Genomic DNA, 57311 nt, shown 5'->3' on the forward strand with positions numbered 1-57311 from the left:
CAGTATGGTTGCAGCTGCCGCCAGAAAATAGTGGAACAATGCCTGTTGGTAAAAAGGCTTCTTATTATTGTTGGAGGGTTCAGCTTTTGTTTGCTTCTCTTTCGTCACTTCCACCATCACAAGGTCCGTAAAAGTGGTCTCATTCGAAAGAATCGGAAGCGATGTTTCACTTTCTTCAACCGCTTGTAAATAAAGATTCAGACAGTGATCGCACTCATACAAATGACTTTCAAATTCATTACGGCTTTTTTCATTGATTTCATCTTTTACGTATTTCAACCATTCATCATGTGTAAAATGCTTCATGAAAAATCGTCCTCCTTCCAATTCTTTTTCATCCAAGTTCGGGCCCGGTACAGCTTCGTTTCAATCGTCTTCACTTGAACTTTTTGTTCATCGGCCATCTCCTGATAGCTTTTTTCCGCTATGTAAAAGCCATATATGACATCACGATAATTTTCAGGCAATTCACCGAGCCTTTTCCTGACAAGACTTCGCTTGTCATTTTCGATGATTTCTTTTTCCACACAGTCTCTTGATGTACGAAAATCTTGCTGCTCCAGGATGTCGACCACTTCCTCTTTTCTTCTCGCCTGCTTTCTTTTTACATCAATGGCATGATTAACTGCGATTCTTGTCATCCACGTTTTAAAGCCTTGGTTTTCATATTTAGGAAGAGAGGAGTAGATTTTTAAAAATACTTCCTGTGCAGCATCTTCTGCTTCCTTTTGGTCGCGAAGAACGGCAAAGACGGTCAGAAACACATCATTGCGATACTTCTCAACCAAAAGGCGAAAGGCATGATCATTGCCGTCCAGCACTTTTTGAATTAACGCTGCCTCACTAATCGCTCTCTCCCCCTTTCATCTGTTCTTCACATTAATAGACGAACGAATAACGAAACACCCCTACACTTTTTTTGAAAAAATTTTTTGATGGTTTTCGGGGTTTCGTGCAATGACAATCGATCAAGGAATATCTTCTCTTAATCTCGCATAGCTATTAACGACTTGTCTTATGTTATATCATCCTTTTATTACTAAAATTGTTAATATATAAAATATATAACTATAATATGGTAAAATCTAATTAAGAAAGGAGTGATTTCTATCGTTTGGGTGTTACTCATTGCCTCATATTTCATCGGAAGTATTCCTACTGCCTTGATAGTGGGGAAACTTGCCTATGGAATTGATATTCGTGAACATGGCAGTAAAAATCCCGGCGCGACCAACACCTTGAGGGTTCTGGGGAAAAAGGCAGCCATTTTCGTGCTAATCGTTGATATCCTTAAAGGTGCTATTGCCGCTTCACTTCCTCGCTACTACCACATTGATGCGGAATCACTTTACTTTGGACTAATGGCCGTCGTCGGTCATTGTTTTCCTATCTTTGCCGGCTTTAGGGGTGGAAAAGCCATCGCGACAACAGCTGGAACTCTATTAATTGCAAATATCCAGCTTCTTGTCATAGCGTTTCTGACCTTCTTTCTTGTGATTTTTTTAACGAAATATGTATTTTTCGGATCGATCTCTGTCGGCCTTAGTCTCCTTACATACTCTCTTATTTCATCCCAACTTGGATTTGAGCTGATCTTTTTGTTATTTTCTTTATTATTAATCTATCTCCACCGGTCTAACATCCGTAATTTCATCCTTGGCATCGAACCGAAAATCAATGATAAAAATTTAAAAAATGATCGAATTCCTCCTAAGAACGGAGGCTCTAAAACATTTTAGAGTGGAGCTATATTAAAAAAAGACCTGCCATCTACAAAATGGTAGGTCTTTGTTCCATTTATTTTAAAATGACAGCTGCAATGCTGGTCGCAACAATTTGCCAGATCGATGCATCCTGTTGGTAGTATTCCATCAGACGCTTATACATTTCCTTTTGCTTTTCCTCGAAGTCGGTAGAATCTTTTTCTGGCAGAGCAGCACGTTCTTTTTCCACTAGCGCTTGTATTTCGGGTGCACGCGGCCCCCATACTCCCACTTCATTTCCTTCTTGGTCCATAAAAATATAAATTGGAATAGCTCTCGATGTCCCGTTTGTTAAGTATTGATCCATTAACTCAAGGTTTTGGTCACGGAGCAAAAATCGAACTTCAATGCCGCCCGCTTCGGCAATCCTAAGCAAAATCGGGTTGTTCAGCAAGGCATCCCCGCACCAATCCTCACTTAAGGCTATCACACGCAACTTTTGTGGTACTACTTTCTCGAATCTCCCTTTGTCCTCATCCTTTTGGGCAAACCTCTCGTAAATGGAAAGCATTTCTCCCTTATTCCGTGTCATCGAGTTAATATACTCATCTGCCGTCATTGCTTTTTGAAACCATTCATTCAGATTCATCTTTTCTCCACCCCTTCCATTTTCTTATATGATAAACATTTCCAGTATTCCTAATCAATTTTGATGCCTCATGAATTTTTTTAAAAATAAGCTCTTTTAATTGATGATGTTGTTTTTCCTGAAAATAGTGCCCCAGGCGTTGCAAAATAAGCTTGCTTAGGCACTAAAAAAGAAAATAGTGTCCGAAGCAATGCAAAATATACAAGCTAGGGCACTAAAAGCTTTATCACCAAAAATCTTTTAATAAACAGGATATTGTTCTATACAAGATAGAACAGTTTTGTTATATTAAATATAGAACAGAATGGAGGGAAATGGATGATTATTCAAATTGAACCTCAATCTGATATTCCAATTTATACGCAGATAACAAATCAAATTATTGAAGGAATTGCAAGAGGGTACCTACATCCTGGAGATTCACTTCCTTCCGTACGAGCATTTGCGGGAGATCTTGGTGTGAATATGCACACGGTTAATAAAAGCTATCATGAATTAGAGAAAAAGGGCATTATTCGGGTTGTTCCTAAGTCCGGAGCAGTCATTAATTTTCCGAATGAAATGGGGGAAAAGAACTGTCACTTCGAAAGAATCTCATCACAATTTCAACCAGTTATTGCCGAAGCACTTGTATTAGGAATAAAAAAAGAGGAGATTGAAAAATTAGTGTCAGCAATGATTCAGGATTTTAAGGGGAAATCTTAGCTAGTGATGTCCTTAATCATCTTTGAAAAGAAGGGGGCAATTTACATGGAACAGACAATGTTTTTAATCATTTTTATTTTTTTAGTGGCAATTGAAACGGCTATTCCTTTTTTAGTGAAACGAACCGTCGTTTTCGGTGTATCAATTCCAGATAGAAATGTTCGCGATGAAAAGCTTGTATTTTATAAAAAAATCTACTCCCTGTTGGTTTTTGTCTTTTCTGTTATCATCATAGGTTCCTATCTATTATGGACGGCCAATAGTCGGTTATCTGAAGAAAGACACGCCATTATATCCTTAGTGATACAATTTTGCCTTATTTTCTTGAGTACTGCACTATATTTTTATTTTCACGCCAAGACTTTGCAGCGTAAGAGAAGTCAAAAATGGGGAGAAAATTTGAAGGAAGTGAAAATAACCGATCTAGCTGTTCGTTCACAAGATGAAATGCTACCATGGTATGTGTTCTTGATTCCAATGGTCGTAACCATGGGGTTCATCGGCTATACGTTTTTGAATTACAATAGTATGCCAGCTCGAATTCCGATGCATTGGGGACCAGACGGTAAGCCAAATTCGTTCACAGAAAAAAATCCTTTTTCAGTAAACGCACTTCTATATATTTTATTAACGATACAAGTCATGTTTTTAGGAATGAATGTTGCCACAAAACGATCAGGCATTAAGCTTAGTGCAACTAGAATCAATGCTTCTCGGATTCGCCAGCTTTCCTTAAGAAAGTATTCTAGCTGGTTCTTATTCATGATAAGTGTGCTCATTACGTTGTTATTTTCCTTTTTGCAATTAACAACGATTCATGCCGGTTTAATGAATAATGTTGTGATATGGTTGGTTCCTGTCATTTTTACCCTAATTGTTCTGATTGGGTCCATTGTTTTTGCTGTTAAGGTCGGTAATGCAGGGGAAAAGTTTGATCTCGATCCTGTAATGGGAATAACGGATACGGATGAAGACCAGTATTGGATGGGTGGGATGTTTTATTTTAATAAAAATGACCCTTCTATCTTTGTCGAAAAACGATTTGGGATCGGTTGGACGATTAATTTTGCCCACCCTATCGGATTATTGATTCTATTAGTACCAATTGTGGTGATTCTGCTTATTGCATTCTTTTCATAGCATAGTGGAGGGATAAGGTTTCGGCAATCTTATGTTTAACGTTAGGCATTATGTTGTTCGTCCTAGGCTGCAGCAAAGAGAAGCTAAAATCATAAGAAGCAATCTCTAAAGGAGTGAGTTCGATGGAAAAGATTGAAGGTAACTGGGAAGGCGCTATTAAAGTTCCTAATCAGCCATTGTCCATTATTATTCAGTTTTCAAAAGATGGGGGAAAAATCAGTATTCCTGTGCAGGGATTAAACGATTACCCTTTGAAAACAGTGAAATTAACCGATGCAGATTTGTTTTTTGATATGAACATTCAAGGGATAACCATTACTTTTGATGGAAAAGTCAATAATGATAAGATATCTGGTACGTTCGTACAGCAGGGGCAGTCTTTTCCGTTTGAATTGACAAAAGGAAGCAAGGAACAAAACGAAGAAATTGAAGCAGGCGATCCTGTTCAAGTGAAGCTCAAGGACGGTACCATGCAAGGGCTCTTACAGATGCCTGAAGGGAAGGGACCTTTTCCAGTTATGATCATTATCGCGGGCTCCGGCCCTACTGATAGAAATGGAAACTCAAGTTTATTGCCTGGTAAGAATAATAGTTTGAAAATGCTAGCCGAAAACCTAGCATCTCAGGGGATCGTAAGTATTCGTTATGACAAACGGGCAATTGGGCAAAATAAGAGTTTGGCTGGAAAAGAAGAAGACATACGATTTGATAACTTTATAGATGACGCAGCTGCATGGGTCCAATTTACCAAGGAGGATCAGCGCTTTTCAAAGGTTGGAATCATTGGTCACAGTGAAGGTTCATTAATCGGCATGGTTGCTGCTAATCATGCAAAGGCAGATTCGTTCATTTCAATCGCAGGTGCCGGTAGAACAATTGACGAAGTATTGCTTGAACAATTAGAAACTCAGCTCCCTCCTAAATTAAAACTGGAGGCAAAGGACATTCTCGAAAAATTAAAGCAAGGAAAGCAAGTACCAACTGTAAGCGCTGAGCTACAATTCATCTTTCGTCCATCTGTCCAACCATATATAATTTCATGGCTGCGCTACAATCCACAAGAAGAATTAGCAAAATTAACATGTCCAGTGCTTATTCTCAATGGTGATCGAGATCTTCAAGTACCGATTAAAGATGCAGAAGCACTACACCAAGCGAAAAAAGATTCGCAAATGCTTATCGTAAAGAATATGAACCATATTTTGAAGGAAGCACCAGAAGACAGAGAAGGAAACATCGCAGCCTATAGCAATCCTGATCTATCGCTAGCAAAAGGTTTAATTGATGGCATTGTTAGCTTTTTGAAGTAGGTCATTAGAAAAGCGGAAGCGCCTTGATCAGCCCCGACAGGCATAAGACGAACAGCGAGGAGGCAGCTCCGCAGCCACCACAGCGAGACAGCTGCCTGAAAAAGCTTCCTCGTAGTCTTGCGGAACGGCGACAGCCGTGGAGCAGGGGCTTCTATGAAACGCTTCTTCGCCGGCTTATGACCCGAGGGGCTAGGCGCTGGAGCTAGACAATTCTAGAAGTCAAATTTTATACTTACTTATCTTTCAATCAAAAAAGGAGACATTGAGTCTCCTTTTTTGATTAAGCGTTTTTTGTAGGTAAAGTTATTCCTCAATCCAATAAGTCGACAAATATAACTACTAATATCATTTACTTGCTGAACATCTCTGAAAGGGCAAACTTCTTAGGGATGTTCTTTCAATTCTTTTGCCATTGAATCGAGCTTCATAACAGTATTCCAGTTCCGGATTGTTGCCGGCGCTCCAATCTTAGATAGATGTTGTGCTATCTTAGAATCCCGAATACTTTGCCGGAAAAACAGATAAACATCCTTGCCGATTATCTGAAAATCTTCCATTTCACTTCGGTAGGCACTTACACGCTCGATTCCTTCTTGTGAAGGTAGGCCTGCTAAAAAAGCTATCTGGATGCTTTCCCCTTCCTGTAGCCCATCCATTCGGTATGGACAATCCGTGATTACCTTTTCATATTCCTCCGATGATCTTAAAACAACAGGTACTGGAAAGCCGAACTTTTCTTTTATTGCTTCTTCCAAGCGTAGGGTTAGTGATTCTGCGGTTTCCTCAGACTCAAACAAAACATTCCCGCTCTGAATATAGGTTTTCACCTTTTGTAAGCCCATCGATTCCAATAGGCTTTTCAATTCCGCCATCTTAATCTTATGATGTCCACCAACATTAATCCCCCGTAAAAGAGCAATGTAAATTGTCATGTATATACCTCACAAGTTTTTGTTCATTATCTCAAGGAAATGGTAAAACATGCAAATTTATCTGAGGTGTCAATTTACTATTTTTCAAAGTAGTAAAAATCTCCTTACAGTTTAAGGCAGGGATTTTTTTTAGGGAGGCAGAAGAAATAAGAGAAGAAAAAAATAATATTGGAGGTTTTATTATGGTCCCACAAAGAGTAACGTTACTGACAATTGGAGCGTATAATTTGCCGGCTTTACGTACTTTCTATCAATCTTTAGGCTGGGAGGAGACAGAAATAAGCTCTGATCACTATGCTGTTTTTAAGACAGCCGGTGTGCTTCTCTCTTTATTTCCTATTGCTGAGCTGGCAAAGGATGCAGGTGTCGAGTTTAGCAACTCCCCTGAAACGTATAGGCCAGTTACCTTCGCTATCAATGTTGACAAACCTGAACAAGTTGATTCGACAATTGACAAAATTCGAGAGGCTGGTGCAAAAATACTACGAGAGCCAAGTGATGCTTTCTGGGGCGGCCGAACTGCTTATTTTTCAGATCCGGAAAACAACCTTTGGGAAGTTGCATGGAATCCTTCTTCTGTCTTTGATGAGCGTGGTGCGATGATTTCTTTTTAATCTGTTTTTATAGAGTCTACTAAATGGTTTATTAGTAGAAAATGGTTGTCTAGGTTAGGATTGATAGAAGCTAACCTAGACTTTTTTCTTTTGTGACCAAATACTAAGGCTCAAATCCCTGCTGACTCAAATAGATTTGCTCCTCAGGGAAAACTTGTTTAAGCCGGTCAACTACAAGTCGATAGGCGGAAGGCTCATACCATTCTTCCAATCCGAGTTGATCGTACAATGTTCTTACCCCTAACTTCTTTGTCCTTTTTCCGCCGCTGCCGTCTCCCATAAAATAATCATCGACACAGACACGGCTGACCAATGGCTTTAACTTCTTCGGAAAGTCTTCACTGCTAGGCAATACCGGTGCAATCGTCGCTTGGGTCGGCACCCCTGCCTCTTTCAAGAGCTCAAGCGTTTTAAATCTTGCATTTATAGGCGGTGCAGCTGGAGTAAAAACCTTTCGGATACCTTCCAAATCCGTCTCCACCGTCATGCTGACTCGAACCCGATCCCCTAAACGGAGCAATAAATCTATATCTCTCCGGACGAGTGGACTTCTCGTTTGTACGAGTAAGAAATCAGGTGGATCTTCAACCATGACCTCAAGATGAGAGCGAGTCACCCGCTCTTTATACTCAATTGGCTGATAGGGATCTGTGCTTGATGACATAAAAATCGTAACTTTTCCTTTAGCTTTCGCTTTCCGGAGTTCCTTACGTAATAGTTCGGCAGCATCCAGCTTAATATCCACCCAGGTGCCCCACTCCCCCTTACGAAACAGCGATACCGGCATTTGCCGTACATAGCAGTAAGAACAACCGAACGAACAGCCAGTATAGGGATTTAAAGAATGAGTGTAACCGGAAAGATAACCTGTTCCTTTATTGAGCAGTGTTTTGGGATTTTTATAGGAAAACTCACTTTGCATCATGGAATATAATCCCCAATGTATATCTCGTACCTGATGTAATGGTACTTACACCATGCCTTAGGGTAGTTCGATAATATCCACGAGCCCCTTTGAAAGGTCTATGATTCGTTGGAAAAATAAATCCTGCACCCTGCTCTATCGTAATCACATTCCCTCTGCTTTGCGCCCGTGGCCTCTGTTCCACCAAAAGAAATTCCCCACCGGTATAATCCACTTCTTTTTGATTAAGAGCAAATACCACCTGGAACGGGAAAAACACATCTCCATACAAATCCTGATGGAGACAGTTGTAGCCGCCTTCTTCGTATTTTAAGATGAGGGGAGTTGAACGTTTCTGACCTTGCTGGTAGCATTGTTTAAGAAATTCCGGAAGTTCTGCAGGATAGCTGCCTTCAAGCCCGAGCCTTTCGTTCCAATAGTTAGCTGTTTTCGCCAATTCCGGATAAAAACCTTCACGAAGATGTTGAAGCAATTCCGGAATGGGATCCTGATAATATTTGTATTCCCCAACCCCAAACCGATACCTGGCCATATTAATCGTACTGCGAAATAATCTATCTTCCTCGTAAGTATTCATGATTTCATGGCACTGCTCTTTATCTAATATCACCGGAACCTTTGCGAATCCCTGCTCTTCCAATGATTGTTGTATGGTGTTCCAATCCAAGCCAGCAATACGTTCTTTTATCCTCATGTAGTTACACTCATACTTTCACGCTCCAACTCTAACAGTCGCTTCTTCATCTCCAACCCTCCGCGAAAGCCCGTCAGTTTACCGTTTTTACCAATTACTCTATGACATGGGACAGTAATTAAAACAGGATTCGCGCCAATCGCAGTACCAACCGCACGGACGGCAGCAGGTTTTTGAATATGATTCGCAATGTCTGAATAGGATTTTGTTTCACCATAAGGAATTTCACAGAGTGCCTTCCAAACTGCCACTTGAAAAGCGGTGCCATGATAATCAGACGGAATCGTAAAGGTTCTACGCTTCCCTTGAAAATACTCCATTAGTTCTTCTACATACAGCTGTAATTTTTCATTATTCTGAATAAGTGTGCTGCCCGGAAAATGTTTTTCCGCCCATAAGGATAATTCCTCAAATGGCTGATTCTGTGAGCCTACAAAACAAAGTCCCTTTGCTGTTGCAGCCAGATAGAGATTCCATCCTTCATGTTCTAACAATGACCAATATATTATTTCAAATTCCATTCTTCGTCACCTCCAATTGCCGATATTGTTCAGGAGTATAAGCAGTTTTCTTTTTAAACAACGTAATAAAATAGGCGGTATTTGGTATACCAATCGACATCGAAATATCTGTTATCGTTTTTTCCGTCTGAATCAGTAATTCTTTAGCCTTGTTTATCCTGGTTTGTTGAATATATTCAACAGGGGTAACCCCTCTGACTCTCTTAAATGTACGGTGCAAGTGGTAAGGACTGCCGTGGGAAATGTCAGCAAGAGTTTCTAAGGTAAGTTTTTCATGGTAATTTTGATCGATATAATCCGTAATCTGAGCTACCCATTCATGGTCCGGTAATCTTTCGCCTGTAGGTTTACATCGTTTACATGGGCGGAAATTTGCATACAGCGCTTGTTCAGCGTTTTGAAAAATAAGTACATTTTCCTTTTTTGGAGGCCGCGATTTACAGGATGGTCTACAAAAAATGCCTGTAGTTTTTACAGCATAGAAAAACTTATCGTTATAGGCCGCATCATTGTTAATAATCGCTTGCCATTTTTCCTCTGTCATAGCATTCTCCACTTTCGATCACCTCTTGCAATAAGTATACTCTCACGAAAGATAGAAATTAAGTGGGGCTGAATGTAAAAGCAAGATTTCGAAATGACATCTGTTACGTTTATGATATAAATATATCAAGAATAGTAAACGGAGGCGTGAAATGGAAAAAGAAAAATGGCTGGATTGTCATCAAGAGTTAAAATTATTTGTCCCTAAGGAATTCAACTTTGATGAAAACTTAAAATACTTGTCTCGGGCCTCCAATGAATGTTTGTTCTCTATCAAAGATCAGCGCATTTACAAAGCATTAGCGATTGAAAATGAGACACCCATTATCGAGATTAGTATGGAAAAGGTTGATGCCATGACGGTTCGCTTTTTAGGAGAAGCTCCTCCGGAATGGGTCCGTTCTGCTGTAGCCCAATATGTTTGGGAATGGTTTGATTTAGATACGGATATCGTTCCCTTTTATGAAATGGCTCAACATGATGAACTGTTAAGCAAGGCCGTCGATTCTTTTTATGGGTTGCGCATTATGGGCATACCTGATTTGTTCGAGGCGGTTTGCTGGGGAATAATAGGACAGCAAATCAATCTTCCTTTTGCCTATACATTGAAACGCCGTTTAGTTGAAACCTTTGGCCGATGTGTTGAATTTGACGGTGAGCAATATTGGATTTTTCCAACCCCTAATGATCTAGTAGATTTGACAGTAGGAGATTTTGATGGTTTACAAATGACCGTTAAAAAATGTGAATATCTTATTGGCGTCGCAAAACTAATGGTTGAAGGAAAACTGACAAAGGAGATGTTGATGGCTACTGGAGATCTTAAAAGTGCAGAAAAAATGCTAATCAAAATCCGGGGCATTGGACCGTGGACAGCTAATTATGTCTTGATGCGTTGCTTGCGATTTCCTTCCGCATTTCCCATTGACGATGTCGGGCTCCACAATGCGATTAAGCATCTTTTGGGGAGAGACACGAAACCATCGAAAGAAGAAATTTTATATTTGTCCGCAAATTGGTCTGGTTGGGAAGCATATGCTACTTTTTATTTATGGAGATTCCTTTATTAAACTTGGGGAATCTTCTATTTCCCTATAACTCATCAGCTTTTCGACGAGATTCTCTTTTTCCCGGGAAATTTAAAAGATGATGTCGAAAAATTCAGATAAATTAAAAAACATTTTTCGTTTTACTCGCTGGTTTTAACCATTTACTCGCGACTTTTCGTAATTTACTCGCCAACCTTTCCACCATCAAAAAAACCGGCAGATGCTCATCTGCCGGCCATGTAGTTATCTTTTTGCTAGTTCTTGTTGCAATAATTTATTGACCATTTGCGGGTTGGCCTGTCCCTTTGTTGCTTTCATTAGCTGGCCAACAAGGAAGCCAACTGCTTTGTTTTTCCCGTTCTTGAAGTCTTCAACTGACTGCGGGTTCGCATCAAGGACTTCAGCAATTATTTTTAAAAGGGCTCCTTCATCGGAGATTTGCACAAGCCCCTTATCTTTGACGATTTTCTCAGCATCGCCCCCGTTTTCAATCAACTCTTTAAAAACAGTTTTGGCAATTTTCGATGAGATAGTACCGTTGTCGATAAGTTTAATCATACTGGCTAAACCTTCTGGTGTGAGAGCAACTTGATCGAGTTCTTTTCCCTCGGCGTTCAAATATCCTGAAACATCCCCCATGATCCAGTTGGAAGCCATTTTTGCATCAGCACCGCCATGTACGGTTGCTTCAAAGAAATCAGCCATTTCTTTTGTTACTGTCAGCACCTTTGCATCATATACAGGAAGGCCAATCTCTTCAATATAGCGCTTTTGCCGTTGGTCTGGAAGCTCAGGGATTTCCGCCCGAATCCGCGATTTCCAATCCTCGTCAATGTATAAATCCAGTAAGTCAGGCTCTGGGAAGTAGCGATAGTCATCGGATCCTTCCTTCACACGCATCAAAAGGGTTGCCCCTGTTGCTTCATCAAAGCGGCGCGTTTCCTGATCGATTTTCCCACCGGAAGAGACGATTTCCTTTTGGCGTTTCTCTTCAAACTCAAGACCTTTACGGACAAAGTTAAATGAGTTTAAGTTTTTTAACTCAGTTTTCGTTCCGAACTCTTTTTGGCCAACTGGTCGAATTGAAATATTGGCATCACAGCGAAGAGAGCCTTCTTCCATTTTGCAATCGGACACACCCGTATACTGAATAATAGACTTTAATTTTTCCAGATAAGCATAGGCCTCATCCGGTGTACGGATATCCGGCTCGGAAACGATTTCCACTAACGGTGTTCCCTGACGATTGTAATCAACGAGGGAATAGCCCTTGCCGTGGTTCAACTTTCCAGCATCCTCTTCTAAATGAATCCTCGTGATTCCAATCTTTTTCGTGTAGCCGTTCACTTCAATTTCAATCCAGCCATGCTCCCCAATCGGCTTGTCAAATTGCGAGATCTGATAGGCTTTCGGATTGTCCGGGTAAAAATAATTCTTACGGTCAAATTTTGTATGAGTAGCGACTTCACAGTTCAAAGCCATAGCCGCCTTCATTCCGTAATCGACCGCCTTTTTATTTAAAACCGGCAGCACACCTGGATAACCAAGATCAATTACGCTAGTATTCGTGTTCGGTTCGGCACCAAAATGGTTTGGGCTCGCCGAAAAGATTTTCGATTCTGTTTTTAATTCAACATGGACCTCAAGTCCAATGACTGTTTCAAATTCCATGATCTTCACCCCCTATAAACCTGGTTTCTGTTTATGAAAATCTGTTGCTTGTTCGAATGCATGTGCAACCCGGTAAATGGTTGCCTCATCAAAGTAATTACCGATGATTTGTAAGCCTAACGGCAGACCATTGTCAAAGCCACAAGGAATCGAAATTCCCGGTGCGCCTGCAAGATTCAAAGGAATCGTTAAAATATCGTTTGCATACATCGTTAACGGGTCGTCGATATTTTCTCCAATTTTAAAAGCTGGTGTTGGTGTAGTCGGTCCGATGATGACATCATATTTTTCAAAAATAGCTTCAAAATCCTTTTTAATCAAAGTACGGACTTTCTGGGCTTTTTTATAGTAGGCATCATAGTAACCTGAACTTAATGCAAACGTTCCGAGCATAATCCGGCGTTTGACTTCATCGCCAAAGCCTTCCGCTCTAGTCTTTTTGTATAAATCAATGAGACTTTCAGCATCAGAGGATTGATATCCATAACGAACGCCATCAAAACGGGCTAGGTTGGCTGAAGCTTCCGATGAAGAAAGCAAATAGTACGCCGCCAAGGCATATTTCGAGTGAGGCAGTGATACCTCTTCCCAAACAGCCCCTTGCTTCTCAAGAATTTTTAATGCCTCTAGTACGGATTGACGGACTGTATCTTTAACGCCTTCTCCAAGGTATTCTTTCGGTACAGCAATTCTCAATCCTTTTATATCACCGGTTAAAGCACTGACGAATTTTGGAACTTCTATATTCGCAGATGTTGAGTCCATTGGATCGAGTCCGGAAATAGCTTGTAATAAATAGGCATTGTCCTCAACCGTTCTTGTAATTGGTCCGATTTGATCAAGGGACGAAGCAAATGCCACAAGGCCGAAACGGGAAACACGACCATACGTTGGCTTCATACCTACCACACCACAAAATGCGGCCGGCTGGCGGATGGAGCCTCCTGTATCTGAACCAAGCGAAAAAAGTACTTCCCCCGCAGCAACAGATGCTGCTGAACCGCCTGAAGAACCGCCCGGCACCCGATCAAGATCCCAAGGATTCCGAGTATTTTGATAGTGGGAATTTTCGTTGGATGAACCCATAGCGAACTCATCCATGTTTAACTTACCGATGGTAACCGTTTCGGCTTGCTGCAGCTTTTGCATAACAGTGGCGTCATAAATCGGATCAAAGTTTTCAAGAATTTTACTTGCACAGGTTGTCCTTAAACCCTTTGTAACGATATTATCCTTAATCCCAATCGGCATTCCAAACAATAAGTTTTTTTGCGAATCATTGTTTAGTTTTTCATCAAGTGTTTTCGCCGTTTGCCGCGCCCTCTCTTCATCCAATGTTAAAAAGGCTTGAACTTTATCTTCAACCTTATCAATTCGCTTATAGGACTCATCGACAAGATCAGATACTTTTAGTTCTTTTTTATGTAAAAGCTCTTGAAGATCTGAAACTTTATAATCAAATAAACTCACCTGCTAGTCCTCCTTAATCCCCTAAAATAGATGGTACTTTAAATTGTCCGTCCTGGTGCTGAGGAGCATTTTCAAGTACCTCTTCACGCGGCAATCCTTGTTGCGAGACATCCTCGCGCAGTACATTTTTCATATTTAACACATGGTAGGTAGGTTCCACATTTTCTGTATCCAATTCATTTAACTGCTCTGCAAAAGTGATAATAGCATCAAGCTGTTTTGTCATCTTTTCGGCTTCTTCCTCCGTAATCGCCAATCGTGCCAAGTTGGCGACGTGCTTCACCTGCTCATTTGAAATTCGTGACATTTTTTGTTTACCTCCAATCCCTTGTTGTCATAGTTATTTTAATATTGATAATATCAAACTTTTCTGCTTTACCGCAATGATTCATTTATAAGTATAGACAAAATCGGGACTTTTAAGATTGATAGGGGTCATTTCATCATGATTGTAGGGCGGGGGGTTTTGAAGTTATTTTGGAGGAATCGTGAAGTTTGAAAACACTATTACGGCTTTTTAAGTGAATTCGGGCACGTAGGTGTGCTTGACGTGCCCGAATTTGTCATACTTATTGAGCAGAAAGATCATGATAATCTCTATGACGTGATGAACTATCCTGTGCCCAGACTAGTAGTTTTGTTCTTTCAAAATAGATCTTTCCATCTACATAAAAATAGGGAAACAGCTCTCCTTCCCAAACTCCACTTGTTTCCAATTATTTCTTTTCTTCAGAAATAATCTTATTAATTTCATCAGTTGATAACCCAAGCAATTTAGATGCACCTTCAATATCTACCAAGATACTATTTGTAGCACTTATCTTACTCTTGGTCTCTTCAATTTTTGTAAATGGCTTTTCTGAGATTAAATAGCACCCAATTACGATCCCTAGAGATACGATTAACGCCGGTATCCAATGTGTTTTCGTATTCAAGATACCAAATCCTTATTTTAAATATCGGTTTCTGTAAATACTCTATCGATCTTATTTAGGCACATCAATAAAATCTGCTACTCTAGCTTTTAGTAATTCAATTAATTCCTCATCCATATATCCGTATTCATCTAGAATATCAAGATTCAAGATTTTCTTCCCATTAAGCATTGGCCCAAATTTGTTTTTCAGGCGTCTCATATGCTTTTTTTCCATCACAAAAATAATATCAGCCCAACCAATGTGTCCCATGGTAACTTTAATTCTCGCACCCTCTTCAGTCCCAGCAGACCTAACGTCATAACCGTTGAAACTTTGAAAAATCTTCTCTCCCGTCGGACTTCTCCATTGATTCTTACTGCATACAAATAAAATTCTGATACAATTCACCTTGCCTTTTTCACCCTCTGGATTACTGGACATTTCTTTTTAAATATTTTTTGAAACATTTTCCTTTTTTGGGCGTAAATATATCATAAAATTCAAAAAATATAAAGGGGATGGTTATCATGTTTTTTAAGGAAAAAATCGTAATGGAATTAGACGACCGTTATTTCACCATTAATGATTTACAAAAGGCTGTTGTTACACAACTTAAAAATGAAGGAAAAGCTTGCCAAGTCATTGATTTATTTACTTTGTTAATTGATAACAAAAAGTATTCTATACAACAAAGGAATTTGAATATGAGTGGAGTCCCCGTTCAACAGGTCATATTAACCCAGATAGAGAATTAAAGGCTATCGAAGACTATGTTAGTGGTTTTTTCCTTTGTACTCCTTATTTTTTCAAAGACTAGATAAAGGGGTTTTTAGGTATTGCTCTGGATTTAGGGTTGGACTTTCTATAACGATGGCAGCCATCCCAGTTTCAGTCCCTGATTCCTGCTGCTCTCCAGCTTCCCAAAAAACGGCTGTTCCTTTTGAAACAGAAACTTTTTCATCCCCTTCTACTCTTACCCAGCCTTCTCCTTCCATCACAAGAAAAAGCTGAGACACTGTTGCCGGATGCATCCCTACAACACTGTTCTGATCAAAATACATGCAGCCTACTGATGTATAGCCTTCATTTTTAATAATAGGAGAAATCCCAACATTAAAACTGTTAAAAGCCAATATCTCTCTTCTAACTTCACGATCAAACCGGAAAAATTTCATGTATGAAGGCCCCTTCGCTTACTATTTTTCGATTCAATAAAAAGTTGAAGTATTTTAAAAAGAATAAATCCTACCATTCCGCCAAACAAAATCAAGTCATCAACATCAAAGCTGCCAAAACCAGTTAAGAGATGAATTGTTTCATACGTCAGACTTAAACTAAAGGTTGCAAGCACGAAAGATCTAAGCTTTTGAAACTTTTTTGCTAATAGTGGTAATATGAATCCAAAAGGTACGAATTGAATGACATTTTATTACCTTTCCATTAACAAAATTAAGATAATTATACCATATTTAACCAAATGACGAGTGAGGTTTTTTCAAAAGAGGAGGATGCTAGAATGGCAGAACACCGTTTTCATCTAAAAGCAAGCTGGCCGGGATTACGGAACGATGTTGGAGAAATTGAGACTGGCAACCTGAAAACAAAAGTCTCCATTCCATCAGAGATGGAGGGACCTGGAATAGGTACTAATCCTGATGAAATGCTGCTTGGCGCCGCTGCAACCTGTTATATCATTACACTTGCCGCGATGCTTCAACGTAGTGGGCTGGAGAAAGAGGATTTAACAATGGAGTCAGAAGGAATTGTCGATGTGACGAAAGGCGTTATTACTTATAAAAAAATCATCCACCGACCACATATTGTCTTGCATGCTGATGCCACCGAGAAAAACATCGAATTGGCTCAGCGACTCGCCAAAAAAGCTGAAACCTCATGTATGATCAGCCGGGCCATTCAGGGAAATGTGGAAATTGAAGTACACGCTATCGTAATGGCAGCGAGTGAATAAGTGCCGTAGTGCTATAGTGCTCGGGGAAAGTCGGTTTTTCGGTTTTCGGGCACTATTTTCTCTTTTAGTGCCCAGGGAAAGCGGGTTTCACGATTTTTGGGCACTATTTTCTCTTTTAGTGCCCGGGGAAAGCGGTTTTTTCGATTTTCGGGCACTATTTTCTTTTTTAGTGCCCGAATTAAGCGGTTTTTTCGGTTTTCGGGCACTATTTTCTTTTTAGTGCCCGGGTTAAGCGGTTTTTTCGATTTTCGGGCACTATTTTCTTTTTTAGTACCCGGGTTAAGCGGTTTTTTCGCGGTTTTCGGGCACTATTTTTTTGGGTAACCTGTTTGTGTCTCTTTAATATTTGGCTCCCCATTTTTTAATGCTATCATCTGTTTATTTTTGGTTCATACAAAATACTCCGACCCTATTATATGTAAAATTCCATATGGGGTTTTTCTTTCCTATAATAATCCAATCTATCCAGCAATGTACCTGTATGAAATTCAAACTTATGACCATCCGGGTCCGTAAAATAAATGGATTTTTTATCTTTTTCATCTCGTTCACGGCCAGGAAGGATGTTTACATTCCACAGTAGTAATTTTTCTTGCATCTTCGAAAAGTCTTCATCAGCGATTGAAAAAGCAATGTGGGTATAGGAATAGCTAATTTCAGTGCGCGGGATATCTTTTTCCTCATTAAGCGCCAGCCATATCCCATTCAAATCAAAATAGGCAGTACTCCTGCCTTTTACCAATAGCTTTGCATCCAAAACATTCTGGTAAAATTCGATTGATTTCTCTAAATTAGAAACAGAAAATAATAGATGGTTTATTCCTTTTATAGACATTCAATCACCCTTATTTTTCAAATGTTACAGTTCAATGCAGTATCTCAAATTTTAACACATTAACCATTTATTGATCCAAAAAAAAAAAAAAACTACGGAAGATAAAATCCTCCGTAGTAAAATCCTAGTTTAATTAATACCCTTCATAAAGGTTTTAATTTTTGGTGACAAGGCGAATAAGATAATCGAAAGAACGATTGATGCTACACCAATTGTACCAAAGTACATCATTTCAGTTTGTGGTGTGTAGAATTTAACAATTTGTGCATTGAGAGCTTGGGCAGCAGCGTTCGCTAAGAACCACATACTCATCATTTGCGCAGAGAAAGCAGCAGGAGCTAATTTAGTTGTTGCTGATAGTCCAACCGGGGACAAGCACAATTCACCAATAACGACGACAAAGTAGCTAAGTACAAGCCATAATGGGTTTACAAGTGCATTATTACCGCCAAGCCAAGCTGGCACAAGAATAACAACGAATGACAAACCTGCGAATAAAAGTCCAAATCCAAATTTTGTCGGAATGGATGGTTGCTTGTTACCCAATTTTACCCAAAGTGAACCAACGATCGGTGCAAAAGCAACAATAAACAATGGATTTAATGACTGGAACCAAGCTTGATTGATATGAATCCCTGCAAAGTCTAATTGTGTCCGCTTATCCGCAAAGTTTGCAAGAATGGTTGAACCTTGTTCTTCAATCGACCAAAACATAACCGCGGCTAAAAAGAGTGGAATATAAGCGAGAAGATTTGAGCGTTCTTCCTTGGTAGTTTTTGGACTGCGATACATCACAATAAAATAGAGGGTCGGAATCACAAATCCTAAGACTCCCACAAGGTCAATAAACCTTTGAACCGTTAAAGCACCAGTAAATCCTGCAATAATAATCAAGGCAATAACAACAATTGCCGGTAAGCCAATTTTAACAAAAGCTTTTTTCTTTTCTTCTTCAGATAATGGGTTGTGAACAAACGTACCGGCAAGACCCAGATTCTTTTTCTTTTGCAAAGAATATACGATCAATGCCAAGAACATTCCAATTGCAGCTAACCCGAATCCTAAGTGAAAATTGTATTTCAATCCAATTGTTCCTACAACTAACGGAGCAACGAATGCACCAAGGTTTACTCCCATGTAAAAAATACTGAATGCTGCATCACGTCGAGCATCATTAATGTCATACATTTCTCCTAAAACCGTCGAAATATTCGGTTTTAACAGTCCTGAACCGAGGACAATCAGCACCATTGAAACAAAAAACATTGTCATGCTTCCAGGAACCGATAAAGCAATGTGACCGAACATGATCAGGATGCCACCATACAACACGGATTTTGAAGATCCGATTATCCGGTCAGACACCCAGCCTCCAATGATTCCTGACATGTATACTAACGATCCATATACAGACGCAATGGCAAGAGCAGTTTGCTGACTAATCCCTAATCCGCCTTTTGAAACTGAATAATACATATAATAAACTAGGATGGCTTTCATACCATAATAGGAGAATCTCTCCCAGAATTCCGTGAAAAATAAAGTAAATAATCCTTTTGGATGTCCAAAAAAGCCAGTTTGCGGAACACTTTCCACAATTTTCTGTCTATTAGAAGTTGAATGTGGAGCACTTTCCACAATTTTCTGCTTTTTCAAATTAGACATTATTAAACCTCCCTTTCTATATTATTATAATATTTTTAATGTCGAAGTTTGTCAACACCTATTTCTAAACATAGGCATTTTTGCTAATTTTGAGATAATTTTTTATGTTTTAAAAAATGAAACATTTTTTGAAAATAATGATTTTTACTATTATTCCTATATAAATAGGAGTAGCTCCCTTTTTGGTTCTACTCCAACGATTTAAGCTTCATTTCTATACTTTGTTGGTTTACTTTGACGGAATCTTTCCCAAACTGTTTGATTTGCCGCTTCCTCAAGCCGATCATCAAGTTGCTCAAGTTTCTTGCCCGTTTTTCTTTCATAAGCTTTTTCAATGAGGTAATCGGCAATTTGTGGATTTTTAGGAAGAATAGGCCCGTGCAGATAGGTGCCAATTAAGTGATGATAATGAAGTCCTTCTTCCCTACTCTCTTCGTTGTTTCCAAACCCGTTGACCACTTTTCCGAGTGGAAGAAAATCATGATAGGTTCTCCCACCATGGTTTTCAAAGCCGACGATTCTCCCAAATCGTTCAGATTCCACCAAAATATTGGTCATCAGTCGGTCTTTTTCAGCTTTGCTATAGAAGGGGAGAATTCCCATTCCTTTTAATTTTTCCCCGTTTTTCGTTTCATAATAATCCCCTAAAAATTGATATCCCCCGCAAATAGTGAGGCCTGACACTCCGTCTTCGATCCATGCTTTGATTTCCTTTACCATCGGGGTTAGTCTGTTCGTTGCAATGGATTGCTCGCGGTCGCTGCCGCCGCCGATCATAAAGAGGTCACATCCGGATGGTTTCGCATCCTCAGGAGTCCTGATTTCCTCGATTCGAACCGGTATTCCTCTCCATTCGCAGCGTTTCTTTAAGCAAATGATATTTCCCCTGTCTCCGTAAAGATTTAATGTGTCTGGACAAAAATGATAAATTAAAAGTTCCAACATACCTTTCCCCTTTCTCTCTGACTGCAGTTTCACGTGAAAGAATGCTGACCAATGGGGTAAGACAAGTATACGTAGCCATGAAATAAGCAGGAATTCCCTTTTGTTTTGCAAAAATAACGGCGTGTCTCAAGGCTGGTATTATCACAATTTTTTCTTCTGGAATACCTGCATATTTCATTCTGAGGGCAGCGTCATATGCCCGTTTACCGCTAGCTATATACACTGCAACTTCATCACGGTTTGCCATTTCAAAATCGATATCCCAAATCCACGAAATATCTCTTCCATCTGCGGGATTGTCGTTTAAACAAAAGATAAGCTGTTTCTTTTCGTTTGAAAGGAAAAACTCGGAAAGGGTAACGTTTGCCCCAGCAGGATTCTTGACAAGATTGAGTCTCCAAGTATTTTCACCTATGTAAAAGTCCTGCATTCTTCCATCTGCTTTTTCGAAAGAGGTTAACCCCCTCTGAATTTCCTCGTATTCCTCTCCTAAAGCTTGGCAAGCACCTATGGCAAAAAGAGCATTATAGGCATTATACGTCCCTCTCAAGGGTACCTGATATTCTTGGCCATTCACGATCAAATGAATCTCTTTCCCATCCTGAACCACTTTATCCACTTCTATGGCTGGTTGTGGACGTGAGAACCCACAGTCGCAATGATAATGTCCTAAATGCCCAAAATGCAGAGTATGATAGGAAAGTTCATTTTGGCAATCCGGGCAATATTTCGACTCCCCCATTGTATATGATTGAAAATCGCATGCATCTTCACCTAACCCAACATAAATATTTTCTTTTTTGAGGCTAGAAAATCGATGAACAAATGGATCATCCACATTTAAAATGAGCTTCACGTCAATTTCTTTTAAACAATCCTTCATTTTTTGAATTAAAATATCAACTTCCCCATAGCGATCCAATTGGTCTCGAAAAAAATTGGTAACGATTAAATAATCCGGTGGGCATTCTGACACTACTTTTGGAAGGCTTGCTTCGTCCACTTCTATTACGGCCACATCATCCTTGAACCAGCCAATGAAAGGAGCATGTCTGACTATAACAGCCGAGATACCGGTAACCATATTCGCCCCTTCAAGATTAGCGATTACTTTTTTTCCGGTAGACTGCAGAAGATGCGCTAGTAGGTTAGCTGTTGTAGTCTTTCCATTTGTCCCGGTTATATAGACGATGGTTTTGGCATTTGTTCTTAAGTGTCGTAAAAATCCACCATCTAACTTTCTCGCAACTATGCCTGGGATGGTTGTCCCTTCGTTTCCCATAAGATTACTCAATACTCCTGCCGTTTTCCCCGCCCAAATGGCCATTTGTGTTTTCATCTGTTTTCCTCCAATATATGTCAAACTAGCCATTACCAATAAAGTATACCATCAAAAATATTTTGTGTAATCAGAGAAATTATATGACAGGTGGAAGATTGTTATGATTTTGGTTAATTATGGGGTTTTCGTTTAGTGCACAATGAAAGACATAGAGTAAATCTTGCCTTATAATTGGAAAGGAATATGGAATTTGGGAGAGTTCAGAATGAAACGAAGACGGAAGAGTGGGAAAACTATTTTCGTCCTGCTACTGCTTTTTTGCACTTTAGCCACGATTCAAATTTTATTTCAACATCGAGCACCACATTATTTGAATAGTGACCCATTTGCTGATGTAAAAAAATATCAACCTTTCATACAAAATGAATTAGCTAAATATCAATTAGAAGAATATACCCCTGTCGTTGTAGCTTTAATGCAGCAGGAAAGCCACGGAAAAGGGGGCGACCCGATGCAAGCTTCCGAGTCTGCCGGTTTGCCAAGGAATTCGATACAGGATCCAAAACAAAGTATTCAAGTTGGTGTGAAGCATTTTCAGCGGGTGCTGACTTACGGAAAACAGAAAAATGTCGATTTCCCGACCATCATACAGGCGTATAACATGGGAGTCGGCTATATCGACTTTGTGGCACAAAACGGGGGCAAACATAGCGAGGATTTGGCGAAGAAATACTCCCTCCTTCAAGTTCAGAAAAAACCAGACATTTACACCTGTGGCGATAATAAAAATAATTTCCGTTATCCGTACTGCTATGGCGACTTCACTTATAGCACAAAGGTAACAAACAACATGAAATTATTGGCTGATACCGTGCCAGTAACTGGCAGCAGTGGGAACTGAGAAAAGAGAAAGGCGCCCGTTTAGCGAAGTATGGACTGGAGCGTCGAAATTATCTTTCTAATCGTATAAAAAAGGAGTAGTTTCCATTAACGAAGCTACTCCTTTTATTTAGCTCAATTCCTACTTACCATCCCTGCTATTTGACCAAATTTGAAAATTCTACCACAACTCTTGTGGTGGAAAACAATTCGCTTATGATTTCAAGTAAACCTGCAAGAATGAGAATCCTCAATCACCTTTTAACATCTTTTTTATGTAAAACAGGCGTCGATAACCTCTCTCAACGACCGTCCTCTCTCTTTTTTCCGCCAAACAGGCGACGATGACCTCTCTCAACGACCTTTCCACCTCTTTTTTCCGCAAAACGGGCGTTGATGCGTCCTCTCAATGACCGTTCCACCTCTTTTTTCCGCAAAACGGGCGTTGACCACCTCTCTCAACGACCTTCCACTCTCTTTTTTCCACAAAACGGTCTTTGATTCGCCCTCTCAACGACCTTTCCACCTCTTTTTTCCGCAAAACGGGCGTTGACCACCTTCCTCAACAACCTTTTCACCTCTTTTTTCCGCAAAACGGGCTTTGATTCGCCCTCTCAACGACCGTTCCACCTTTTTTCCCGCAAAACGGGCGTTGACCACCTCTCTCAACGACCGCCCACTCTCTTTTTTCCGCAATACGGGTGTTGATAAACTTTCTCAATGATTGCATCCCCGCTTTTTCCAGCAAAAATAGCTTTGATTCGCTATCTCAGTGTCTATATGCCTTTTTTACAAAGCAAGTGGGTTCAGAAAACGAGTCGTTCCCAGGGGTCTTACCTTTTAAAAATTCTTGCAAACAGACTTTTTTTGGTTTTAGGTTGTTCCCAATATTTTCTCGTAATGTAAATTTCCGGTTGATCAATCGCCTGGTCCATGGCTAAAACCAATCCTATATCTGTTTCATGTTCTTTATTGGTGACAATAGTGTAATCGAGCTTATATTTAGTGGCCAGTTTAACGTACTTTGATAGATCTCCATAGCGGAGACTTCCATTTAGAAAAAGTCGTGCAGTTTTATTCTTTTTCATAGATTGTTCAATTTGCGGATAAATGTCCTTTTCTCGTACTTGGCTTTTCTTTAGGGCAACAATGATTCGTTCTCTTAACGTTCCTAAAAATTTGCGTCTTTCCTCCGGCTTCGTTTCCAAAGGGCCATGGATTCCTTGCTGTAATACTTCATCAACCGTCGGCTTTTTCAAACAAATCATCTCCATTAACGAGGCTATTACTATGTATGATTTACCATCAGAAAATGTTCCCTTGCAAAAAAGGTACGCTGTTACCCATGATTAGTACGCTTCATGTAAAAAAATCCTCCTCTCCAAAACAGGAAAGAAGGATTTTTCAGAAAAGGATTATTTAGTGCCGGTGAATTGTGCTTCCTCAGTCGAGCCTTTTAAGGCCGTTGTCGAAGAAGTTCCACCCGTAATTACCATTGATACTTGGTCAAAGTAACCTGTGCCAACCTCACGCTGGTGACGGGTTGCTGTGTAGCCTTGTTCTTCGCTGGCGAATTCAGCCTGCTGCAATTCTGAGTATGCTGCCATACCGCGGTCCTTGTAACCATGGGCAAGCTCGAACATGCTGTGATTCAATGCATGGAAGCCGGCGAGGGTAACGAATTGGAACTTGTAGCCCATTTTTCCAAGCTCTTGCTGGAATGTAGCAATCGTTTCTTCATCAAGCTTTTTCTTCCAGTTGAAGGAAGGCGAGCAATTGTAAGCCAGCAATTTGCCAGGGAATTTTTCATGGATGGCTTCCGCAAAGCGTCTAGCTTCTTCGATATTTGGTTCGGAGGTTTCACACCAAATTAGATCTGCGTACGGCGCGTAAGCTAAGCCGCGGGCAATCGCTTGGTCCAGTCCTGCTTTTGTGCGGAAGAACCCTTCAGAAGTACGTTCACCAGTAATAAATGGTTCATCATATGGATCAATATCGCTTGTGATTAAATCTGCTGCATTTGCGTCCGTACGGGCTACTAATACAGTTGGAACACCCATAACGTCTGCTGCTAAACGAGCTGCAATTAAGTTGCGAACCGCCGTTTGCGTCGGAAGAAGGACTTTTCCGCCTAAGTGGCCGCATTTTTTCTCGGATGAAAGCTGATCCTCGAAGTGAACGCCTGATGCTCCTGCTTCAATCATACCTTTCATCAATTCAAAACAGTTTAGCTGTCCGCCGAATCCGGCCTCGGCATCTGCGACAATTGGGGCAAACCAGTCAATTGAGTTGTCACCCTCTGCGTGGTGAATTTGGTCTGCACGCTGAAGAGCTTGATTAATTTTTTTGACAACATTTGGAACACTGTTGGCAGGGTATAAGCTTTGATCTGGATACATATGTCCTGATAGATTCGCATCTGCAGCCACTTGCCAGCCGCTTAAGTATATAGCCTTTAATCCCGCTTTCACCTGTTGGACGGCTTGATTTCCAGTAAGAGCGCCAAGGGCATTAATATAGTCTTTTTCATTTAAAAACTTCCAAAGCTTTTCTGAACCTTTTTTCGCTAAAGTATGTTCGATATCGATCGAGCCGCGCAGTTTAATGACGTCCTCTGGAGAGTATGGCCTCGTGATTCCTTTCCACCGGCTATCTAGCTCCCAGCTTTCCTGTAACTCATTCACTCTTGAATTTGTCATTTTTCCATTCCTCCTATTAATCTAATAAAATTTTATAAAAGTTCATATCCCGGTAAGGTTAAAAAGTCGACGAAGTCATCATTTAAAATCATTCGATCAAATAGTTCAACAGCTTCTGTAAAACGGCCTTTCTCATATACTTGGGCACCGAGCTCCTGCTTAATTTTTCCTAATTCCTCACACTTCAATTGCTCATACATTTCGGCAGTCACTTTCCGGCCGTCGTTCAGGACGCCCTTCTTATGGCGAATCCACTGCCAAAGCTGTGATCGTGAGATTTCTGCAGTGGCAGCATCCTCCATCAAGTTATAGATAGGAGCTGCCCCTCTACCTGATAACCAGGACTCTACGTATTGAATCCCGACATTGATGTTTAATCGGACACCTTCCTCTGTAATCGTTCCACCTGGTACTTCGAGTAAATCTTTAGTGGTAACAGTGATTGTCTGTTGCTTCGATGAATGAATTTGGTTCGGCTGCGGCATTTCACGGTCAAACACTTCCATCGCTACAGGTACAAGTCCTGGGTGGGCAACCCATGTACCATCATGTCCGTCGCGTGCCTCACGCTCTTTATCCGCCCGTACCTTTGCAAACGCTTCTTCATTTGCCTGCGGGTTATTTTTAATCGGAATTTGCGCTGCCATTCCACCTATAGCTGGTGCCTTACGACGATGGCATGTTTGAATCGTCAGTAATGAATAGGAGCGCATAAACGGTACTGTCATCGTCACCTGAGAGCGGTCCGGAAGAATGACGTCCTCATGGTTACGCAGCTTTTTCAAGTAACTGAAAATATAATCCCATCTTCCACAGTTCAAGCCTGCTGAGTGCTCTTTTAATTCATAAAGAATCTCATTCATTTCAAACGCAGCCATGATTGTTTCAATTAAGACCGTTGCTTTGATCGTTCCTTGTGCGACGCCAAGTTCTTCCTGAGCATAAACAAAGACATCATTCCAAAGCCGTGCTTCTAAGTGGCTTTCAAGCTTTGGTACATAAAAATACGGGCCCGTTCCTTTTGCAAGTAAATTCTTTACATTATGGAAAAAGTACATGCCGAAATCGAAAAAGCTTCCTGAAATCGGTTTTCCATCTACTAGTACGTGTTTTTCTTCTAAATGCAGTCCGCGTGGTCTTGGAATGAGCACTGCTGTTTCTTCATTTAGAACATATTTTTTTCCATTCGGATTTTCAAAAAGAATCGTCCTATTAATTGCATCTCTTAAGTTGATTTGTCCTTCGACGATATTCTCCCATGTTGGTGAAGTGGCATCCTCAAAATCAGCCATGAACAATTTTGCACCTGAATTCAAAGCATTAATGACCATTTTCCGATCTGTCGGCCCGGTAATTTCTACCCGCCGATCCCGAAGGTCTTTTGGAAGCGGCGCAATAGTCCAATCTCCATTACGGATATGTTTTGTTTCAGGCAGGAAATCCGGTAATTTCCCGTTATTCAATTCTTCTTGACGTTTTTGCCTGTACTGTAACAGCTTTACTCTTCTTTCCCCAAAGTTCCGCTCCAGCTCTTCAATAAATTTCAAAGCGTCAGGTGTTAGAATCTCATCATATTGGGGTTTCAAGGCTCCCACTACTTCAATACCCCGTGTTTGCGTTGACATGAACTTGATCACCTCTTTGTTATAATACAGTTACATTACTCATTTCGTATTATATAACACGCTCCTTAAAAATGGAACTACTTTTCAGAAATTTTTTATAAATAGGAAAATTTATCTGTGGCTTACGGTAAAAATGGAACGGATACCATTTTTGGTATATATAAATTTAAAAAATGCTCCATATTGTTTGACATTAAAAGGGAAATGGAAATCTTTGTGCTAAAATACATATTGAGAAAGTAAAAATTTGTACTTAGAGAAAAAAAGTATTAAGAAAGACTTATCATTCTTCTTATGAATTAGTAGTAAATAATATATGGCAAATAATTAAGGAGTAAATATGAGTGGATATATAAAGGAAATGAGAAAACTCATTGGAACCCGCCCTCTTATGGTGGTAGGTGCAACTGTTATTGCTTTTAATGAAAGGGAAGAAATTTTACTACAACTTCGTTCTGATATTAAAAAATGGGGATTACCTGGAGGGGCCATGGAGTATGGAGAAACTTTAGAAGAAACTGCAATACGAGAATTATTTGAAGAAACAGGATTAAAAGCAAATCGTTTGACGTTCGTAGATATTCTATCTGGAAAACAAGAGTGTCATAAATATCCTAATGGAGACGAAGTTTTCGGAGTTACTACAGTTTATTTTACTGAAGATATATATGGGGAGCTGTCAATAAATGATAGGGAAAGTTTAAATTTGAAGTTTTTTCCGCTAAATAATCTACCTTCTAATTTAGTAGAGAAAGCCAAATATATAATCGATAAACACCTACTATCACCTCGATAAATGATAGACGAAGGCCGCAGAATAAGCGGCCGTAAATCAGTTATGATGAAAGATTAAACGAGCAAAACAGCTTTGCAAAATGGTCGATTAAACCTTAATGTTCAAGGGATTTTATGTGATAACCACCATTATTCGCTGAAGAAAATGACTCCTGATTTATTTAAGATGCTTGCAAATTCCTCCAATATGTTTTCATCCCATTACTTCTCAATACTGAATCTTTTGGTACCTGAGTTAATAAAAGTAATAATAAAATATCAACTGAAGATCCTGCAGCATTTAGTAATATTAATACTTTTAATGTTGTGGTTAGTAGTCCCAATAGACCAAGGATTAAAGGTAAGAAAATTGAAAGGATGATGAAAGGGGCAATCGTGATTATTATGTACCTCGTTTTAGAAATTTCTTCTTCAGAATAAACAAATCCAGCAAAGAGTGTTAATCCTATGAATGTCTTATTTGACTTAAAAAAATTTGGAATCAAAATTAAATGAATTAATTCGTGAATGATCAATGATACAAAAAATCCAATAATCGCACCTAAATGGATGGTTATTTCGAATGTATTCCCTGTAATCCCTAGTTCCCTTAGAGTAATAGGAGAGAAAATATTAATTGCTCCTATTGAAATTAATATATTTATTAACATTAATGGAATGGATACTATACTAGCAATAAGAAGTGTTTTAGGTTCTTTTAATTGAATCCAACCATTATTAATTAGATATAAATGTGTCTTTTCATCACTTTTTGGTATCTTATGAATTACCTTAATTATACTCACCTCAAACGTTGGGTACTTGTTAAACCCTAAAATAATTAAACGATCTTCATAAGTAGCTGTCGTTGAAGTAATATAGTATTATTTCCCTCCCTTCTAACCAATTTTGTAATTTTTGTAAAAATATAACATTAATATAAACATACCATATTTGGAATAAAATAACACGATGTTTTTGAAACAATTATTTGAACTAAGCAGTGACCCACTCAAAGTCAAATTTTATATTTATTAAAAAAAACACTTAATTCCTTCCTTCAAAGAATGTCCATTTCTTTTTTGATTCTATTAATATAAAATTGATTTTAACTTTCATCTCTAGGAGTAACCATTATGAGTTTAATAACAAACAAATTAGTCATTATCTCAATTTTCCTATCGATTATTACAATGATCGAAACCTTAGCCTATTCCACAAGGATTTCCGGAGCAAGGGTTCGATTAATTGCAACCGCACTTTCCTTGTTTAACACGATGGTCATTATCTCCAGATTTTCGACGATGTTTCAGCAGCCGTTAACAGCGAAACTGATTGCTGAAGCACCGAAAGCAAACAAATTGGTTTTTATCGACCATCAATATCGAATTCTCCTTGGCGTTACATCGCTTGGGGTTTGTTTAGGTATTATTTTGTTCCCTACCTTTATCAGTATTTTTTCAAGGGCAATTGTGCAATTATCAAATGAAAGAGGCTCGATTATTTCGTTATTAAGGAAATGGTTCAACATCAAAGGGTTTAAAAAAGTATTCAGTTGTATTCGTATTCCTCGGTTTTCAGATTTAAAAGGAGTTACATGGCAAACCATTCCGAAACGTCTTTTTATCATAAACGTCCTTATTACAGGTATCTACACGGTTGGAGTTCTTTCTTCCTTGTACGCTTCGATGCTCGTTCCAAAGGATTATGCTCAAGCAGCCGTCATGTCTTCCGGTATTATAAACGGAATAGCAACGATCCTCTTAACCATATTTATTGACCCGGTCGCTTCCGTTTTAGCTGACCGAGTGGTAAAGAATGAAAGCAATTATATTTATTTAAAAAGCTACTCCATCACAATGGTAAGTTCAAAATTAGCAGGAACCCTTTTGGCTCAATTACTATTTATTCCTGCAGCATATTACGTTGCCTGGTTTTCGAAATTTATTTAATAAAGTGCTTTTCACAAATAATCGAAAATAGATTATACTGAACTAACTACCATATTCAAAAAGGAGGAATTTCTTATGACAGAGAATAATCAACCTGAAGCACCAAAAAAGAAAATCAGCCTGCAAGAGGCAATGAAGCAGCAGCTTGAAAAGAAAAAGAACCAGGCCTCCGCTGGCAAAGGGAATGGGAATGCCGATCTTTCAACCAAAAAAATGAAAAGCCAGCAAACGAAAAAACCAAGCAACACCCGTAGAAAAATGGGTGTCTAATGAACGGTCAAAATCGGAAAGACATATTACCTGGCATGACTGTTGATATTGTTTTAAAAGCGGACCAAAAAACAGGAAAGCTTACTAGGGGCATCGTAAAAGATATTCTCACCAAATCGGTCACCCATCCCCACGGTATCAAAGTCAGGCTTACAGATGGACAGATTGGAAGGGTACAGGGAATCCACTCAACCTAAAAAAAGTAAAAAAGCATTCAAGAACAATCTTAAAGGGTTCCGTTTTGGAGTGTAATTTTAAAATTCCAAGCCAAATTGACACACGAATTAGCAATAAAAAAGTAGCATAATTAAGCAAAAAACTTGCCGTAACTGGCAAGTTTTTTATATGTGTATATTGAGGTCTTGTGCAACAATAGCGCCCGATTGTGGAAGATTACAAAAGCTTCTATTAGCTGGTTTAGTTTAGTATCAAACTAATCAGTAGGTTCTCTTTCTCGAAATGGGAATACCAATTTTCAAAATAATCATTTTCAGCTTCACCACTCATTTAAGCAAAGGGTAAGATTAGGGTATCTATTCAAATTTAATTAATTCCTGTAAATGAATATTTCACTAAATTTTCAACATAACCATCATCCAAATTTTCACCTAGCACTAGCAATCTATAGAAAATTGGTCCGTAAATGAGGTCAATACATAAATCAAGATCGAGATTTTCCCTTAATTCCCCTCGCTGAACCCCCCGTTCCAAAAGCTGCTTAGCCTCAAGCCGGCGAGGATGGAAGTATCTGGTTCGATATGCCTCCGCCAGTTTTGAATCAAATTGCCCTTCACCAATTAGCTCCTTAATGATTTTACCTTCCCGACTGGTCAAAAACCGAGCTAAACTACTGGCATGCTTAAGTATGTCATTAAATACTGAACCCGTGTCGGGAACCGGCAGTCTTGCCGCAGCAGCAGCTAGAAAGCCGTCCATAACAACGTCTGCTTTGTTGGTCCACCATTTATAAATGGTGGCTTTACTAACCCCTGCCCGCTCAGCAATTTTCTCTACAGTGACTGTTCCAAGGCCATTTTCCAACAACAAATCATATGAAGCAGAAAGGATAGACTTTTGCGTTTCAACATTACGTGGACGTCCTCTTTTGGCATTCACTCGAATCCTCCCCTTTACAATAAAAACTATACGTTCATTATACTAAATATTCAACAAGAAGAAAAATAGCTATTTACAAAACTAAACGTTCAGTATATTATTTAAATATGAATTAATAAACTATACGTTCATTATTTAATTTTGGATGGCAGTGCTGAAAATTGCTTGCCCTGCCACACACTAAAAAATGAAAATGGGGAGGATAACAATGAAAACGAATCAAATTATCGAGGGTAAACGCATTTCAAGCTGGATTATGTTTCTGTTAGCATCCGCATGTGGTCTTATCGTTGCCAATCTTTATTATGCGCAAACCCTGGTAGGACCTATCAGTGTCTCTATAGGTCTTTCTTCCGCAGCAGCAGGATTAATTGTCACCTTAACACAAATCGGTTATGTTGTAGGGCTGCTGTTTATCGTACCGCTTAGTGACATTTTTGAAAATCGGCGCCTCGTGATAGTATCACTAATTGTTGTGATATGTGGATTGCTTGTGGCATCATTCGCCCACAATGCGCTATCTTTCCTGACAGCGTCCTTGTTTATTGGACTGGGGTCTGTCGTAGCCCAAATCCTAGTTCCCTATGCAGCCCATTTAGCGTCTGAAGAGCAGCGCGGCCGCGTGGTCGGAAACGTGATGAGTGGACTCTTACTTGGGATTATGTTTGCCAGGCCGCTGGCAAGCTTTATAACCAGCATTTGGGGATGGCAAATAGTATTTGCTTTTTCGGCGATTGTTATCGCTCTATTGACAGTTCTGTTGTCACGTATTCTCCCTGAGCGTAGTCCTTCACCTACGATAAACTATAGTAAATTAATTGGCTCTTTAGGTGCCCTCTTAAAACAAACGCCTATATTACGCCGACGGGGCATTTATCAAGCTTGTTTATTTGGAGCCTTTAGCCTGTTTTGGACTGTGGTTCCTTTACGATTAGTGGATTATTTCGGAATGTCCCAGCAAGGCATCGCTTTGTTTGCATTGGTAGGTATGGGAGGCGCGATAGCAGCACCTATAGCTGGAAGACTTGCGGATAAAGGCTGGACCGGATTTTTGACCGGACTTGCAATGATTATTGCCATCTTGTCTTTTTTGCTGGCATTACTTTTTCAAGGCCATTCAACAACAGATCTCATATTGCTCATTCTTGCCGCTATTATGCTGGATGCGGCCGTATCGGGAAATCTTGTACTTGGTCAGCGGGCAATTTATTCATTGGGGAGTGAAGCAAGAGGCCGACTGAACGGGCTTTTCATGTCTATATTCTTCATTGGCGGAGCAATTGGCTCTTCTTTGGGCGGGTGGTCTTATGCCCATGGCGGCTGGAGTTTCACATCTCTAATTGGAGTTGTTATGCCTCTTTTAGCCTTACTTTACTTTCTTACTGTAAAAAGAACCATCTGCAAAGGACGTTGAAACCCTTGCATATGATTCATTCAGGACAGTGAACATCCCCAAAGGCGGGAGAGCACATTGCAGGCAGCGATGAGGTTAGGGGGTCGATTCTCCTAGACACTGTAAACAAAACACCGACTATAGCAGGTCGGTGTTTTTCGTTTGAGGGCCTTACACCATAAAATGGCCCGTTTGTCGAATAAAATTTGTTAAAATTAACAGCTAAAATGTCACTCAAATTGACACTATATTTGAAAGATTTCTACGTGTACAATAGATATTGTCATTAGTAAAATACAAGTCATTTTTGTTGTCAAACCCCTTCCCATAAGTGAAAAGCCCAGAAAATAAAGTAAAATGGCGAATGTCAATTCACTCGCCATTTTCAATGTCACCTAAAACGGAACCCTTTAGAACATTCTTAAGTGCTTTTTATTACTCCTTACTAGGATATGGCTCTTTGCTAGTGCCCAAGACATAATTTACATTCAATTTAATTCCAATATTTGTAGAAAATAATCAGAAATTTGTAGATAAAGCTAAGGAATTAGTGGATAATCCAAGCAATTTTGTAGATTATTTTGATAAAGATTTTTTAACCGCCGTCCGTTCCCTTGAAAATATGCTGCTAAGCTTTACCAAAAGAAAAGCGCTCTAATCTAAAAAAAGGAGACATGATGTCCCCTTTTACTTAATGACCTGATAATAAATTTGTATTTGCGTAGATGATAGTTGATGAAAATTGAATTAATTACATAATTGCTCATTAAAAACAGTTATTGAATGAAATTCTCTATTAATTAATCTTTGTGCTATTTGCTTTGTTACACTCGCGTCACGAAGTTCTTTATTATCTAGATTGATAAGTTCAGATATCTTAATCCATTTACTGTCTACAATTTCGCCCTCTTCAAGCTTCAATGAACCGCCGGTAATTTCACCAGTAAAATGAAATAAGATAACTTGATTATTTAGACTACTAATAAAATTATATACACCCGTTGTGCCAGTAAGTTTAACATCAAATCCTGTTTCTTCTTTTACCTCCCTACAAGCAGCATTGAGAATGTCTTCTTCGTGTTCAATACGCCCAGATGGAAAATTCCATTTATGTATTGCCGATGGTTTATTTTCTTTTATTATCAAAACATCGTTATCTTTGATAATAGAAACACTAACTACTAAAACTATCCCATTTTGAGTCATTTTTTTCTCCAATTCTTGAAATTAAATGGCTATCCCCTTGTAAAAAAAAGCATCTCCACTTTTTACAGAAACGCTACCTGTTTAACAAGTCCATATGATAACAATGATCACATTTCAAAAAAGTTATGTCTCTCAACTCTACAAACTCTTAGTGAAAAATTTTTGTACCATTCTGTTTTCCCTCTGTCTTGTGCTATTTTATGGGCTGCATTCTCTTTCCATTCTTTTATGGATTCTAAAGAATCCCAATATGAAACAGTAATTCCTAACCCTTCATCACGAGCACTTTCTACACCTAAGAATCCTTTCTGCTGGGAAGCTAGCTCAACCATTTTGTCCGACATTATTCCGTACCCTCTGTCCCCTTCAGTTCTTTGGGAAGAAAAAATCACTGCGTAATAAGGCGGTTCAGGAGTTTTTGCAATCTTACTCATATTAAATTCCCCCAATAAGTTTTAATGTATTTTATTCTATTTGTTCATCAAGTAATTTCATAAATAAATTTCATTGCCTAATAATTAAGCAATAGTCGAATATTTTCCTGCTTAAACTTAATTATCCGTTTGCTTAAAAACAAAAAAGCTGCCTCAGCAACCCCTAATAAATTCTTGCAACATGCAATTTTAGAAACTTACTTGTTAGTTTAAGCCATTTCAAAACTAATAGAAAGAATTTTCATAAAAATTTAACAATTATTTAAGAAATGAAAACATCACGGCTCCATATATTAAGGACAAAGGAGGTGTGGGAAGATGTCTGATGAATTTCAAGAACAGCCTCAAGAACAACTTCAAGATAATAACGAAACTCTGAAAAATGAGATTAAAAATGAGTTAAAAGAAGAATTTGGAAATTTTCGTAAAAAGCAAAAACACCGTGTGATTTATACTGTATGTGTCTTCGCGCTCGGAGTGATAATTGGCTTTGGCGGCGGAATGGCTTCTCATTTCGAACATCACTTTGGACATGGTCATGACCAAAATCAAAAATGGCATCATATGCAAAAAGAGTCTAGATAAATAGCTATAAAAATTTCTCTGTTTTTGAAAAAAGGCATTATTTTTGTATTTATACTTCCTTACAATAAATAATGCCTAATTGCTTTTTTATCGTTCTAAAAGAAATAATCGTTTTTCGATACGTTCCAAGGCATAAAATCAATCAATCGTTTGATTAAATTAGAAATGTGCCGAAAATAGATGCAAATTGTAGTTTCATCTATTTTCGGCACATTTCACCGTTAAAAACTGCATGAATTAAAGTGAATATTCATCTAGTAATTTTTGAAAATCGTCTTCACGATTCTTACTTTTTAAGAACTCCGGACTAATAATAGCTGTTAATAGCTGTCTTTTAAGAGAAGGGTCCTGCACTTCCCACAAAATTCGCTGTCGAGCCTTAAATAGAAACTCCAAGTATTCTTCATACGTTTCATCGAATTGCTGTTCCATTTGTTCACGGATTTGACTTGCTAGTATCGGGCTTGCACCCCCAGTTGAAACAGTAATGCTCAAACGCCCCCGCTTGAAATGTGCTGGTACATGAAAATCCGACTCTTCCGGATCGTCTGCGATCGTGACAAGCTGGTGATCACTTGCAGCACTTCGCACCATTTGATTGACTTCCTTGTCGTTCGTTGCGGCAAATATCAAAAACGCATCGCTTACATCATCCGCTGAAAAAGATCGTTGTTGCCAAATAATTTTCCCTTCCAAAGCGAGCTGCTTTAGCTTTTCAGTCGCTTCCGGACTGACCACAAGAACCTTAGCACCTGTATCGAGCAAGCTGACCACTTTACGCTCGGCCACTTTTCCACCACCGGAAACGACTACTTTTCTTCCATTCAACTGCAGCATAATCGGATAAGACTTATTCATAAACCAACGCCTCACTCGCTCTCTTTTGGATTAACGGCACTAATTTTTCATCAAATCCTAACGGGTCACAAAGAATAATTTTTTCACGATAAGCCCTTAATGTTTTCTCCATTTTGGCCGTATAGCCGCCGGAAAATAATAGGTATGGGAGAATATAAATCTTTTTATTTAACAGGTTTTCTACCATTTTATGGTAAAAAACCGGTGTTGTCAGATAGGCGGTATTCACTTTCATGCCAATCCGCCTGCTTAAAACAATGGCTAATGTTTCAAATTGAACTGCTGCAGCCTGCACACGGCTCCCATGCCCCACTAAAAGCACGGTTTCATCTGCACCGTGATTAAAACCTCCGACCGCAAGACGGTCACAGAGAATTTCCGTCATACAATCCTCTACACCAAGCGGCTGGCTATATCGGAATACAACATCGGGATACTTCTTGAATAGTAACGGTATGTCAACATTCGCATGGATTCCAGGCAATAAAAACACAGGGACAATGGTCATGACCCTTGCCTTTTGTTCTATACATGCTTCGATTGCCTCTGCTATCGATGGTTCTGCATGCTCAAGGAATCCATACGCTTGGATTGCAGCCTCAGATCTTTTCATTACTTCGTTTATAAAAGAGTGGAACTTCTCGTTTGCAGCTTTATTCCTGCTTCCGTGCGCAACATAAATGATTGCTTCCATTATTATTCACCCGCAGCCAAATAGTCAACTACTGCTTCTTTTGTTGCACTTGCAGGCATCCCATCTGGCTTTATACCCGCTCTTTCAACCGCCTTCATGGATTGGCTGCCCATGCAAACAACTGAAGTGTTTTTCAAAAGCTCGCTTGCCTCGATGCCGCATTCCTTTAATCCCTCTATAAATGGCTCCACTGATGCACTGCTAGGGAAGATCATCGTATTGACTTCCGCTTCCTCTAGCATTCTTTTAAAAATCGGCAAAAACTGCCGGTCGATCTCTTTTTTGCTTGTTACTAGGGCATCTGTCTGACGGCATTCTCCTCCGACAACAAGACATTTCCCCAATGGCATCAAATCATCCGCCAAATCTGCCATAAAACCACGTTCATTTAACTTTTTGATCGTTTTACTGGAATGTCCGTAGAAATCAGCTTTAATCTGTCTGATGTCCATTCGCTTTTCCATCACTGCTGCAAAAAATTCGTCAACACTCTCTGGAGAGGCAAATAGCATTTTGTCATAGGAAAAAATATTCTCCAAATCGATCGTGACATTGATTTTTTTCCATTTTGGGAATTCAATCACATCTGCACCTTTGTCCATTAATGCTTTTGCAAGTTCACTTGGTCCGGCACTGGTACGAGCAAGTAGGATTTGCCTGCCATACAAAGGTTTTTTCTCAAACCAGCTTATTTTTCCGCGAAGAGAAACCACCTCGCCGACGAGAATAATGGCGGGATTGCTAAATTTGGCTTCAACGGCTTTCTCATAAATATCCGCCAATGTTCCTTCCAATGTCTTTTGACGACCGAACGTGCCCCATTGGATTAAAACAACCGGGGTCGAAGTTGTTTTTCCATGTTTGATGAGATTTTCACAAATAAATGACAGGTTCCCGACACCCATATAAAAGGCAATCGTGTCTACACCGCGGGCAAGGCCCTCCCAATCAAGCATTGGCTTCCCATCTTTCGATTTATCATGGGCGGTGACAACGGCAAACGATTCTGCATAATCACGATGCGTGACCGGAATTCCTGCATATAGGGGGGCTGCAATCCCCGATGAAATCCCAGGAACGATTTCAAACGGAATCTGATATTGCGCCAGGGAAGCCGCTTCTTCACCAACACGTCCAAATACGCCTGGATCGCCGCCTTTTAAGCGGACAACTGTTTTTCCTGCTAACGCTTTTTCGACCAATAAATCATTAATCTTTTCTTGGCGCAAAATATGGCGGTCCGGCAACTTGCCGCTGTAAATGAGTTCACAATCGGATGAGGCAAACTCCAACAGCTTTGGATTGGCAAGCCTGTCATATAAAATAACATCAGCCTGTCTTATCGCCTCTAACCCTTTTACCGTGATTAAACCAATATCCCCGGGCCCTGCTCCGACTAAAAATACTGTACCTGTTTTCATCATGCAGCCATCCTTCCACTACCTATACTCTCTAAGGTGCCTGACACCAAAAATGAATCTATAAGTTTATAAAAACAATATTATCTATTACTTCTGTTTTAAATGTCCTAACTTGTCCTATATCTGGTGCTTGGACTTTGCCATCTACTAATGAAATTTTCCAGTCATAGACGGGACAGAAAACGTATTCGCCGCTGACGAGTCCTTCTGAGAGAACTCCGCCTTTTGGATGAGGGCTGTGGTTTTCTAGAGCAAATATCTTGCCATTTGTGACCTTAAATAGAGCAATTTCTGTGTCAGCAATTTTGATCGAATAGCCAGATCTCGCTTTCAAATTGGAGTAATTAGCTACAGGAATACGAGTTATTGTTTGAATCATTTTCTGTCACTCCCCACCATGATGGTATGTTTTGCGTAATACTTGTCTTGAATTTCCTCAATATGAATTGCTTCATCCCAAGGGTCAGTATACTTTTTAAGCGTTTGGTTCATCCGCTCATTTAATTCCTTGCGGGTTTCTTCATTTACCAATACTTCTTTCACATGATCCAAGCCCATCCGTTCTAACCATTTAGAAGTGCGCTCCAAGTAATTTGCTGTTTCACGATAGTATTGGAGATAAGCACCTGTCATTTCCAGTACTTCCTCTTCTGTTTTCACTGTAAATAAGAGGTCTCCTGGGCGGAGATCCACCCCGCCGTTACCGGCAACGTAAATTTCCCAGCCGCCGTCGATTCCGACGAAGCCAATGTCCTTAATGCCCGCTTCAGAGCAGTTTCTTGGGCAAGCTGATACCCCCATTTTAACTTTATGCGGTGTATCGAGACGCTCAAATTTTTTCTCTAAGGCAATGCCAAGGGCCATTGAATCTTGAGTACCATATCGACAGAATTGGGCGCCAACACAGGTTTTCACGGTACGAAGGGTTTTACCGTATGCATATCCGGACGGCATATCAAGCTCTTCCCACATTCCTGGCAGATCTTCCTTTTTCACTCCAAATAGACCAATTCGTTGACCGCCGGTTAATTTTACTAATGGCACATTGTATTTTTCGGCAACATCGGCGATTTTTTTCAAATCGGCTGCTGATGTCACACCGCCATACATTCTTGGAACAACAGAATAGGTGCCATCCTTTTGAATATTGGCATGCATTTTTTCATTAACGAGGCGGGAATCGCGCTCATCCTTATAGGCATCCATGTAAATCATACCGAGATAGTAGTTGATTGCAGGACGACATTTTGTACATCCTTCTTCGTTATTCCACCCTAACACGTTCATGACTTCTTTGATACTTGTTAGGCCTTTTTCTTTAATTTCTGCTATCACTTCATCGCGACTTAGGGTCGTACAGCCGCAAAGGCTTGTTTTCGTTGCTGCAGCTGCATCAAATTTGTCGCCAAGGGTGTGGGCGAGAATTTGACTGACCACCGGCTTACAGCGTCCGCAAGAACGTCCGGCATTTGTACAATGGCTTACCTGGTCAAGAGTTGTCAGCCCTTGTGTTTGGATTGCATTTACGATCGCTCCTTTTGTAACACCATTACAGCCGCAAATTAATTCATCTGCCGGCATAGAGGAAACGTCATCACTGCCTCCAGTACCTTCAGATTGCAGAATCGAAACGCTCGTCATCCCGCTGATATCTTCTTTTTTCGTGAGCATTCGAAATAGCTTCGTGCTATCTTTCGTGTCGCCATATAAAACGACTCCAACAACCGTATTATTTCGAATCAAAATCTTTTTATAAACACCGTCAAATTCGTTATGAACTTTAATGGCCTTCGTTGTGGTATCTTCAAAAATTTCACCAGCGGAGTAAAGGTCAACACCAGCAACCTTTAATTGCGTGCCAGTTACAGACCCTTTGTAAGGCTCTCCGACAACTCCGCAAATACGGGTAGCGAGTATTTTACCCTGTTCGTATAATGGAGCAACCAAGCCATAAACAATTTCGCGATGTTCTGCACACTCCCCGACTGCATAAACGTTTGGCACACTCGTTTCCATAAAGTCGTTCACCACAATGCCACGATTCACGTAAATGCCGCTTCTTCTTGCCACATCCGTATTTGACCTGATTCCAATCGACATGACGATAAGGTCTGCTTCAGTTTCGGAGCCGTCTTTAAAGCGAAGGCCTGTTACCCGCTCATCTCCTAAAATTTCAACCGATTCTTTTTCCATTAAAAAATTCATGCCCTGTGCTTCGAGTTCCTTTTTCAGCATGGCTGCAGCAGTAGAGTCTAATTGACGCTCCATCAAATGCGGCATAAGATGAACTACATCGACTTTCATGCCAAGGTTAAGCAAGCCTCTTGCTGCCTCAAGTCCTAACAGTCCGCCGCCGATCACAACGGCTTTTTTGTATTCATCAGCCGATTTGATCATCATTTCACAATCATGAATATCTCGAAATCCGGTCACACCTTTTTTGTCCGCACCTGGAATTGGTAGAATGAATGAGTTTGAACCGGTTGCGATAATAATATCATCGTATTCGACTTCTCGGCCTTGATCGCTCATCACTTTCTTACTGTCCACATCAATATGTGTGACAGATTCGCCTGTAAATAGCTGAATATGATTTTCTTTATACCAATCTATTGGATTAATGATTATATCTTCAAAGCTTGTATCCCCTTGAAGGATGTTCGATAGTTTAATTCGATTATAGTTAGGATAGGGCTCTTGTCCGAAGATCGTAATTTCAAACTGATTCTGAGATATCTTCAGGATTTCTTCAATCGTTCTGACACCAGCCATTCCATTTCCAATCATCACTAATTTTTTCATTTTGGGTCTCTCCCTGTATGGTTTACTTCATTTGAGTTTCTTCTATAGAAACATTGTAATCCCCTAAACAATCAAAAATTGTGAGGTACGTCACTTTTCAACTAGTATGTGTGAATGTTTTCACATTATTGTCATAATCCTATATCGTTAGATAAATGTTGAAAGGAAATTTTTTTCTACAATATTTGGGGTGATATCTACAAATTCACGGTTCTTTTCTACAAATTTCAAGGTCTATCTACAAATATTAGAATAATTTGGATCATACAACCCATTCCTAATGCTTTCGATCAAACCCATTCACTAAAACAGGGTGCCCCGAATTTAGGGACACCCTAGTTTAAGCTGTTTGTTTTTTCTTTTTCAAAAGAGACTCTGAAGGAACCATAGAGGTAACAACAGGTGTAAGCACTCCTATGATTAAAACAGGAATAAATTCCCACAGTTGTAGTGGAGGCGTAATGAGAATACCTGATTGATAGATCGCATACAGGACTCCAAAGTAAAACAGACTTCCTAGTAATCCTGCCAACCAGTTAGATCTTTTCATCAATAAATAAAAGAGTGGGATGAACAAGATGGTTATTGGTACATAAGAGGTTGGATAATGAACCGCAAAAAAGATTGTTTTAAAAATAAACCTGATCAAAATATAAAGAGCTGCCGCCATGACAGGAATCGTATAGTCTCGAAAAATTCGAATGACAACGAGTGTTAAAATGCCTACCATTAAAACAGAATAAATAGGATAAACCCATTGTGGGATTCCACCAAAAATTTGGGAAGCCGGGTCTGAGATTAATTGGAGGATCTCTTTCGAAGCAATGGATTTCCCGTTGATATATTGATCATATGAAATGGCACCATTTTCTTGCTGCATGTTCGGAAACAGGAGGCATTCAAGCAAAAACATCGCAAACCATGTATGCATCGATTTCCATGTCGGTTTTTCCGATCGTGAATACAAATAATAGCCGCTCCAAACTCCAAGAATCATGATGTCAGTTGCAATATAATAGATGAAGTGCGTTGGGCTCCAAGTAGTTAAATCAATTCCAAAAGCGATATGATAGCTGAAATCCAGTGGAATCCCAATTAAAAAAAGCACATATCCAATTGTAATCAGGTTTCTTGAAAAGCGATCCATATATTGCAGGTTCCGCCAATCCATTAATAACAAGAAGGCTCCTAAAGTAAATCCGATAAAATTCACAATATGTGGGATCGAATATTCTTCAAATAAATATTTAAAATGGTACGATGCATCCCATGCTGAGCCAATGAACTTTAATAAAAATGCCACGACCCAGAGCCGGTAATATTTCATTTTCATCCCCTCTTTTCCTTTACCCTAATAAATCAAAGAAGCTTCCGTAAACGGCAATTAGGATATAATTCACTAGAATGGCAATTCCGAAAATGATTCCTGATTTAAGTACTTTTTTTAATGTAAATAATTGATAGATAAAGATAATTCCTGCTATGACAACAAAGGCATTACAAATTAATAATGACCAGAGCAAAGTTGGGCTTTCTTGGTGAGGTACGTTAGTAACATGAAATAAATATAAAGGTAGCAAATTTATGAGTCCCCCCTAATGAACGAAGCCGATCGTTATTCCTTTATAATTCATTAGAAATTACATTTCTTTCCTTAAAAAAATGCTATTATTATTATAAACGAATACTGGTAATAAAAGTTACAATATTTATTAACTTGGCTGTGTTAGACTTGGCTGTTGATTTGCGCTTCAGGCGCTTCGCTTTCCGCGGGCGTTCCGGGGAGCCTCCTCGGCGCTAAAGCGCCTGCGGGGTCTCCCCTGCCACGTACTCCCGCAGGACGTTGAATCAGCATCTTTGAATCAACACCTCACGAAGGAAATGCGATAGCATTTTCGAGGATCTCGCGCCTTCCGCTCCAATCAACATTGTTACAAAATCAACAATGATCTTTTACACAGCCATTACCTTAAAAACCTACTACTCTCTTTCAATATCCAATTGAAAAACCCAAAGAGGATTTAATGGTAGTGAAAGGAGAATTCACCTGAAACAAATTATTGTCGTCGCTTTTCTTTTGTCTTCGGTCCTACTTTCTGCTTGTAATGCGATAAGAGTGCCAAAATCAACCATGGACCATAAAATGAATATGAATTCCATGCAGATGAACGTTATCCCGACTAAGTCGGATTGGAAAACTTCTTCGCAAACATTGCAGGCTAACGAGAAAATACCGATTGCTATTTCCATTAAAGATAAAGACAATAAACCCATAGAAAAATTTGATGTAGTTCATGATAAGCTAATGCATCTTATTATTGTCAGTAAAGATTTAACCTATTTTGATCACCTTCACCCTGATTATAAAGGAAATGGAGAATTTGATATTACCACTACTTTTCCCGTTGGTGGTGATTATCAGTTAATTGCTGAGGTGACTCCTCATGGTGCCGGTGATAACAGCGTTGAAAAACATTGGATTCATATCGAAGGTTCTGAACCAAAGTCACAACCCCTCATTGTGGACAAATCGCTAACAAAGGAGGTAGATGGTTTAAAAGCAACACTTTCCTTTGATCATCTTATGGCAGATAGGAATCTAAATATGACCTTTACCCTAAGTGATAGCAAAACCAATGAGCCGGTAAAAGACCTGCAGCCCTATTTAGGGGCAATGGGACATTGTGTGGCAATTAGTGAAGATCTGAATGAATACCTGCATATTCATCCTATGACGACAAACGATAATGGTCCAAAAGTTACGTTCATGACCTTTTTCCCTAAAAAAGGAGTCTATAAAATCTGGGGGCAATTCCAGTATGAAAATCGATTGATTGTCATACCATTTGTAGTGAATGTCCCGGAGATGAAAATGTAGGGGCTGCGCTAACTATTTTGGTGCCTGACACCATGAAAAATTTGTCGAACAAAAACCTCTTCCCAAATGAGAAGAGGTTTTTGTTTTATGATAAGAAAGGCGCTTCCGCTTTTCTTATTGTCTAGCTACAGCGCCTAGGGGCTCGGGGTCATAAGCCAATCCGTCATGAAGGTTAAAAAGCAACCTTCAAGCCGGTTCGTCTTATGCCTGTCGCCCCTTACCAAGGCGCTTCCGCTTTTCTTTTTGTCTAGCTACAGCGCCTAGGGGCTCGGGGTCATAAGCCAATCCGTCATGAAGGTTAAAAAGCAACCTTCAAGCCGGTTCGTCTTATGCCTGTCGCCCCTTACCAAGGCGCTTCCGCTTTTCTTATTTTAATACATTTCAGATGTTGTTTTTGCTTGCATATGAAGTAGCAAGTAGTCTGGGCCGCCTGCTTTGGAGTCGGTACCGGACATATTGAAACCGCCAAATGGCTGATAGCCGACGATAGCACCTGTACAGCCGCGGTTAAAGTATAGGTTACCGACATGGAAGTCTTCACGAGCTTGCTCCATGTGTGCACGGTTTGTTGTGATAACTGCACCTGTTAAGCCGTACTCGGTATTGTTAGCAATTTCGATTGCTTCATCGAAGTTTTTCGCTTTTGTAAAGCCGACAACTGGGCCGAAGATTTCTTCTTGCATGATGCGTGCTTTTGGATCAAGATCAGCAAAGATTGTTGGCTTAATGAAGTAGCCTTCGGAGTCATCTCCTTCGCCTCCAGCCATTAACTTACCTTCTTGCTTGCCGATTTCGATGTATTCCATGATTTTTTTGAAAGCATTGTTATCGATAACTGGACCAGTATAATGGCTTTGATCAACTGGATTACCGATTGTTAATTGATTCGTTAATTCTACAACACGATTCAATACTTGATCGTAGACATCTTCAACAATGACAGCGCGGGAACATGCTGAACATTTTTGTCCTGAGAAACCGAATGCTGATGCCATAATGGATTGCGCAGCAAGCTCAAGATCTGCTTCAGAATCAACAACAATTGTATCTTTTCCGCCCATTTCGGCAATTAAGCGTTTCATCCAAATTTGACCTGGGTTCAATTTTGAAGAACGGTCAAAAATGCGAAGTCCCACTTCTCTAGAACCTGTGAAGCTAACGAAACGGGTATCTTTATGGTCAACTAAATAGTCTCCCACTTCTGCACCGCTTCCTGGTACGAAGTTTAATACACCTTTTGGTAGTCCGGCTGCTTCCATTACTTCCACAAATTTAGCTGCAACAATAGGCGTTGTGGAAGCCGGCTTTAATAGGACGGTATTCCCTGACACAATAGCAGCTACCGCTGTACCTGCCATAATCGCAAATGGGAAGTTCCATGGTGATATGATAATTCCCACTCCAAGTGGAATATAATGATAACGGTTATATTCGTCTGGACGGCTGTTCATTGGTACGCCATCTTTTAGCGCTAGCATTTGACGTCCATAATATTCAAGGAAGTCGATACCTTCTGCAACCTCAACATCTGCTTCACGCCATGATTTACCTGCTTCTTTTGTTAAAAGAGCAGAAAACTCACTCTTACGGCGGCGAATCATCGTTGCCGCTTTAAAAAGGACATCCGCACGAACTTCCGGTTTAACTTTTTTCCAAGTTTTGAAAGCTTCGACCGCAGCCTGCATAGCTTTTTCAGCAAGCTCTTGATTTGCTTTTGAAACGCGACCGATTATTTCTTCTTTATTAGCTGGATTATAAGAAACGATTTTCTCTTCAGTTGTAATTCTATCTCCGCCAATGACAAGATCGTAATCTTGACCAAGATATCCCTCAACTGTTTTTAACCCCTTAAGATAGGACAGGCGGTTTTCCTCTGTCGAAAAATCTGTGAATGGTTCATGTTTATATGCTTGTACCATCGATTAAACCCTCCCATGTATTAAAACGTTTTCATTCACTCCAATGCCCATTGTATCATGATTTATTTCAAAGTATCAAACGAGAAATTTTAGAAGTATATTAGTAGAATCTTTCTAATTTTCTGTAGATTAACACTAGATTACCAGTAACAAAATAGGATGAATTTAGTAGACTTTTAGATAAAAAAGTCGTATTTTGGTTTTTGTCAAAGGCTGTGTTAAAGGTCATTGTCGATTTTTGAAACTATGTTGATTGGAGCGGAAGGCGCGAGATCCTCGAAAATGCTATCGCATTTTCCTTCGTGCGGTGTAGTTTCGAAGAAGCTGATTCAACGTCCTGCGGGAGTACGGGGCAGGGGAGCCCGCGGATGCTCGCTTCTTGAGCGCAAATCAACAGGCAAGTTTAACACAGCCTTTGTCAAAAAAAAAACCGGCATTTCTGCCGGATCTAATTACTATAAATGTGAACAAACGGTTCCGTATCATTGGCTTTACGGACAATCAGAGATTCAGGTCCGTTAACGGACGTGACATTGACCGAGACGTTAATATATTTAGGAAAACGCTCCATAACAAGGCCTGCCACATATTGGGTAAAGCCGATTGCTTCCGTTTCTCCATAAAATTGAATTGGAATTGTAATATCTAAATTTTGTAACTGGTCCCCAGCATAAAAGGCTTTTCCAATCACACCATTAAAGTTAGGGAAGTATGATTCTACGTCCTGTTTAAAGTTTAAAAAGTTGGTCAAATCATCACGATGATCCTTCTGTGCATCATCAGATGGAAATAAATAATATTTTTCTTTCACATCATTCCACTTATCAATACTGGAGTTACCCTTGTCAACTGATGTGTACATAATGAAGTTTCCTGGAACAACAGAGGTTTTACTCTGTGTATCAAAAAGACCAATTGTAATCGGAACATTACTTAAATCTTTCATCCCACGAAGGCGTTTAAGAACTTCTTGGGCGATGCTTTTTCCTTGTGCCACCAAGTCGTTATAGGCAATTGCTTTCTCATTGGTTGGGCCATATTGAACCGTTTGATAGTAATAAGTCGAATTCAAAGCTAAGCCAATCGCAACTCCTCCAAGTGATACATTGCCTTTATCATCTTTCGTTAAATAATCTTGCTCTGAAATATGAGCTAAATAGATCGGAGGGTTACTGCCGTCATCAACTGGGTTTAAGCCGACGTTATCTTGAGGCTTAATTCCTTTATCCTTTAATTGTTGATCTGTATATTTTCGATTTAGCCAGGACTTAATCGTATCTTTCTTAAGATACTGCCCTTCTTGAAAATAATATTTATCAGTTGAAAAAGTATTTTGGGCAATTCTTTGCAAACCTGTTTCAAATTCATTGATATCATATCTTGTATTTAGATCGGCAACAGTCATACCACGTGCTGCGCTAGGCTCAAACGGCAAAACCGTCCGATAGTATTGATCTGAAATATTATATTTCGGAATAATCGCTTTCCCTTTTGTTTTTTCCTGTTGTTGACTAGTGTCATTTTGCTTTTGAAAGTTTGGGGCACAAGCGCTCAGCAAAAAAACAACGGAAAGTGCGAGCAATGCGAGTTTTCTCACTTCGTTAACACCTCTTATTTATTTAATTCGGCCAGAAGCTTTTCCTCGTCCCAAATTTCGATACCCAGTTCCATTGCTTTTGACAGCTTTGATCCTGCATCTTCTCCGGCAATAACGAGGTGCGTTTTTTTACTAACGCTTCCTGCTACATTTCCGCCAAGGGCTTCAATTTTTTCTTTGGCTTCATTTCGCGATAACAGCTCTAGCTTTCCTGTTAAAACGACCGTCTTTCCAGCAAAAATAGAATCGGATTCTTCGGCCGAAACAGGCTTTATACCTTTGTATTCCATATTCACGCCATAGTCTGTTAATTCCTTGATTAATTCAAGAGCTTCCTCTTTTTCAAAAAAGGTTACAATCGAATCAGCCATTTTTTCACCGATTTCATTAATCGCAGTCAAATCTTCCTGCGTAGCTTCTTTCAATTTGTACATATGGCCAAACTGCTGAGCTAGTGTTTTGGCTGCCTTTGCTCCAACATGACGAATTCCAAGGCCAAATAAAAGCTTTTCAAGTGAATTTCCTTTAGAAGCTTCAATAGCCGTTAAAAGATTGGAGACAGATCTTTCTCCCATTCTTTCTAGAGATAAGAGCTGTTCCCGGGTAAGCTTGTAAAGATCGGCCACATCAGCAATTAATTTTTCGGCAAAAAGCTGACTAATTACTTTTTCCCCGAGCCCTTCAATGTTCATGGCATCACGTGAGACGAAATGAATCAAACCTTCACGAATTTGCGCAGGGCATTTCGGGTTAATACACCTTAGGGCCACTTCACCTTCAAGTCGGACGAGTTCACTCTCACACTCAGGACAGTGAGTTGGCATCCGGAATTCCGCTTCCTCACCAGTCCGTTCACCGACAAGAACATTCACTACTTCCGGAATAATATCGCCGGCTTTTTTCACCACGACCTTGTCGCCAATTTTAATATCCTTCTCTCGGATTAAATCCTCATTGTGCAAGGAAGCCCGCTGGACAGTCGTTCCTGCCACCTTCACCGGTTCGAGAATCGCCGTCGGTGTGACTACGCCTGTTCTTCCTACACTTAACTCGATTTCAAGGAGGGTCGTCACGACTTCTTCAGCTGGGAACTTGTAGGCAATAGCCCAGCGAGGACTTTTCGCCGTTGTTCCTAACATCTTCTGTTGTTCCAGCGAATCTACCTTGATGACAATGCCATCAATTTCGTATGGAAGATGCGGCCTTTTTTCCACCCATCCATTTACAAAGTCAATGACTCCGTCGATTGTAGCACATTTTCTCCGCTCTTTGTTAGTTTTAAAACCGAGCCGATCCAAATAGTCGAGACCTTCACTGTGGGAAACCACATCGCTTGTCCCAGTGTCTCCTATCCCATATAAAAAGATATCCAGGTTTCTCGATGCAGCCATTTTCGGGTCAAGTTGTCTGAGTGATCCTGCTGCTGCATTTCTTGGATTAGCAAACGGTTCTTCTCCTTGTTGTTCTCGTATAAGATTCAATTTTTCAAAAGAGCGTTTCGGCATATATGCTTCACCGCGAACCTCTATCGAGACATTTTCATTTAAGCGCAGCGGCATGGATTTAATCGTTTTTAAATTTGCGGTAATATCCTCACCGATTGTTCCGTCGCCGCGTGTGGCGCCTTGGATAAACAGACCGTTTTCATATCTTAGGGAGACCGCGAGTCCATCAATTTTCAGCTCGCAAACATAAGAAAAATCATCACCTGTTGCCTGACGGATTCGCCGGTCAAAATCCCTTAAATCCTGCTCGTTAAAGGCGTTGCCAAGACTAAGAAGCGGAATGCGGTGTTCTACCTTTTCAAATCCTTCAAGCACCGCTCCTCCAACCCTTTGTGAAGGTGAATCCGCTGTTTTAAGCTCAGGGTACTTTTCTTCAAGCTCCAATAGCTCCTGCATCAGCCGGTCATATTCTGAATCAGGTACAGATGGTTTATCTAAAACATAATATTCATAGCCATATTGATTTAATAGGGTTCTTATTTCATTGATTTTTTGTTCAGCTGTTTGCAGATTCATATATCCAGCCCTTTCGAATCTAAACTTTTTTTATCGGTGCAAATTTAGCAAGGAGGCGCTTAATGCCAGTTGGACTAGGAAAGGCAATGTCTAGCTCTGTTCCTTCGCCTTGCCCCTTCACACTAACAACCGTTCCAACTCCCCACTTACCATGTTCTGCTTTGTCGCCGACCTTCCAGCCGATTTCATCTCCCCCTGTACTCGCTGCAACCGGACGCATGACCGGTTTTCTAACCGCTGCTGGTCTGCCAAAAGTACTTCCTGATGAAGATCCAGCCCCGAATGGTGACTTTCGCTCCTCATTAGCCCGTTCTAAAAGGTCTTCAGGAATTTCACTAATAAATCTGGATGCTGGATTCATGTTTGTTCGACCGAACAAAGTTCGCATCTGGGCATTTGTCAGAAATAGTTTTTGTTCAGCACGTGTAATTCCTACATAAGCAAGGCGGCGTTCTTCTTCCATTTCAACCTCTTCCATTAGCGAACGGCTGTGTGGAAATACCCCTTCTTCCAAGCCTATTAAAAATACAACTGGAAACTCTAAACCCTTTGCCGAATGCAGGGTCATCAATACAACGGAATCTGCCTTTTCTCCGTCCTCATCCATTGAATCAATATCTGCTACAAGAGCTAAATCGGTTAAAAAGGCAACAAGACTTTTGTCTTCATTTGTATCTTCAAAGTTTTTTGTAACGGATAATAATTCCTCAAGGTTTTCTAAGCGGCTCTGTGCTTCCAAAGACTTTTCCGCCTTCAGCATTTCCCGATAACCCGTTTTTTCAAGAATCTCTTCAACCAGTTCCGTTACGGATAAAAATTCCTGCATTTGCGTATAATTACGAATCAAATTGCGGAATTCTATGGCTGCCTTTGTAATTTTCGGGCTTAGCCCCATTAATTCGATGGAATCAAGTGCTTGATAGATAGAAAGATCATGCATTTCCGCAAAGCTTGCCATTTTATCGAACGAAGTTGAACCAATCCCGCGTTTTGGAACATTAATAATACGCTGTAAGCTGATATCATCGTCGGGATTTGAAATTAAGCGCAAATAGGCGAGCATATCCTTGATTTCTTTTCTGTCATAGAATTTGGTGCCGCCGACAATCGCATAATTAATAGTTGATTTTAGCAGCACTTCCTCCATCACCCGGGACTGAGCATTGGTCCGATAAAGAATGGCAATGTCCGAAAGCTTGACTTTTTCATCTCGGGTTATCTCTTTAATTTTTCCAGCAACGAATTGGGCTTCACCCTGCTCGCTGTCTGCCCGGTAGTAGACAAGCTTATTCCCTTCCGGATTTTCGGTCCAAAGATTTTTTGCTTTCCGGTTGAAGTTGTTTTCAATCACCTTATTAGCTGCTTGGAGAATACTTTTAGTCGAACGGTAGTTTTGCTCTAATAGAATAACCGCTGCATTTGGGTAATCCTTTTCGAATGAAAGGATGTTAGCAATGTCCGCTCCGCGCCAACGGTAAATCGATTGATCAGAGTCCCCGACGACACAAAGATTTCGAAAGCGGGCCGCCAATAATTTAACTAGCATATACTGCGCTTTATTTGTATCCTGATACTCATCGACATGGATGTATTGAAATTTCCGTTGGTAATATTCGAGCACCTCAGGAATTCTTCTAAAAAGAGTTATGGTCATCATAATCAAGTCATCAAAGTCCAGAGCTTGATTTTTCCGCAGGCGCTTCTGATATCCCTCGTAAACATCACTCACGACTTTTTCATAATAACCGCCTGCCGCTTTTGCAAATTCCTCCGGTTCGATGAGTTCATTTTTTGCTGAACTAATCGAGCCTAGCATCGCCCGTGGATCGAACTTTTTCGGGTCGATATTTTTATCCTTCAAGATTCCCTTGATGACCGATAGTTGGTCAGTCGAATCAAGGATTGTAAAATTACGGTTAAAGCCTAGCCGGTCAATATCTCTACGTAAAATCCTTACACACATCGAGTGGAAGGTAGAAATCCAAATTTCTTCAGCGGCTCCTCCCATCATTCTTCCAATTCTTTCTTTCATTTCACGAGCCGCTTTATTGGTAAAGGTAATCGCCAAAATATTATATGGGTTTACTCTTTTTTCTACAATTAAATATGCAATTCGGTGTGTTAACACCCTTGTCTTGCCACTGCCGGCACCGGCCATTAATAATAAGGGACCATCTGTTGCTTTCACAGCACTTTGCTGCTCCGGGTTTAATCCATTTAAAAGCTTATCAGTTAAATATTGCATTTATTTTCACCACCATACCAAACGTTTGTTCTAATTTTATCGTTTATTTGCAGCATATGCAACTGTCTAGCGGACACTTTTGACCGTCTCAATCGCTTGTTCGAAATCATCATAAATGGCGTTCCCGACCACAATTACATCGGCAAACCGGGACATTTCTGAAGCTTGATCAGTTGTCGATATTCCCCCGCCATAAAAAAGGACTGTGTTGTTAAGAACCTTTTTTACTTTTGCCAACAGCTCTATATCGCCGTATCGTCCACTATATTCCAAATAAAAAATCGGCAGCTGAAACATTTTCTCCGCTATCATTGCATAGGCCGTAACATCTTCGTCCGATAACTCAGTATTTGCGGATGTAAGCTGGGCTGCCTTACAATCGTTATTCATAATGCAGTAGCCTTCCATCACAATTTCTTGCCAATCCATGAGGTCACCATATTCCTTTACGGCTTGATGGTGAAGCCCGGTAATCCAATTTGGATCGCTACTATTTAAAACCGTTGGGATAAAATACAGGTCAAAACCAGGTGTAACGGTCTCAATACTCGAAACTTCTAATACACATGGAACTGTATAACGGCGGATTCTTGCCATGAGATCAAGGACATTTTCGAGCGTCACTCCATCGGTACCACCAACAATGACAGCATCCGTACCCGATTCACAAATTTTTTCTAGTCTTTCATCTGGTATCTCTTTATTTGGGTCGAGTTTAAACACATGACGCCACTCTTGAAAATCGTACATCCCAAAATCCTCCCCACTCTATTTCCATTACACCATTATAGCATTTGCTGATTCGTTTCAAAAAGAAAACACTGATGTAAATCTTAGAAATGTTAACCAACAAGAAAAGCGGAAGCGCCTTGCCCAGGGGCGACAGGCAAAGAATAATTTTTTGACAATATAAAAACCGAAGATCATTCTCTTCGGTTAGTCTTCAGCAATTGAGCTGTTTTTTTCTTTTATTCGCTCTAGTACCATCTCATAGGAATCACTGCCAAAGTTTAAGCAGCGCTTTACACGGGATATGGTTGCAGTGCTAGCACCCGTTTCGACTTCGATTTTGTGATACGTGTTTCCATCGCGAAGCATTCTTGCCACATCCAGTCGCTGTGCCAAAGACTGAATTTCATTAATGGTGCATAAATCATCAAAAAAACGATAACATTCTTCTATATCCTTTAATGAAAGAACCGCTTGAAATAATTGATCCAGTTCTTTTCCGCGTAATTTATCTATTTGCATTTGTATACCCCTTCAATCGATATATTTATTTCACATGAAAACACTTTTTTCTAGACCTGGATTAGTTGGAACCACATTTACCCATGTATGTCCTTGTACAAGTGGAACCTCTACGCCATTTTTCATTGGAACAATTCTCCCGTTTTGATTGGCCCAATCCACTGCGTTTACCTTTCCTTTTTGCACAAGGTATCCTCTTCCGCCAGATTTCAAATCTATCTCTCTTCTGCCATCATTATCAATGACTTGATGCTTTGCATCAATAATAAAAATATTATCCAGCAGAACAGGCTCATTCGTATCAAAATCTATGGTCTGCTTCCCATCTGAATAAAAGCGTTTATACTTGCCAAGCGCTGCATCATATTCAAAGGTAGAATCGGAAGTATGACTGGACGAATAATTAATCTTTACCGAGGTTGCTTCATCTCCTGTTATTTTTTTACTGTCATCTTCTGACATAAATAAATAGGCAGGTGGCTTATAATCCATTGAATAGTGCCTTATTTCCGCACCCTTTACAATGTTATCAAAAGAAATATACGAATTGTGAGGCGCTTTTCTAAAGCTCGCTCGTTTAAAAAGGGTACCATCATATTGCATTCCATTTAGATTATCCACATAGCCCTGGTCGAGCAATTCCTTTGCCTCAGGACTGTACCCATGCGCAATATAAAGGGCACCCAGCCCTTTAGCGAGTTCAATATAATAATCCCTTGCGCTTCGAACAGGGCCAATATTCGCCGGTTTTTCACTTTGAAATATGGCAAGATAACGAGTTATGTCGCCCTCCGCCAGAATTTCATAAACAATATCTGCCTTATTTAATCCAGATTGGGGCCGTGCTAGTGGATGATTATTTACCATCACTGCTACTGCTCTTCCGTCTGTTTTCGTTTGCGAGCCTTTTCCGGTTAAAGGGAATGAATAGGGATCAGCATTTTTCCTCTCCTCTTTTTTCTCCACCTTTGTTACCGGTTTTTCATTTTTTTCCGGCTCCTTAGCTTTTTCTTTATTACTGCAACTAGAAAGCAACATCAGGACAGCCACCATAGCAACAGCCCATTTTTTCATCTAGAGAACACCCCTACTTCTTTGCCGCTTTAGTCCATTTATATTTTAACGCATTATAGACGGAAAGAGTACTGTTTTATTCATGACATCAAACATTCCTCGCTGGGTAATACGGATATAAGGCAAATGGGTGGAAGAAAAGAACAATAAGCTATAAATCGGATCTGAAAAAGAATAACCACGGATTCGTAATTCTTCTAGCAATCTCTTTTCTCCTGACATTAATTCTTGAACAGGAAGGTCGGACATTATTCCCCCTAAATGTAATGGCAGCTCACAAACGACTTCTCCATTCTCTGCCATCACAATCCCACCGCCTAATTCTTTCATTTTATTGAAAGCAAAAAGCATATCCTGTTTGTTTTTTCCAATTAAAATAATATCTCCTGTATTGGAAAATGAACTGGCAAGGGCATTTAATTTGGTAGCAAAACCTTTCACTAACGTATTAATTCTCCACTTTCCTTTTCGATCAATCAAGGTCAAGAAGCATTCATCATGATCGGAAGGAAGTTCATCTCCAGAAACATCAATCGAAATGGAATACGGTTTTGTGATAACCGAGTTTTCCATTTGAATCCCAAATGGCATCGAATATTGCATATCATCCAATGATAATTCCCAATCGATCTCCATCTTTTTCAATCCATATTCTGCCCAATTAACAGAAGGATAAGCATCCAGCGATTTCCCATCACGTTTGACCCAAATTCCTTTTGCCAGAACGGAAACCGGTGTTGGATTTTCAACACTTGATAAAAAGTTAATATTGGCAACTCGACCTGTCGCAATATTACCGTAAAAATGATTTATATTGTAATAACGTGCAATATTGATCGTTGCCATATTGTAGGCATCAATTACAGGAATCCCTTTTTCAATGGCAATACGAATCAACCAATCTGTCATTCCTTGCTCGTAAAAATTCGCGGATGAACCATCCGTGTTCAACATCAATTGGTCATATGCCTGAATGCCTAATCGTTTGATATCATCCAAAAGACATGGCAGATCCGGGCGAATCGATGAATGCCGTAATGACACCATATAGCCCTGCATTAAGCGGGTATAAACCTCTTCTCCTGTCATCGCTTCATGGTCACAGTCAGCTCCGAGTAGCATCATCTTCGCCAATGTCTTTTCGGAAGCGCCTGGAAAATGGCCTTCGATTTGCTTTCGTAACCGTTTAGCTTCTTGGATCCAGTGAAGCATCATATCATCGCCATCAAGCAATTTTGGCCAACCCGTCAATTCACCGCCTTGGAGGACAGCATCATGCTCAAGCCAAGATTTTATATGGCTGTGCGCAAAAATCTCCTCTTCATTCATAAGTTCCGTTTGCGAATCAAACCGGCACCACCAAAACATTGTGGAAGGAATGGACCGCAAATCCTTTAGTAGTGAAAATGCTTCTCTTTTTTTCATTTGTAAAACAAGCGCCATATTGTCGTTGATTAACGTCGTTGTCCCAAACTGTGATGCATATGCCGCGAGAGTTTGGGGATTATATAATTGAAACGGATGGGCATGCGGTTCAATGTACCCTGGAACAAGAATTTCATTCGAACAGTCCACTATTTCACAGTTTTCAATATGTGAAGGCAGCTGTTCACCAACATACACAATCCGATCTTCATAAATCCAAATATTAGCCCGCATCCACTGGCGGAAGGTTTGATTTAAGTACAAAGCATTTTTCAATAAGATGGTTGGAGAAGTTTTTCCTTCCAAAACAGATACGTGCGTGCGTAAATGTTTATTTTTCCAGCGATAACGTTGTTCCAGCATTCGATTTCCCTCCCTTAAAAAATTAGTTCTATATACTAGCTTAGCGCCATAATGCTTACGACCGCTTTCGCTTTAAAACTAAAAAGCTTGATTTAATAATAAAGAAAGCCCTTACAAAAATTCTATAAACTCTATAGTATCATATATTATCGTTTAACGCATTAAAGAATTGATAAATATTGTAAAAAAACTGTAAAGGAGCAAACAAAATGATTATCAAACCAAATATCGGCATTTTAAACGCATTGATTCGAATTACGATTGGATTGACCATGCTTTCTTGGACCACAGCAATGCTTGTCAAGCGGCCATGGCGGAATTCATATTTATTTGTTGCTTTTTGCGGTGCGATGAGAGTAGCAGAGGGGATTGTCCGCTATTGTCCAATGACAGCATTTTTCCAAAAATGCCCGGTCATGACTGATTGGAATAATGATTCCGATGCTGCTTCAGGGACTAGTGAGGATCAAATGAATGTCGATTTACCTTATAACCCGACCTAATGTGAAACAAAAGGGCTGACCTTAACGGTCAGCCCTTTTGGACGTAGGAAACGGTTTGAATGGCTTTCGCACCAATATCTTTTCTGTAGTAAATACCCTCACATGTAACTTTGGCAAGCTCGTGGTAGACCTTTTCCTGAGCATCCACTAATTTTGAAGCCTTTGCACCAACGAGCAGAACTCGTCCGCCATCTGTGACAAAATCTCCATTACTATTTTGGGCGGTACCTGCATGAAACGTAAAAGCATCATCCGCAATATCAGCTAAGCCATGAAGGACAGCACCTTTCTGATACTCTTCTGGATAGCCTTTAGAGGCGACAACAACCCCTACCATCGCTTTCTCATCCCATTCAAGAGATGGTTTTCCGCCATTTAATAGCTCGAGAATTACTTCAACCAAATCTGACTTTAATCTCGGTAAAATTACCTGTGTTTCTGGATCCCCAAAACGGGCATTAAACTCAATGACCTTTGGTCCCTCTTCTGTTGCGATTAAGCCTGCGTATAAAATGCCACTAAAGCTTCTTCCTTCTTGAACCATTGCTTTTGCTGCCGGAACAAGAACGGAATCAATAGCATTTTGAACGGTCTCTGAGCTAATATGAGGAACAGGTGAATAAGCGCCCATACCACCTGTATTTGGCCCCAAATCTCCATCAAGTGCCCGCTTATGGTCTTGCGCAATTTCAAGTGGAATGACCGTTTCTCCATGGACGAATGCCATGAGTGAAAACTCTTCACCACTTAAAAATTCCTCCATGACGACCTTTGATGATGCAACACCAAACTTACTACCAACAAGCATTTCTTCAAGACTTTGGCGTGCTTCCTCTTTTGTTAAAGCAACTGTCACGCCTTTCCCTGCAGCTAACCCGTCTGCTTTAATCACAATGGGTGCCCCTTTTTCCTCTAGATATTGACTAGCATCTGTAAAAGAAGAAAAAACAGCATAATCAGCAGTTGGAATATTGTATTTTTTCATTAATTCTTTGGCAAATGACTTGCTTCCTTCAAGTTCAGCTGCTAATGAACTTGGACCAAATACGACCAAACCTGCCTCCCTGAACCTATCTGCAAGCCCATCAAGCAGAGGAACTTCCGGTCCGATAATCGTTAAATCGACCGCTTGCTTTTTTGCAAATGAAAGGAGTTCTTCGTAGTCCTCAATCGGAACAAGCTCAGCGACATCTGACATCCCAGCATTCCCTGGAGCCACCCAAACATGTTCAACCAAATGGCTTTCCTTTACTTTCCGGCAAATAGCATGCTCCCTGCCCCCACGTCCAATAACTAGAACCTTCATCATCACATTCACCTCCGCTTAATGTTTAAAATGCCGAATTCCTGTAAACACCATGGCAATACCGTATTCATCCGCCTTTTTGATTGAATCGGCGTCGCGAATTGATCCACCTGGCTGAATAATAGCGGTAATCCCAGCCTTCGCTGCTGCTTCAACAGTATCATCCATTGGGAAAAAGGCATCGGAAGCGAGCCCTGCACCTTGGGCTTTTTTACCCGCTTGCTTCAAAGCAATTTCAGCTGCTCCGACTCTATTCATCTGACCTGCGCCGATTCCAAGCGTCATGTCCTGACTGGAAACGACAATGGCATTGGATTTTACATGTTTGACTACCTTCCAGCCCAGCTTTAATGACTCCCACTCTGCTTCGGTTGGCTTACGTTTAGTTGGAATCGTGATATCAGCATCTTCTAATGAGAAACGGTCTTGTTCTTGAACAAGCAATCCGCCTTCAATCGTTGTTAACTTCATTTCTGGTTTAT

Annotated in this window: 61 protein-coding genes and 1 pseudogene (2 of these 62 only partly in view); 17 read left to right on the forward strand and 45 right to left on the reverse strand. The window is 40.0% G+C overall.

The features are described 5' to 3' along the window. Together BN1082_RS11155 and BN1082_RS11160 are read right to left on the reverse strand one after the other, a co-directional pair. Nucleotides 1-306, reverse strand: the 5' portion of a protein-coding gene (locus tag BN1082_RS11155; protein WP_090634249.1) for an anti-sigma factor. The gene continues 159 nt to the left of window position 1, outside the view; 306 of the gene's 465 nt are visible here — the first part of the coding sequence; it begins with the start codon at nt 304-306; its stop codon lies off the left edge, out of view. Further along, nucleotides 303-821 carry a sigma-70 family RNA polymerase sigma factor gene (locus BN1082_RS11160; protein ID WP_342666644.1) on the reverse strand — a complete coding sequence of 173 codons (519 nt, stop codon included), beginning with the start codon at nt 819-821 and terminating at the stop codon, nt 303-305. Before BN1082_RS11160 ends, BN1082_RS11155 begins: the two co-directional genes overlap by 4 nt. A 288-nt stretch (nt 822-1109) precedes the next feature. On the opposite strand from BN1082_RS11160, the gene plsY reads away from it, so the two are divergent. After that, nucleotides 1110-1739, forward strand: a complete 630-nt coding sequence (gene plsY, locus BN1082_RS11165; RefSeq protein ID WP_090634977.1) for a glycerol-3-phosphate 1-O-acyltransferase PlsY — start codon at nt 1110-1112, stop codon at nt 1737-1739. A gap of 58 nt (nt 1740-1797) precedes the next feature. Here the strand turns inward: plsY and BN1082_RS11170 are convergent, their stop codons facing one another. Then, complete coding sequence (locus BN1082_RS11170; RefSeq protein ID WP_090634254.1) at nt 1798-2352, reverse strand: thioredoxin family protein; 555 nt, start codon at nt 2350-2352, stop codon at nt 1798-1800. Nucleotides 2353-2670: 318 nt separating this feature from the next. Here BN1082_RS11170 and BN1082_RS11175 point away from each other — a divergent pair, with 318 nt between their 5' ends. The 3 genes from BN1082_RS11175 to BN1082_RS11185 all read left to right on the forward strand — a co-directional run bounded on the left by BN1082_RS11175 (nt 2671) and on the right by BN1082_RS11185 (nt 5507). Beyond that, nucleotides 2671-3057: a GntR family transcriptional regulator gene (locus tag BN1082_RS11175; protein WP_090634257.1), complete on the forward strand. Its 387-nt coding sequence runs from the start codon at nt 2671-2673 to the stop codon at nt 3055-3057. Between the two features lie 45 nt (nt 3058-3102). Next, nucleotides 3103-4197, forward strand: a complete 1095-nt coding sequence (locus BN1082_RS11180; protein WP_090634259.1) for a DUF1648 domain-containing protein — start codon at nt 3103-3105, stop codon at nt 4195-4197. Nucleotides 4198-4319: 122 nt separating this feature from the next. Next, on the forward strand, nt 4320-5507 hold the full coding sequence (locus tag BN1082_RS11185; protein ID WP_090634262.1) for an alpha/beta hydrolase family protein: 1188 nt from the start codon (nt 4320-4322) through the stop codon (nt 5505-5507). Nucleotides 5508-5890: 383 nt separating this feature from the next. Here BN1082_RS11185 and BN1082_RS11190 read toward each other — a convergent pair whose 3' ends face one another. After that, nucleotides 5891-6439, reverse strand: a complete 549-nt coding sequence (locus tag BN1082_RS11190) for a DUF1697 domain-containing protein (RefSeq protein WP_090634265.1) — start codon at nt 6437-6439, stop codon at nt 5891-5893. 182 nt (nt 6440-6621) lie between these two features. Here BN1082_RS11190 and BN1082_RS11195 point away from each other — a divergent pair, with 182 nt between their 5' ends. Beyond that, a complete protein-coding gene (locus BN1082_RS11195; RefSeq protein ID WP_090634267.1) occupies nt 6622-7053 on the forward strand; it encodes a VOC family protein in 432 nt (143 codons plus the stop codon). A gap of 103 nt (nt 7054-7156) precedes the next feature. Here BN1082_RS11195 and BN1082_RS11200 read toward each other — a convergent pair whose 3' ends face one another. From BN1082_RS11200 to BN1082_RS11215, 4 genes are read right to left on the reverse strand one after another with little or no spacing between them, the layout of a single operon-like run. Next, nucleotides 7157-7975, reverse strand: a complete 819-nt coding sequence (locus BN1082_RS11200; protein ID WP_090634978.1) for an SPL family radical SAM protein — start codon at nt 7973-7975, stop codon at nt 7157-7159. Further along, on the reverse strand, nt 7965-8672 hold the full coding sequence (locus BN1082_RS11205; RefSeq protein ID WP_090634270.1) for a 2OG-Fe(II) oxygenase: 708 nt from the start codon (nt 8670-8672) through the stop codon (nt 7965-7967). Before BN1082_RS11205 ends, BN1082_RS11200 begins: the two co-directional genes overlap by 11 nt. Further along, the gene (locus tag BN1082_RS11210) at nt 8669-9193 is read right to left on the reverse strand and encodes a methylated-DNA--[protein]-cysteine S-methyltransferase (protein WP_090634272.1); all 525 of its coding nucleotides are present in this window, start codon (nt 9191-9193) and stop codon (nt 8669-8671) included. The genes BN1082_RS11205 and BN1082_RS11210 overlap by 4 nt, the downstream gene beginning before the upstream one ends. Further along, nucleotides 9183-9737: a bifunctional transcriptional activator/DNA repair enzyme AdaA gene (locus BN1082_RS11215; protein WP_090634980.1), complete on the reverse strand. Its 555-nt coding sequence runs from the start codon at nt 9735-9737 to the stop codon at nt 9183-9185. Before BN1082_RS11215 ends, BN1082_RS11210 begins: the two co-directional genes overlap by 11 nt. 151 nt (nt 9738-9888) lie before the next feature. Between BN1082_RS11215 and BN1082_RS11220 the strand changes: the two genes are divergently transcribed. Then, nucleotides 9889-10806, forward strand: coding sequence for a DNA-3-methyladenine glycosylase family protein (locus BN1082_RS11220; protein ID WP_090634275.1), 918 nt, complete (start codon nt 9889-9891; stop codon nt 10804-10806). A gap of 222 nt (nt 10807-11028) precedes the next feature. Here BN1082_RS11220 and gatB read toward each other — a convergent pair whose 3' ends face one another. The 6 genes from gatB to BN1082_RS11245 form a co-directional block, all read right to left on the reverse strand. Continuing rightward, a complete protein-coding gene (gatB, locus tag BN1082_RS11225) occupies nt 11029-12456 on the reverse strand; it encodes an Asp-tRNA(Asn)/Glu-tRNA(Gln) amidotransferase subunit GatB (protein ID WP_090634278.1) in 1428 nt (475 codons plus the stop codon). A 12-nt stretch (nt 12457-12468) separates the two neighbouring features. Next, a complete protein-coding gene (gatA, locus tag BN1082_RS11230) occupies nt 12469-13926 on the reverse strand; it encodes an Asp-tRNA(Asn)/Glu-tRNA(Gln) amidotransferase subunit GatA (protein WP_090634280.1) in 1458 nt (485 codons plus the stop codon). A 13-nt stretch (nt 13927-13939) separates the two neighbouring features. Then, on the reverse strand, nt 13940-14233 hold the full coding sequence (gatC, locus tag BN1082_RS11235; protein WP_090634282.1) for an Asp-tRNA(Asn)/Glu-tRNA(Gln) amidotransferase subunit GatC: 294 nt from the start codon (nt 14231-14233) through the stop codon (nt 13940-13942). A 262-nt stretch (nt 14234-14495) separates the two neighbouring features. Continuing rightward, the gene (locus tag BN1082_RS27440; protein ID WP_176699743.1) at nt 14496-14642 is read right to left on the reverse strand and encodes a hypothetical protein; all 147 of its coding nucleotides are present in this window, start codon (nt 14640-14642) and stop codon (nt 14496-14498) included. After that, complete coding sequence (locus BN1082_RS11240) at nt 14643-14861, reverse strand: hypothetical protein (RefSeq protein WP_090634284.1); 219 nt, start codon at nt 14859-14861, stop codon at nt 14643-14645. It abuts the gene before it with no gap. Nucleotides 14862-14912: 51 nt separating this feature from the next. Further along, nucleotides 14913-15242, reverse strand: coding sequence for a low molecular weight protein tyrosine phosphatase family protein (locus tag BN1082_RS11245; RefSeq protein WP_218055156.1), 330 nt, complete (start codon nt 15240-15242; stop codon nt 14913-14915). A gap of 128 nt (nt 15243-15370) precedes the next feature. On the opposite strand from BN1082_RS11245, the gene BN1082_RS11250 reads away from it, so the two are divergent. Beyond that, entirely contained in the window at nt 15371-15598 is a 228-nt protein-coding gene (locus BN1082_RS11250; RefSeq protein WP_090634289.1) for a hypothetical protein, read from the forward strand. A 51-nt stretch (nt 15599-15649) separates the two neighbouring features. On the opposite strand, the gene BN1082_RS11255 is transcribed toward BN1082_RS11250, so the two are convergent. Both BN1082_RS11255 and BN1082_RS11260 read right to left on the reverse strand, forming a co-directional pair. Then, complete coding sequence (locus BN1082_RS11255; RefSeq protein WP_090634291.1) at nt 15650-16018, reverse strand: cupin domain-containing protein; 369 nt, start codon at nt 16016-16018, stop codon at nt 15650-15652. After that, the gene (locus BN1082_RS11260; protein ID WP_090634294.1) at nt 16015-16263 is read right to left on the reverse strand and encodes a VanZ family protein; all 249 of its coding nucleotides are present in this window, start codon (nt 16261-16263) and stop codon (nt 16015-16017) included. The genes BN1082_RS11255 and BN1082_RS11260 overlap by 4 nt, the downstream gene beginning before the upstream one ends. Nucleotides 16264-16359: 96 nt before the next feature. Between BN1082_RS11260 and BN1082_RS11265 the strand changes: the two genes are divergently transcribed. Next, on the forward strand, nt 16360-16812 hold the full coding sequence (locus BN1082_RS11265; protein WP_090634296.1) for an OsmC family protein: 453 nt from the start codon (nt 16360-16362) through the stop codon (nt 16810-16812). 412 nt (nt 16813-17224) lie between these two features. Here BN1082_RS11265 and fosM read toward each other — a convergent pair whose 3' ends face one another. The 4 genes and pseudogenes from fosM to BN1082_RS11285 all read right to left on the reverse strand — a co-directional run. Beyond that, a complete protein-coding gene (gene fosM, locus BN1082_RS11270) occupies nt 17225-17647 on the reverse strand; it encodes a FosM family fosfomycin resistance protein (protein WP_090634298.1) in 423 nt (140 codons plus the stop codon). 129 nt (nt 17648-17776) lie between these two features. Continuing rightward, nucleotides 17777-19312, reverse strand: coding sequence for a peptide MFS transporter (locus BN1082_RS11275; RefSeq protein WP_090634300.1), 1536 nt, complete (start codon nt 19310-19312; stop codon nt 17777-17779). A gap of 201 nt (nt 19313-19513) precedes the next feature. Further along, nucleotides 19514-20257 carry a type 1 glutamine amidotransferase gene (locus BN1082_RS28165; RefSeq protein ID WP_090634302.1) on the reverse strand — a complete coding sequence of 248 codons (744 nt, stop codon included), beginning with the start codon at nt 20255-20257 and terminating at the stop codon, nt 19514-19516. Between the two features lie 70 nt (nt 20258-20327). Next, nucleotides 20328-21629 (reverse strand): annotated as a pseudogene (locus BN1082_RS11285) (MurT ligase domain-containing protein); the annotation flags it as partial. A 175-nt stretch (nt 21630-21804) separates the two neighbouring features. Here BN1082_RS11285 and BN1082_RS11290 point away from each other — a divergent pair. After that, nucleotides 21805-22440, forward strand: coding sequence for a lysozyme family protein (locus BN1082_RS11290; protein WP_090634307.1), 636 nt, complete (start codon nt 21805-21807; stop codon nt 22438-22440). A 552-nt stretch (nt 22441-22992) separates the two neighbouring features. Here BN1082_RS11290 and BN1082_RS27445 read toward each other — a convergent pair. The 4 genes from BN1082_RS27445 to aceB all read right to left on the reverse strand — a co-directional run bounded on the left by BN1082_RS27445 (nt 22993) and on the right by aceB (nt 26742). Further along, nucleotides 22993-23148, reverse strand: a complete 156-nt coding sequence (locus tag BN1082_RS27445; protein WP_176699745.1) for a hypothetical protein — start codon at nt 23146-23148, stop codon at nt 22993-22995. Between the two features lie 103 nt (nt 23149-23251). Next, nucleotides 23252-23686, reverse strand: coding sequence for a YueI family protein (locus BN1082_RS11295; protein ID WP_342666649.1), 435 nt, complete (start codon nt 23684-23686; stop codon nt 23252-23254). A gap of 147 nt (nt 23687-23833) precedes the next feature. Then, complete coding sequence (gene aceA, locus BN1082_RS11300; protein WP_090634312.1) at nt 23834-25117, reverse strand: isocitrate lyase; 1284 nt, start codon at nt 25115-25117, stop codon at nt 23834-23836. A gap of 32 nt (nt 25118-25149) precedes the next feature. After that, nucleotides 25150-26742, reverse strand: a complete 1593-nt coding sequence (gene aceB / locus BN1082_RS11305) for a malate synthase A (protein WP_090634315.1) — start codon at nt 26740-26742, stop codon at nt 25150-25152. A gap of 340 nt (nt 26743-27082) precedes the next feature. Here aceB and BN1082_RS11310 point away from each other — a divergent pair, with 340 nt between their 5' ends. Further along, a complete protein-coding gene (locus BN1082_RS11310) occupies nt 27083-27538 on the forward strand; it encodes an NUDIX hydrolase (RefSeq protein WP_090634317.1) in 456 nt (151 codons plus the stop codon). Nucleotides 27539-27698: 160 nt separating this feature from the next. Here BN1082_RS11310 and BN1082_RS11315 read toward each other — a convergent pair whose 3' ends face one another. Continuing rightward, nucleotides 27699-28322, reverse strand: coding sequence for a DUF3267 domain-containing protein (locus BN1082_RS11315; protein ID WP_342666645.1), 624 nt, complete (start codon nt 28320-28322; stop codon nt 27699-27701). Nucleotides 28323-28652: 330 nt separating this feature from the next. Here BN1082_RS11315 and BN1082_RS11320 point away from each other — a divergent pair, with 330 nt between their 5' ends. The 3 genes from BN1082_RS11320 to BN1082_RS11330 all read left to right on the forward strand — a co-directional run bounded on the left by BN1082_RS11320 (nt 28653) and on the right by BN1082_RS11330 (nt 29935). After that, on the forward strand, nt 28653-29468 hold the full coding sequence (locus BN1082_RS11320; RefSeq protein WP_090634320.1) for a lipid II flippase Amj family protein: 816 nt from the start codon (nt 28653-28655) through the stop codon (nt 29466-29468). Between the two features lie 75 nt (nt 29469-29543). Further along, entirely contained in the window at nt 29544-29738 is a 195-nt protein-coding gene (locus BN1082_RS11325) for a hypothetical protein (protein ID WP_090634322.1), read from the forward strand. Next, nucleotides 29738-29935: a YwbE family protein gene (locus BN1082_RS11330; protein WP_090634325.1), complete on the forward strand. Its 198-nt coding sequence runs from the start codon at nt 29738-29740 to the stop codon at nt 29933-29935. The genes BN1082_RS11325 and BN1082_RS11330 overlap by 1 nt, the downstream gene beginning before the upstream one ends. 346 nt (nt 29936-30281) lie before the next feature. Here BN1082_RS11330 and BN1082_RS11335 read toward each other — a convergent pair whose 3' ends face one another. Then, nucleotides 30282-30854: a TetR/AcrR family transcriptional regulator gene (locus BN1082_RS11335; RefSeq protein ID WP_090634328.1), complete on the reverse strand. Its 573-nt coding sequence runs from the start codon at nt 30852-30854 to the stop codon at nt 30282-30284. A gap of 193 nt (nt 30855-31047) precedes the next feature. Here BN1082_RS11335 and BN1082_RS11340 point away from each other — a divergent pair, with 193 nt between their 5' ends. Further along, nucleotides 31048-32268, forward strand: coding sequence for an MFS transporter (locus tag BN1082_RS11340; RefSeq protein WP_245640392.1), 1221 nt, complete (start codon nt 31048-31050; stop codon nt 32266-32268). Between the two features lie 726 nt (nt 32269-32994). On the opposite strand, the gene BN1082_RS11345 is transcribed toward BN1082_RS11340, so the two are convergent. Both BN1082_RS11345 and BN1082_RS11350 read right to left on the reverse strand, forming a co-directional pair. Further along, entirely contained in the window at nt 32995-33453 is a 459-nt protein-coding gene (locus BN1082_RS11345; RefSeq protein WP_090634333.1) for an NUDIX hydrolase, read from the reverse strand. A 107-nt stretch (nt 33454-33560) separates the two neighbouring features. Continuing rightward, nucleotides 33561-33887, reverse strand: coding sequence for an antibiotic biosynthesis monooxygenase family protein (locus BN1082_RS11350; RefSeq protein WP_090634336.1), 327 nt, complete (start codon nt 33885-33887; stop codon nt 33561-33563). 318 nt (nt 33888-34205) lie between these two features. Between BN1082_RS11350 and BN1082_RS11355 the strand changes: the two genes are divergently transcribed. Next, nucleotides 34206-34472, forward strand: a complete 267-nt coding sequence (locus BN1082_RS11355) for a hypothetical protein (RefSeq protein ID WP_090634338.1) — start codon at nt 34206-34208, stop codon at nt 34470-34472. A gap of 237 nt (nt 34473-34709) precedes the next feature. Here BN1082_RS11355 and BN1082_RS11360 read toward each other — a convergent pair whose 3' ends face one another. The 7 genes from BN1082_RS11360 to BN1082_RS11390 all read right to left on the reverse strand — a co-directional run bounded on the left by BN1082_RS11360 (nt 34710) and on the right by BN1082_RS11390 (nt 41827). Beyond that, nucleotides 34710-35330, reverse strand: a complete 621-nt coding sequence (locus tag BN1082_RS11360) for an NAD(P)-binding protein (RefSeq protein ID WP_090634340.1) — start codon at nt 35328-35330, stop codon at nt 34710-34712. Next, nucleotides 35323-36024, reverse strand: a complete 702-nt coding sequence (locus BN1082_RS11365) for a sirohydrochlorin chelatase (protein WP_090634343.1) — start codon at nt 36022-36024, stop codon at nt 35323-35325. Before BN1082_RS11365 ends, BN1082_RS11360 begins: the two co-directional genes overlap by 8 nt. 2 nt (nt 36025-36026) lie before the next feature. Further along, nucleotides 36027-37445, reverse strand: coding sequence for a uroporphyrinogen-III C-methyltransferase (gene cobA / locus BN1082_RS11370; RefSeq protein WP_090634345.1), 1419 nt, complete (start codon nt 37443-37445; stop codon nt 36027-36029). Nucleotides 37446-37503: 58 nt separating this feature from the next. Then, nucleotides 37504-37824, reverse strand: a complete 321-nt coding sequence (gene nirD / locus BN1082_RS11375) for a nitrite reductase small subunit NirD (RefSeq protein WP_090634347.1) — start codon at nt 37822-37824, stop codon at nt 37504-37506. Next, nucleotides 37821-40247 carry a nitrite reductase large subunit NirB gene (gene nirB / locus BN1082_RS11380; protein WP_090634350.1) on the reverse strand — a complete coding sequence of 809 codons (2427 nt, stop codon included), beginning with the start codon at nt 40245-40247 and terminating at the stop codon, nt 37821-37823. The genes nirD and nirB overlap by 4 nt, the downstream gene beginning before the upstream one ends. A gap of 340 nt (nt 40248-40587) precedes the next feature. Next, entirely contained in the window at nt 40588-41580 is a 993-nt protein-coding gene (locus BN1082_RS11385) for a hypothetical protein (protein WP_141650856.1), read from the reverse strand. A 13-nt stretch (nt 41581-41593) separates the two neighbouring features. Beyond that, complete coding sequence (locus BN1082_RS11390; RefSeq protein ID WP_090634353.1) at nt 41594-41827, reverse strand: hypothetical protein; 234 nt, start codon at nt 41825-41827, stop codon at nt 41594-41596. A gap of 569 nt (nt 41828-42396) precedes the next feature. Between BN1082_RS11390 and BN1082_RS11395 the strand changes: the two genes are divergently transcribed. After that, nucleotides 42397-43125, forward strand: a complete 729-nt coding sequence (locus BN1082_RS11395) for a hypothetical protein (RefSeq protein ID WP_245640393.1) — start codon at nt 42397-42399, stop codon at nt 43123-43125. A 371-nt stretch (nt 43126-43496) separates the two neighbouring features. On the opposite strand, the gene pruA is transcribed toward BN1082_RS11395, so the two are convergent. The 8 genes from pruA to BN1082_RS11435 all read right to left on the reverse strand — a co-directional run bounded on the left by pruA (nt 43497) and on the right by BN1082_RS11435 (nt 55020). Next, a complete protein-coding gene (gene pruA / locus BN1082_RS11400; protein ID WP_090634358.1) occupies nt 43497-45044 on the reverse strand; it encodes an L-glutamate gamma-semialdehyde dehydrogenase in 1548 nt (515 codons plus the stop codon). A 448-nt stretch (nt 45045-45492) separates the two neighbouring features. Then, nucleotides 45493-46641, reverse strand: a complete 1149-nt coding sequence (locus BN1082_RS11405) for a CamS family sex pheromone protein (RefSeq protein WP_090634361.1) — start codon at nt 46639-46641, stop codon at nt 45493-45495. 14 nt (nt 46642-46655) lie between these two features. Further along, on the reverse strand, nt 46656-48662 hold the full coding sequence (gene ligA, locus BN1082_RS11410; RefSeq protein WP_090634363.1) for an NAD-dependent DNA ligase LigA: 2007 nt from the start codon (nt 48660-48662) through the stop codon (nt 46656-46658). A 19-nt stretch (nt 48663-48681) separates the two neighbouring features. Further along, on the reverse strand, nt 48682-50907 hold the full coding sequence (gene pcrA, locus BN1082_RS11415; protein ID WP_090634366.1) for a DNA helicase PcrA: 2226 nt from the start codon (nt 50905-50907) through the stop codon (nt 48682-48684). Nucleotides 50908-50973: 66 nt separating this feature from the next. Continuing rightward, nucleotides 50974-51657 carry a heptaprenylglyceryl phosphate synthase gene (gene pcrB, locus BN1082_RS11420; protein ID WP_090634368.1) on the reverse strand — a complete coding sequence of 228 codons (684 nt, stop codon included), beginning with the start codon at nt 51655-51657 and terminating at the stop codon, nt 50974-50976. A gap of 186 nt (nt 51658-51843) precedes the next feature. Continuing rightward, on the reverse strand, nt 51844-52158 hold the full coding sequence (locus tag BN1082_RS11425; RefSeq protein ID WP_090634371.1) for a YerC/YecD family TrpR-related protein: 315 nt from the start codon (nt 52156-52158) through the stop codon (nt 51844-51846). A gap of 30 nt (nt 52159-52188) precedes the next feature. Beyond that, a complete protein-coding gene (locus tag BN1082_RS11430) occupies nt 52189-53232 on the reverse strand; it encodes a DUF3048 domain-containing protein (RefSeq protein WP_090634373.1) in 1044 nt (347 codons plus the stop codon). 45 nt (nt 53233-53277) lie between these two features. Continuing rightward, complete coding sequence (locus tag BN1082_RS11435) at nt 53278-55020, reverse strand: adenine deaminase C-terminal domain-containing protein (RefSeq protein ID WP_090634375.1); 1743 nt, start codon at nt 55018-55020, stop codon at nt 53278-53280. 209 nt (nt 55021-55229) lie between these two features. Here BN1082_RS11435 and BN1082_RS11440 point away from each other — a divergent pair, with 209 nt between their 5' ends. Then, complete coding sequence (locus BN1082_RS11440) at nt 55230-55523, forward strand: YgaP family membrane protein (RefSeq protein WP_090634377.1); 294 nt, start codon at nt 55230-55232, stop codon at nt 55521-55523. A 28-nt stretch (nt 55524-55551) separates the two neighbouring features. On the opposite strand, the gene purD is transcribed toward BN1082_RS11440, so the two are convergent. Both purD and purH read right to left on the reverse strand, forming a co-directional pair. Then, nucleotides 55552-56829, reverse strand: coding sequence for a phosphoribosylamine--glycine ligase (gene purD / locus BN1082_RS11445; protein ID WP_090634984.1), 1278 nt, complete (start codon nt 56827-56829; stop codon nt 55552-55554). 18 nt (nt 56830-56847) lie between these two features. Continuing rightward, nucleotides 56848-57311: the final stretch of a bifunctional phosphoribosylaminoimidazolecarboxamide formyltransferase/IMP cyclohydrolase gene (gene purH / locus BN1082_RS11450; protein WP_090634380.1), read on the reverse strand. Its footprint extends 1075 nt past the window's final position; 464 of the gene's 1539 nt are visible here — the last part of the coding sequence; its start codon lies off the right edge, out of view; it ends in the stop codon at nt 56848-56850.

The organism is Neobacillus massiliamazoniensis (assembly GCF_001048695.1).
In the GTDB taxonomy this organism is placed as follows: Bacteria; Bacillota; Bacilli; order Bacillales; family Cytobacillaceae; genus Neobacillus; species Neobacillus massiliamazoniensis.

Excerpts from the sequence above, each read along its gene's own strand:
- BN1082_RS11170 (WP_090634254.1), bottom strand. The coding sequence starts at position 2,352 with ATGAATCTGAATGAATGGTTTCAAAAAGCAATGACGGCAGATGAGTAT.
- BN1082_RS11175 (WP_090634257.1), top strand. The coding sequence starts at position 2,671 with ATGATTATTCAAATTGAACCTCAATCTGATATTCCAATTTATACGCAG.
- BN1082_RS11180 (WP_090634259.1), top strand. The coding sequence starts at position 3,103 with ATGGAACAGACAATGTTTTTAATCATTTTTATTTTTTTAGTGGCAATT.
- BN1082_RS11185 (WP_090634262.1), top strand. The coding sequence starts at position 4,320 with ATGGAAAAGATTGAAGGTAACTGGGAAGGCGCTATTAAAGTTCCTAAT.
- BN1082_RS11190 (WP_090634265.1), bottom strand. The coding sequence starts at position 6,439 with ATGACAATTTACATTGCTCTTTTACGGGGGATTAATGTTGGTGGACAT.
- BN1082_RS11195 (WP_090634267.1), top strand. The coding sequence starts at position 6,622 with ATGGTCCCACAAAGAGTAACGTTACTGACAATTGGAGCGTATAATTTG.
- BN1082_RS11200 (WP_090634978.1), bottom strand. The coding sequence starts at position 7,975 with ATGCAAAGTGAGTTTTCCTATAAAAATCCCAAAACACTGCTCAATAAA.
- BN1082_RS11205 (WP_090634270.1), bottom strand. The coding sequence starts at position 8,672 with ATGAGGATAAAAGAACGTATTGCTGGCTTGGATTGGAACACCATACAA.
- BN1082_RS11210 (WP_090634272.1), bottom strand. The coding sequence starts at position 9,193 with ATGGAATTTGAAATAATATATTGGTCATTGTTAGAACATGAAGGATGG.
- BN1082_RS11215 (WP_090634980.1), bottom strand. The coding sequence starts at position 9,737 with ATGACAGAGGAAAAATGGCAAGCGATTATTAACAATGATGCGGCCTAT.
- BN1082_RS11220 (WP_090634275.1), top strand. The coding sequence starts at position 9,889 with ATGGAAAAAGAAAAATGGCTGGATTGTCATCAAGAGTTAAAATTATTT.
- gatB (WP_090634278.1), bottom strand. The coding sequence starts at position 12,456 with ATGGAATTTGAAACAGTCATTGGACTTGAGGTCCATGTTGAATTAAAA.
- gatC (WP_090634282.1), bottom strand. The coding sequence starts at position 14,233 with ATGTCACGAATTTCAAATGAGCAGGTGAAGCACGTCGCCAACTTGGCA.
- BN1082_RS11250 (WP_090634289.1), top strand. The coding sequence starts at position 15,371 with ATGTTTTTTAAGGAAAAAATCGTAATGGAATTAGACGACCGTTATTTC.
- BN1082_RS11255 (WP_090634291.1), bottom strand. The coding sequence starts at position 16,018 with ATGAAATTTTTCCGGTTTGATCGTGAAGTTAGAAGAGAGATATTGGCT.
- BN1082_RS11265 (WP_090634296.1), top strand. The coding sequence starts at position 16,360 with ATGGCAGAACACCGTTTTCATCTAAAAGCAAGCTGGCCGGGATTACGG.
- fosM (WP_090634298.1), bottom strand. The coding sequence starts at position 17,647 with ATGTCTATAAAAGGAATAAACCATCTATTATTTTCTGTTTCTAATTTA.
- BN1082_RS11275 (WP_090634300.1), bottom strand. The coding sequence starts at position 19,312 with ATGTCTAATTTGAAAAAGCAGAAAATTGTGGAAAGTGCTCCACATTCA.
- BN1082_RS28165 (WP_090634302.1), bottom strand. The coding sequence starts at position 20,257 with ATGTTGGAACTTTTAATTTATCATTTTTGTCCAGACACATTAAATCTT.
- BN1082_RS11290 (WP_090634307.1), top strand. The coding sequence starts at position 21,805 with ATGAAACGAAGACGGAAGAGTGGGAAAACTATTTTCGTCCTGCTACTG.
- BN1082_RS27445 (WP_176699745.1), bottom strand. The coding sequence starts at position 23,148 with ATGCAATCATTGAGAAAGTTTATCAACACCCGTATTGCGGAAAAAAGA.
- BN1082_RS11295 (WP_342666649.1), bottom strand. The coding sequence starts at position 23,686 with ATGATTTGTTTGAAAAAGCCGACGGTTGATGAAGTATTACAGCAAGGA.
- aceA (WP_090634312.1), bottom strand. The coding sequence starts at position 25,117 with ATGACAAATTCAAGAGTGAATGAGTTACAGGAAAGCTGGGAGCTAGAT.
- aceB (WP_090634315.1), bottom strand. The coding sequence starts at position 26,742 with ATGTCAACGCAAACACGGGGTATTGAAGTAGTGGGAGCCTTGAAACCC.
- BN1082_RS11310 (WP_090634317.1), top strand. The coding sequence starts at position 27,083 with ATGAGTGGATATATAAAGGAAATGAGAAAACTCATTGGAACCCGCCCT.
- BN1082_RS11320 (WP_090634320.1), top strand. The coding sequence starts at position 28,653 with ATGAGTTTAATAACAAACAAATTAGTCATTATCTCAATTTTCCTATCG.
- BN1082_RS11325 (WP_090634322.1), top strand. The coding sequence starts at position 29,544 with ATGACAGAGAATAATCAACCTGAAGCACCAAAAAAGAAAATCAGCCTG.
- BN1082_RS11330 (WP_090634325.1), top strand. The coding sequence starts at position 29,738 with ATGAACGGTCAAAATCGGAAAGACATATTACCTGGCATGACTGTTGAT.
- BN1082_RS11340 (WP_245640392.1), top strand. The coding sequence starts at position 31,048 with ATGGGGAGGATAACAATGAAAACGAATCAAATTATCGAGGGTAAACGC.
- BN1082_RS11345 (WP_090634333.1), bottom strand. The coding sequence starts at position 33,453 with ATGACTCAAAATGGGATAGTTTTAGTAGTTAGTGTTTCTATTATCAAA.
- BN1082_RS11350 (WP_090634336.1), bottom strand. The coding sequence starts at position 33,887 with ATGAGTAAGATTGCAAAAACTCCTGAACCGCCTTATTACGCAGTGATT.
- BN1082_RS11355 (WP_090634338.1), top strand. The coding sequence starts at position 34,206 with ATGTCTGATGAATTTCAAGAACAGCCTCAAGAACAACTTCAAGATAAT.
- BN1082_RS11360 (WP_090634340.1), bottom strand. The coding sequence starts at position 35,330 with ATGAATAAGTCTTATCCGATTATGCTGCAGTTGAATGGAAGAAAAGTA.
- BN1082_RS11365 (WP_090634343.1), bottom strand. The coding sequence starts at position 36,024 with ATGGAAGCAATCATTTATGTTGCGCACGGAAGCAGGAATAAAGCTGCA.
- cobA (WP_090634345.1), bottom strand. The coding sequence starts at position 37,445 with ATGAAAACAGGTACAGTATTTTTAGTCGGAGCAGGGCCCGGGGATATT.
- nirD (WP_090634347.1), bottom strand. The coding sequence starts at position 37,824 with ATGATTCAAACAATAACTCGTATTCCTGTAGCTAATTACTCCAATTTG.
- nirB (WP_090634350.1), bottom strand. The coding sequence starts at position 40,247 with ATGAAAAAATTAGTGATGATTGGAAATGGAATGGCTGGTGTCAGAACG.
- BN1082_RS11385 (WP_141650856.1), bottom strand. The coding sequence starts at position 41,580 with ATGAAAATGAAATATTACCGGCTCTGGGTCGTGGCATTTTTATTAAAG.
- BN1082_RS11395 (WP_245640393.1), top strand. The coding sequence starts at position 42,397 with ATGAATTCCATGCAGATGAACGTTATCCCGACTAAGTCGGATTGGAAA.
- pruA (WP_090634358.1), bottom strand. The coding sequence starts at position 45,044 with ATGGTACAAGCATATAAACATGAACCATTCACAGATTTTTCGACAGAG.
- ligA (WP_090634363.1), bottom strand. The coding sequence starts at position 48,662 with ATGAATCTGCAAACAGCTGAACAAAAAATCAATGAAATAAGAACCCTA.
- pcrA (WP_090634366.1), bottom strand. The coding sequence starts at position 50,907 with ATGCAATATTTAACTGATAAGCTTTTAAATGGATTAAACCCGGAGCAG.
- pcrB (WP_090634368.1), bottom strand. The coding sequence starts at position 51,657 with ATGTACGATTTTCAAGAGTGGCGTCATGTGTTTAAACTCGACCCAAAT.
- BN1082_RS11425 (WP_090634371.1), bottom strand. The coding sequence starts at position 52,158 with ATGCAAATAGATAAATTACGCGGAAAAGAACTGGATCAATTATTTCAA.
- BN1082_RS11430 (WP_090634373.1), bottom strand. The coding sequence starts at position 53,232 with ATGAAAAAATGGGCTGTTGCTATGGTGGCTGTCCTGATGTTGCTTTCT.
- BN1082_RS11435 (WP_090634375.1), bottom strand. The coding sequence starts at position 55,020 with ATGCTGGAACAACGTTATCGCTGGAAAAATAAACATTTACGCACGCAC.
- BN1082_RS11440 (WP_090634377.1), top strand. The coding sequence starts at position 55,230 with ATGATTATCAAACCAAATATCGGCATTTTAAACGCATTGATTCGAATT.
- purD (WP_090634984.1), bottom strand. The coding sequence starts at position 56,829 with ATGAAGGTTCTAGTTATTGGACGTGGGGGCAGGGAGCATGCTATTTGC.